The sequence below is a fragment of the Candidatus Accumulibacter sp. ACC003 genome (assembly GCF_907163085.1).
Taxonomy (GTDB): domain Bacteria; phylum Pseudomonadota; class Gammaproteobacteria; order Burkholderiales; family Rhodocyclaceae; genus Accumulibacter.
This window is the reverse complement of the sequence record NZ_CAJQTX010000011.1, coordinates 112,866-169,939: the sequence shown is the minus strand read 5'-3', so window position 1 is coordinate 169,939 and position 57,074 is coordinate 112,866. Positions and strand designations below refer to the sequence as shown.

Genomic DNA, 57,074 nt, shown 5'->3' with positions numbered 1-57,074 from the left:
GACGACGGTACTGATGTCGGCTTGCGTCAGCCGCTCGCCGACCAGGAAGCCGCCGCCCGCGCCGCCGCTTGCCGCCAGCTGCTGTTCGAGCATGGCCAGCGCTTGCCGCATCTGGCCACGCAGACGGCTACGCCAATCGGGCCACTGCAGTTCCGACGGCCGCTGGCCTTCGTAGGCGATGGCCACGGCTTTTTCGGTGGCCACGAGGGCCAGCGCCGTTGCTTGCAGCACCTGCCGTCGTAGCGGCCCGGAGCGCGGCGTCAGCGGCGTCAGGCCGCGATCGGCGGCGAGTTCGTCGAGGTAATCGAGCTGATACGCGCTCTCGTAGAGCTTCTCACCGTCGGCAAGCGTCAGCATCGGCACCTTGAACAAGGGGTTGAGCGGACGCATCGCGTCCATCTCGCGAAACACCGACAGCGAAAGATGCTCGAAGGCGATTCCGTAGTGGGTCATGGTGATCGCGACGCGCCGGGTGAAGGGCGAATCGTAGAGGCCGAGAAGCTGGTACCGGCTACTGCTGGCTGTGTCTGCCATGCTTGTCTCCTATCGTCGGGCGGCCAGGCATCGTCGCTGGCCGGAATTTCAGATCGCCGGTGGCGCGGCAGCGCGTGCGCGGCGCAGGAATGATGACGCCTAATCGTCGCGAACGCGAGATTTTGGCGACTGCTCGACGGCGAGGAAAAAAACCCCGCGCGGACCCTGGCATTTGTCATCGGCACAGTCTAGAATCGCGGCCACCATGCCACCTATCGACCTGAGCCTACTCCTTCTTCTTGCTGTCGCCGTCGGCGGCGCACTCGTCCATTGGACGCCACTACCCTTGCCGATCCTGCTGGTGGTGGTCGGCGTGCTGGCGTCTCTGCTACCGGGTCTGAACGGCATCGTGATCGACCCGGAGCTGTTCCTGCTGTTGTTCATCCCGCCAATTCTCTTTGCCGACGCCTGGGTCTTGCCACGCCGCGACTTCGTCAGCACGCTGAAACCGGTGCTGCTGCTGGCGCTCGGACTGGTCGTCCTGACCGTCGTCGCGGTCGGCTATGTGATGCACTGGCTGATCCCGGCGATGCCGCTGGCGGTCGCCTTCACGCTCGGCGCGATCGTCTCGCCGACCGACGCCGTAGCCACTGTGGCGACCACCCAGACGCTGCCCCTGCCGGCGCGCATCGTCCACATCGTCAATGCCGAAAGCCTGCTCAACGACGCCTCGGGGCTGGTCGCCTTCAAGCTCGCCGTCGCCGCCGCGGCGTCGGGGCTGTTCTCGTCAGCGACGGTCGCCGAAGACTTCCTGCATCTGGCCGGTGGCGGCGTCATCATCGGCATCCTCTTCGAATGGCTAGGCCGCGAGTTGCGGCAGAATCTGATCCGTCTGCGTGCTGGCGACCCGGTCTTGCAGACGCTGCTGACGGTCCTGATGCCCTACGGCGCGTACCTGGCGGCCGAGGCGCTGCACGTTTCGGGAATCCTGGCGGTCGTCGCCGCCGGACTGTGGGCCAGCGGCCAGGAAGTCAAGGGCCTGACCGCCGACGCCCGCCGGCACGCCCGCGAGGTGTGGCGAATGCTTTCCTACGTGCTCAACGGCCTGGTCTTCGTCCTGCTCGGTCTGCAGCTGCGGCGGATGTTGACCGGCGTCGACCATTACGCGCCGCTCGCTCTGGCACTGTACGCCGTCGCCTTGTGGGCGCTGTTGATGGTCTTGCGAATCGTCTGGGTGTGGATCTCCGCACATCTGCGCTTCCGCCTCGGTTGGGGCTGGAGCGGTAGCGCCGCAGGTCCCGATCCGAAACGCCTGTTGCTGGTCAGTTGGGCCGCGGTGCGCGGCTCGATCACGCTGGCCACAGCCTTGTCCGTGCCGGCGATGGTCGCCGCCGGAACGCCTTTCCCGGAACGCGATCTGCTGGTCTTTCTGGCGGCGGCGACAATCATCCTGACGCTGACGCTGAACGGCATTCCGCTACCCTGGCTGATCCGCAAGCTGGGGATGAACAGCGATCAGGACGACGTGGAGGAGGAACGCACGGCACGCGCCGAAGTGGCCCGCGCGGCAATCGCCGCCGTGGCGCTCGTCGCCAGCGAGCTTGCCGACGCCGAGGATCGCGCTTTTGCCGAGCAACTGAGCCGCCGCTACGCGGGCAAGGTCGAACTGCTCGAGGGCGATCCGCAGGATGCCTCGCTGCGCGCGACGCATATCGCGCTGCGCCGAAGGCTGCGACTGGCGGCAATCGGCGCCGAGCGCCAGCGCCTGCGCGAGTTGCGCGCCAATGACACGATCAACGACGAGACCCTGCGGCTGATTGAAAGCGAACTCGACGAGCGCGAGCTGGTTTCTTCGATCAGCGCCGAACGCGGCTAGCTCGGCGCCGCCGCGGCCCGGGCATCGGCAACTCTCACAAACTGAACTGCAGCGCCGCCAGGCGCGCGTACAAGCCGCCGCGCTCGACGAGTTGCAGGTGCGTCCCGGCGTCGAGCAGCTGCCCGTGTTCGAGGACGATGATCCGGTCGGCGCGCTGCACGGTCGCCAGGCGGTGGGCGATGACGATCGTCGTGCGGCCGCGCATCGCCGCTTGCAGCGCCGCCTGCACGACGCGTTCGCTCTCCGCGTCGAGGCTGCTGGTCGCTTCGTCGAGCAACAGCAAGGGGGCATCCTTCAGGATCGCCCGCGCGATGGCGATCCGCTGCCGCTGGCCGCCGGACAGACGAACGCCGCGCTCGCCGACCAGCGTGGCGTAGCCCTCGGGAAGGCGCTGGACGAATTCATCGACGAAGGCGGCCGTCGCCGCGGCCCGCGTTTCCTGATCGCTGGCGCCGGGTCGGCCGTAGCGGATGTTGTCGGCAATGCTGCCCGAGAAGATCACCGCTTCCTGCGGTACCACCGCGATGCGCGCGCGCAGTTCGGCCAGGCGCGGCTGACGCAGGTCGACGCCATCGATCCGGATGGCGCCGTCGCTGACGTCGTAGAAACGCTGCAGCAACTGGAAAACGGTCGTCTTGCCGGCGCCCGACGGCCCGACCAGAGCGACCGTCTGGCCGGCGTCGATCGTCAGGTCGAGGCCCTGCAGCACGGCCTGTTCGGGGCGCGCCGGGTAGGCGAAAGCGACCTTCTCGAAAAGCACGCGCAGACCGCCGGTCGGCAGCGGCAACACGACCGGCTGCGCCGGTTCCTCGATCGGCGAGCGCGAGCTCAGCAGTTCGAGCAGCCGCTCGGTCGCCCCCGCCGCGCGTAACAAGTCGCCCCAGACCTCGGCCAGCACCGCGACGCTGCCGGCGACGAGCATCACGTACAGCGCCGTCTGGCTCAATTGGCCAGCGCTCATCTCGCCGAGCAGCACCGCCTGCACACCACCGTACAGACCGTATAGCAGCGACCCGAAGACACCGATGATGACGAAGGCGGTAAACGCCGAACGCGTGCCGCTGCGCCGAATCGACGTGGCGAAGGCTTCTTCGTTGGCGACCGAGAAGCGTGCCGCTTCGCCGTCCTCGTGCGTATAGCTCTGGACGATCGGGATGGCGTTGAGGATCTCGCCGGCGATGCCGCTGGTGTCGGCCAGGCGGTCCTGGCTGGCGCGCGACAGCTTGCGCACGCGGCGGCCGATAAGCACCGCCGGCAGGACGAACAGGACGATGATCCCGGCGACGCTGAGCATCAGCCGCGGCGTCGTGCTCACCAGCATCGTCAGGCCGCCGGCGAACAGGACCATGTTGCGCAGACCCATGCTGACGCTCGAACCGACCGCACTCTGGATCACCGTGGTGTCGGTGGTCAGGCGCGACAACACCTCGCCGGTTTTCAGGGTCTCGAAGAATTGCGGGCTCTGCCGCAGGACGTGTGCGTACACCGCCTGCCGCAGGTCGGTGGTCACCCGCTCGCCGATCCAGCTGACCATGTAGAAGCGCGCTGCGGTCGCCACGCCGAGGACAACAGCGACCGCGAAGAGCAGCAGGAAGTGTTCGCCAATCGAGCGCATGCGTTCGTCGAGTTCGCTGCCGGGCGGCATCGCCAGGCCGCCGTCTACCAGCAGTTTGACGGCGTAGGGGAGCGTCAGCGTCGCCGACGCGGCGACCAGCAAGAGCAACAAGGCCAGGGCGACCTGCCGGCCGTACGGCGCCACGTAAGGCAACAGCGCCCGCAAGGGCCGCAACTTGCCCGCCGCCGCACGCCGCGACGCGACCCCGCCCTGGCCGTCGGCAAGCGCCGCCGACGGCTCGCCGGCTGCCGGCGAGTTCAGACGAGCAGCCCGCGCAGAACGCCCCAGGCGCCACCCAGCCCGAGCGCCGCAAAGCACAGCATCGAAACGCCGAAGCCGCCGCTACGCGCTTTCGGATCGCGCGCGTAAGCCAGCGCGTACCAGATCCGCGCCGCCAACCAGCCGCCGCCGAAAATGGTCGCCCACAGGCTTGAAAGGGTGAGGGCGAAGACCCACAGCACCGGCAGAAAGGCGACGGTGTTTTCGAGGGTATTCATCTGGATCCGGTAGGCGATCTCGAACTGTGGGTGACCCGTTGTCGCCGGCGCCTGGATACCCAGTTTGATGCGGCAGCGGCCGACGTAGGCGGCGCAAGCGAAAAGCAGCAGCGAGCTGGCCAGCGTCAGCAGGGCGGGTCCAGGGTAGGCATTCATTGTCGCGATCCGAAAATTGGGTCAACACTCGGGCCAGGGAAGGCGTGCCCCTGGCGCCCGTAGCCGGCCGCCGTTGCGCCGCTCATGGCTCGAAGAAGACGTCCCGATAGAAAGCGTACAGCGACGCATAGAGCACCGGCAGCAAGACCAGCCAGCCGAGCAGCAGCGGCAAGCTGGCAAACACCGCGGCGAGCAGAACCAGCAGGCCATACAGGCAGAACGGGGCAAAGTTGCGCCAGGCAACCAAGAAACTGGTCTTGATCGCCTGCACCGCCGACAGGCGGTGAAAAACAAGCAGCGGCGGCGCCAGCCAGATGGCCATGGCCATCGGGACGAAGAGCAGCAGCGTCGTTAGAAAACCCAGCGACAGCAGCGGCACGGAAGCCGCCTCGTAGCCCGAGCCGGCGATCCAGGCGATCAGCGCTCCGACGACGCCGACGACCGTCGCCAACACCAGCATCGCCACAAAATACAGCAGCCCGAGCAGCAGCAGGCCACCCGGATTGCTCTTGAAGCCGGCGAACAGGTGCGCAAAGCGGATCTCCTCGCCGTCGTCGATCGCCTGGCAGCCGATGCTGATGCCGCCAATGAACACCGGCACCAGCAGGTTCCCCAGAAGATTGACGATCGGGATGGGAATCGCGCTGACCGCCAGCATCAAGGCCATGAAGGTCACGGCGATGCCCATCCAGGTCAGCGGCGCCATGCGGAAAATCGTCCAGCCTCGGAGCAACCACCGGTAACCATGGCCGACCGGCACGCAGCGCCCGTCGGCAAGGAAGTTGCCGATGCGCTTCGTGGGCTGCTCGTCGACCGACGGCAGACTTGGTTCCTGGGGGTCTAGTTCACTAGTCATAGCTACCTCATCCGCTCCGAAGCATCGCAAAAGCGCGCCGCCGCGACCTCATTCGAGCGGTCGCCGGCGACGCGCCGCACACTATAACGCGCCAGCGCGCTGTCAGGCCCACCGAGGCTTGATATTGGCGTGCGGTCAAGTGGCCGCAGCGGTGCCAGGCTGGCATCCGCTCGACCTTGATCATGCCGCCGGCGGTGCTGGCGGTGCTGGCGGTGCTGGCCGTTCAGCCGGCTTGGCTCGGTATTCGCGCATGTACTTGTCCAGGCTGGCGGTCGTACCGCAGACGAACAGGACGTCATCGGCGAGCACCTTGAATGCCTGGTCGAACTCGACGAAGACCTCGGCGCCACGTTCGACGGCGACCACCGCCGTCGCCGTTTTCTCCCGGATACCCACCTGCCAGGGGTGCCCGCCGACCAGCGTGCCCGGCGCCACGCGGGCCAGCTTCAAGCGTTGTTCGACGGTCACCGCGTCCTCGCCAAGCAGGTGGTGCGCGAGGATCTGGCCGGCGACCTGGCCTACCGACAGTGCGAAATCGGCCCCTGCCTGGTACAGGCGGGCCACGTTCGGTGCCAGATTGACGCGCGCAATCAGGCGCACCTCGGGGGCAAAATCGCGCATCACGGCGGTCGCAAATACCCCGGCGCTATCGTTGCTGAGCGCCAGGACGACAGCGCTGGCTTCACGCACCCGGGCACGTTCCAGGGTGGCGTGCTCGAGAACGTTGCCGACGACGTCGACGGCCGGGTCCGGGCTAATGTCGATGACGATCGTCGTCTCGCCGGCGTCATGTAACATTTCCACCACCTTGCGGCCGACCGCGCCATAGCCGGCGACGACGATCGGACCGTGGCGGCGCAAGGGCGTCGCCATACGCTCGACCCGGGCCAGATTGGCGTGCGCTCCCGCCGCGACCAGAATCGCTCCGGCGGCGATCAGTGTGTCGGGGCCTTCGGCCGGTGCGAAGCGGCCACCGTTCCATTGACCGATCACGGTCACCCCGTAGCGCGCGCGCATCCGCAGATTGCCGAGACGCTTGTTGGCCAGCGGGCTGCTGGCCTGCACCCGGAAGTCGGCGATGCCGATCCGTTCGCCGAGCAGTTGCACGCCTTCGACCTTGGGGCTGATGCGCGCGCTGGCGCGCGCCGCCAGCGCCGCGCCGAGCACGTGCGAAGGCGTAAAAACGGCGGTGGCGCCGATCTTCTCCATCGGCGGACGGTGCAGCGGGTCCTCGGCCAGGGCCAGGATCGTTCCCTGATAGCCGCGTTCTCTGGCCATCATGATGAAGGTCGCGTCGGCGTGGTCGTCGGCATTGGTAATCAGCGCCTGCGCCGTCTCGACGCCGGCCAGTATCCCGGGTTGCTCGTCGAGCGAGCCGAAGATCACGTTGTAGCCACGATCGCGCAGGCGGCGCGCCTGGCGTTCGTCCTGCTCCAGGATGACGAAGGGCGTGCCGACCCGACGCAACTCGTCGACCAGCGAATCGACCGCCGCGCCGTAGCGATGGATGAGCACCCGCCCGGCCATCTCCGGCAGCGTTCCGGGTAGGCGCGCCTCGAAGCGTTCCTCGAAGAAAGGCAGAAAGAACACCGGGAAGATCAACACATAGAAAGACATCCCGACCAGCTCGAAGAAGATCACGAACAGGATCATTCCCGGATGCGTCCAGTGCGAGTCGTGTCCGTAGCCGGTCGTCGTCAGGGTCTCGGCGGCCCACTCAATGCTCGACCAGAAGTCGCGCGGTGCCTGCTCCAGATTCGCCATGCCGACCATGTAAAGCAACCCACCGACCAGGATCACCAGCGGAATGCTGGCGATCAGAACGAAAAGGCGTCTTGTCGAACGCTTGAAATAGCCAGCCACGTCGCATCTCCGGCAATGGTGGGGGGCGGCGAAAAGTCACTGCCGCACAGGAAGGCCTTGTCGGCGCCACCGCAAGTAGCCTGTTTCTCGACAATAGAGGCCATCTAGGGGGCAACGCCAGGGGCGAGAGTATCGGCGCCCTGACAGGAGTCGTCAATCGCCAATTCTGCCCATGACGAAAGCGAAATCCAGGTCTTTTTTTACCGCCCGCACGCCGTACCCCTTGGCAGCGTCGAAAACACTCACCACGTCGCCGCCAGGCAGATCGAACGGCGGCCAGCCGTGCTCCGCAAAAACCGCCAAGCGGCGAGCGGAGTGGCAGTGACTGCCGCGCGTCCGGAGCACGGCAAAGTGCGAACCGTGACCGGCAGCAAATGCATCCACGCCTCGGCAAAAATCATCGAGTCGTCCACCGTCGCGATCACCGCCAGGATCGACCGGGGCCTGGCTTCGACCGGCGAGACGAAGGCGGGTGCAGGGTGGATTTGTCCTCTCAGGCAACGCACGGGCAATCAAGCAGTTAGTTCTTCCCCCTGGACATCTGCGCCGGAAGTCCGTATAAATGGCGCATGGAAAGCGTTCTTGGTGCATTGCGTGTTCGCTTGGTGGGCAAGAGCGAAGAGGCTCGCTATCGGGAGTTGATGGCAGAGCATCACTACCTGGGCGACCTGGCGAAGATCGGGCACACGCTTTGGTACGTGGCCACCTACGGCGAAAAGTGGACGGCCCTGCTGAGTTTCTCTGCGGCGGCCTGGAAATGCGGCGTTCGTGACCGCTGGATCGGCTGGGACTATCGGCATCAGTACGATCGCTTGGGCCTGGTCGCCAACAACAGTCGCTTTCTGATCCTTCCCGATTGGCATTACCCCAATCTCGGCTCCAAGGTGCTCTCGCTGTGCGAGCGACGGGTCGCCGAGGATTGGCAGGCGCATTTCGGGAAGCCGCTGTTACTGCTGGAGACCTTTGTGGACCCCTCGCGCTTCCAGGGGACCGTCTATCGCGCCGCGAACTGGACGCCTCTGGGGCTGACGCAAGGCTTTCGCCGCACCCGAGAAGGCTACAGCGCCCACCCGACGTCGCCCAAAGTTGTCTTTGTTCGCCCCTTGCAGGCGGACGCTCGCGGCCAACTTTCCCGCTCGATACTCAACCCCCGCTATCGCACAGGAGCGCCCAGGATGATGCTCACCGCCGAACAGATGCGCACGCTTCCCGATTTCTTTGCCGGCATCGCCGACCCGCGGCGCGCGCAAGGAAGGCGTCACCCCCTTCCTGCCGTTCTGGCCATCGCCACGGCGGCGGTCTTGTGCGGAATGCGGGGCTACAAAGCCATCGCCGGGTGGGCCAAAGACCTCACACCGAAAGCACGCGAGCGTTTCCGCTGTCGTCGCGAGAAGGGCGTTTACCGCGTACCCAGCGAGTTCATCATTCGTGACGTCCTGATCCGTGTCGATCCCATGGCGCTCGATCAAGCGTGTCAGCAGTGGAACAAGGCCTATGCTCAAGACGACCCCAGTCTGGCGGTCGACGGCAAGACCATGCGCAATGCCCATGACGAGCACGGTCAGCAAGCACACATCATGAGCGTGGTCGGGCATCAGACCGGCGTGTGTCACACCCAAAAAAAGTCGGCACCTTGCCCGTAAATGGCGGGGACGAGCTCAAGCAGACCAATGAAATCGGGATGTTCATACCCCTGCTCGATGCGATCGATATTCAGGGCAAGGACATCACCGCCGACGCGCTACTGACACAGCGCAAGCTGGCGACCTACCTGGTGGAGCGCAAGGCGCACTATCACTTCACGGTCAAAGGCAATCAGCCAACACTGCAAGCCGATATCGCGCTCCTCTTCCAGGATCGGAAGGGGGCAGACTTCGTGGCGGTTTCGCCACCTGACCATGGTCGGATCGAGACTCGGCGTATTTGGTGCAGCAATGCCCTCAACGCCTATCTCGACTTCCCGTATGTCGGCCAGGTGTTCTTGATCGAGCGCGAAGTGCTGCACAAGAAGAGCGGCAAGCGGACGCACGAAATCGCTCTCGGGATCACCAGTCGCCCTCCAGAACAGGCCAGCCCACAGCAAATCCTCGCCATCAATCGCGGCCATTGGTCGATAGAGAACCGCTGTCACTACGTCATCGACTGGAACTACGACGAGGACCGTAGCCGTATTCGGACTGGTTACGGACCCGAGAACATGTCACGCCTGCGCCGCTTTGCCGTCGGAATCCTGCACCACTTCTCCGACGGCAAAACCAGCATTTCCGAAAAAATGCGCCACCTCAACCGCAACATCCGATTGGTCTTCGACTACCTGCGCATGACCAAAAATTCTACAGGCCACGTATCACCTTGATCCCGGCACGAGAACAAATTTACCGTGAAGGCGGGTGGCAGCGGCGAACGAGATTCATTCTTCTGTGTTAGATTTCCGCCAGGAGGAAAAACATTGGCAGAACGCAAGCTACGTTACGGCATCTTTCTCGGCGCCATCCAGCGCCATCGACGACAGATCAGTTTTGCCGCGCTGCTTGAAGCCGAGCGCCTGCAGCCCAAGCGTCCAGCGCTACGCGCCGTCGATCTGCACCGCTTGCTGACCCCCTACGTTTCGATCCGCTTCAGCGAGCAACTGCGCGCCGTCCTGCCGCTGGCGTTGTTGTTGATCGGCTTTCAGGCGCTCGCGCTGCGCACCTCGCTGCTCGACGCCGAATCGGTCGCGCTGGGCGTCCTGGCGGTGATCATCGGCCTGATGTTCTTCATGGAAGGCGTCAAGCTCGGCTTGATGCCATTCGCCGAAAACGTTGGTTTCCAGATGCCGGGCAAGACGCACCCGACGGTCCTGCTCGCTTTCAGCGTGCTGCTCGGCGCCGCGGCGACTTTTGCCGAACCTGCTCTGGGGGCACTGCAGGCGGCCGCCAGTTCCATTTCACCCGAGCGCTCACCGTGGCTGCGACAACTGCTCGGCCCCTATGTCCTGTGGCTGGTGCTGGCGGTCGCCGGCGGCGTCGGTCTGGCGGTCAGTGTCGGCATGTTGCGGACGATGTTCGGCTGGCGGCTGAAGACGATGGTGCTACTGATCGTGCCGCTGGCGCTCGGCCTGACCGCCTGGTGCGCGCAACAGCCCGAGCTGGCGCCGATTATCGGTCTGGCGTGGGACTGCGGCGCGGTCACGACGGGTCCGGTCACCGTGCCACTGGTGCTGGCAGTCGGCGTTGGCGTCGCCGCGTCGACGGGGCGTAGCGACAACCCGCTGTCGGGCTTCGGTATCGTCACGCTGGCGTCGATCTTCCCGATTCTCGCCGTCCTCGGCACGGCGATCCACCTGACCAGCCAGGGAGCCGGCGCGATGCTGCCGATCCTTCCACCCAGCACCACCGGCTGGTACGAAACGACGCCTTTTGCCGAGATTCTTGGCGCCTTTCGCGCCATCGTGCCGCTGGTCTTGCTGCTGGTACTCGTGCAGACCCAGCTGCTGGGCCAGAAGATCCGCCGTCGCAACATCTTCTTCTATGGCATCGGGATGGCCGTGGCAGGCATGGTACTGTTCAATCTGGGCCTCACCGCCGGCCTCGTGGCGCTCGGCGAGCAGGCCGGCAACAACGTGCCCTGGGCCTTCTCGCCACACCGGGAAACCGGCGCGCCGCCGCTCTATCCTTACGCCCTGGGGATCGCCATGACCCTGGCCTTCGCTTTTGCGATCGGCTTTGGCGCGACCGTCGCCGAGCCGGCGCTCAACGCCATGGGAATGACCGTCGAGAACCTTACCGACGGCGCCTTCCGCAAACGGATGCTGATCCATGCCGTCGCTACCGGCGTCGGGGTCGGCGCCGCGCTGGGAGTTGCCCGGATCCTCTTCGACCTGCCGCTATGGGTGCTGCTGCTGAGCGGCTATACGATCGCGCTGGTATTGACCATCGTCTCGCGTGAAGAGATCGTCAACCTGGCCTGGGACAGCGCGGGCGTAACCACCGGTCCGGTCACCGTGCCGCTCTTGCTGGCGCTCGGCATCGGCCTTGGCGAAGTCGTCGGCGCCGCCGAAGGCTTCGGCATTCTCGCCATGTGTTCGGTCGGCCCGATCATTTCGGTGCTCAGCACCGGCCTGTGGATCGACATGAAGACCCGCGGACGAAAAAGGAGGAGCAAGAAGCCATGAGCAAAACCAATGAACTAATCGTGCTGACCGACGTCATGCTGATCACCGTCGTCGTCCAGCGCGGCGTCGCCGACCTGGTCGTCCAGGTGGCTGTTGAAGCCGGCGCGCAGGGAGCGACGGTGTTCCATGCGCACGGTACCGGCGTCCGCCAGAAACACCTCGGCATCCTCGGCCTGACGGTCAACACCGAGAAGGAAATCATCTACATCGTGGTTCCGTCGGAGCAGGCCGACAGCATGTTCGAACGGATCTTCGTGTCGGCTAAAATGGACACCCCGGGGATGGGCATCCTGTGGATGAGCCGACTCGACAAGATGGCCACCTACGTGCCGCACGAAGTCGCTGCCCGCTTTGGCGTACACACCGAGCACCCCCGATGAGCGTCCTGGCGCACATCGGTTACGGCGTCGAAAAGAAACTTATCACGGCGATTGTCATCAGTGGCTACGGCTTGAAGCTGACGAAACTCCTCGAAAACGCAGCAGGTGTCCTTTCGGTCTCGCATCACCACGCGCGTGGCACGGGTCGCCGGCAACCCGGAGCGCTGCGCTGGCGGGAATGCGACGTGGTGATGGTACTGGTCGAAGCCCCCCAGTCCGACGAGGTCTTTGCGCAGGTTTTCAAGGCCGGCGAGATCGGCGAACCGCAGCAGGGCGTGATCTTCATGGAAACGGTGTCTCGCGGCCACCCGATGATGCCTTTCGACGTCTGATCCGGTCCCCGCTAGCCGATCGCCCGGGGCGCGGCCCCCGGCGATCGACTGCCATTATCGGCGTTCGCTCTGCCTCAGGCTACGAGCGGAGCCCGCAGCCGGCGAGCTGGCGTCAGGCAACTTCCGCTTTCGCCCGCTCGTACCAGGCCTTGAGATTGACGCATTCCTCCGGTACCGACTCCTTCACCCAGGCCATGAAATCGACGGCGGCCAGCAGGTCGATATCCGCAAAAGTAAAATTATCGCCAGTGAGCCACGCGTGGCGCGCCAGATGAGCGTCGAGGTCAGGCAGCAAACAGTGCAGTTGCAAGCGTCCACGCTCGACCATTTCGGGAAGCTGCGGAACATCGTAGGGACCAGGCAGGGCGCGGTTACGGAAGGCCGCGGAGCTGTTCCTCAGCATGTCGGCGATGGGCATGACCATCGCCGCGAACAAGCGATGATCCCAGCTGATGACCTGCGCTTTTTCCAGAGCACTGCTGCCCAGCAGCGGTCGATCCGGGTAGAGCCCCTCCAGGTAGGTGCAAATACCGATCACTTCGCTGAGCACGGTACCGTCATCGAGTAGCAGAGCCGGTACCGTCAGCTCCGGGTTGATCGCCCGATACGCGTCGGTAAGTTGCTCGCCTTTCATCAGGTCCACCTGCTGCGTATCCAACACGATTCCCTTGTACTTCATGAACATGGCCAGGCGACGGGGGTTTGGGGCGCGATCGAAAGCGTACAGTTTCATGGGTCATCTCCGGTGGTGGGACTGCGGAATCAGTGATCAGCCCGAATCTTAGGGGCAAAAAAAATGCCGCGCCAGCCATCGCTGACGACTTACGCATCAGGCCCTGCCCTTCCGTGCTTCGTAATGAATAAAGGCCTCGCGAATGTGTTCGCGCAGCAGATCGTCATCCCAGGGTTTGGTCAGGAACTTGTAGATCGCCCCGCGATTGACGGCGTCGGTGACCGACTTCAGATCGGTATAGCCGCTCAGCACGATGCGAATGGTATCGGGGTGCATTTCCTTGACCCGGCCGAGAAATTCGGTGCCGTTCATTACCGGCATGCGCTGATCGGAGACGATCACCTGCACATCGTTCAGCGCCAGCAATTCCAGGCCCTCGGCGGCGCTCGCGGCGGTCAGGATATGATAGCCGTCGCGGCGTAACACGCGCCGCAGCGCCGCGACGATGCTGGGCTCGTCATCGACCAGCAACAAGCATCGCGCTTCGTCAACGCGCGCCGCGCCAAGCGCCAATGAACGGCCGGCGCGCAGCAGCGCGGCAAACTCCTCGGCGGGCAGCGGACGGCTGAAGTAATAGCCCTGCATCTCGTCGCAGCGATGCCGGCGCAGATAATTGAGCTGCGCCTCGGTTTCCACGCCTTCGGCGACGACGTGGCGCCGCAGGCTGTGGGCCAGGGAAATGATCGCTACCGCGATGGCCGCGTCGTCCGGGTCGGTGGTGATATCGCGGACGAAGGATTGATCGATCTTCAAGGTATCGATAGGGAAGCGTTTCAGACAGTTGAGACTGGAATAGCCGGTGCCGAAATCATCCAGCGACAAGCGCACGCCAATTTGCTTCAGTTCGCGCAGGGTGGCCACGGTCCGCTCGGGATCCTGCATCACCGCGCTTTCAGTCACTTCCAGTTCCAGGCAGCGCGCCTTGACGTCACTCGAACGCAAGGCCTCAGTCACCACCTGCGCCAATTTTTCCTGCATGAACTGGCGCGCCGACAGGTTCACCGCCACGCTGATCTCGGCCAGGCCTTCGTTCTGCCAGGCCTTGAGCTGCTCGCAGGCGGTCGTGATCACCCATTCGCCGATCGCCACAATCAGCCCGGTTTCCTCGGCCAGGGGAATGAAGTCGGCCGGCGAGACCATCCCGAGCACCGGATGGCGCCAGCGAATCAAGGCCTCGGCGCCCACCACCTGGCCGCGCTGCAGTTCCACTTTGGGTTGATAGAACAGCAGCAGCTCGTCGCGCTCCAGCGCACGGCGCAGACCCGCTTCGAGTTCGAGGCGCTGCAGCGTGCGCGAATTCATTTCCGGCGTGTAGAACTGGAAGCTGTTACGCCCGAGATCCTTGGCCCGGTACATCGCCCCGTCGGCGTTCTTCAGCAGGATCTCCATCTGCTCGCCGTCCCTGGGCGAGACCGCGATGCCGACGCTGGCGGTCGCCACCACGTCGTGCCCGCCAACGGTGATGTCCTTGGCGATCGCATCGAGCACCTTGCGCGCCAGCGGCGCGATGTCGTTCTCGCTGGCGACGTCGCCCATCACGACCACGAACTCGTCGCCGCCCAGACGGGCAACCGTATCGCCGGCGCGGACGCAGGCCGTCAGGCGCTGCGCGACGACTTGCAGCAGGGCATCGCCGGTGCCATGGCCGAGGCTGTCGTTGATCACCTTGAAGCGGTCCAGGTCCAGCAACATCACGGCCACCAGGCGCCCGGCGCGACGGGCATGCGTCAGCGCCTGCTGCAGGCGGTCGGCCAGCAGGTTGCGGTTTGCCAGGTCGGTCAGCGGATCGTAGTAGGCGAGATAGTCGAGGCGCTTCTGCTTGTCGAGAAAATCGATCGCGAAGCCGATGTTGCCGGCCAGCTCGCTCAGCAGCCTCATCTCTTCGGCATGGAAGAAATCGATTTCGCTGGCGTACAGCACGAGCGCACCCAGTGTCTTCTCGGCGACCAGCAGCGGCACGATGGCCATCGAGCGGGCACCCGATGCGGCGTACGCCTCGCGCAAAAAAGCCGCCGGGGTGTTCTGCAGATCGTTGGCCACAATCGCCCTGCTGTCCTCGATCACCCGCGCACTCAAGGACACCGGCCCCTGCTCACGCGCCGCAGTGAGGCCTTTGACAGCACTCAGAAGATTCTCGTCTCTGCTCGCCTCGCCAAGCGTAAGCAGTTCGCTTACGCCGGGATCGACGACCAGCATCAAACTCATGTGAAAGCCGCCTTGCTCGACCGCGATCTGGCACGCTCGCATGGTCAGCTCGCCACGGTCGCGTACGTGCACGATCAGCGTATTGATGCCGCTGAGCACGGCATAGACGCGGTTGAGGTAGGCGATTCTGTCGGCCGCTTTCTTGCGTGCGGTGATGTCGCGAGCGACGCCCAGCACACCGATCAGCGCGCCATCGGCGGCATACACCGGCGTCTTGATGGTTTCAAACAAGCCCCGGTAACTGTCGTCGGCGAAGGTCAGCCATTCCTCGTTCATGCTCGGCTTGCCCGCCGCCATCGCCTTGCGGTCGTGGCTTCGGAAGAAGTCAGCCTGCGCGCGGTCCAGGAAGTCGTAGTCGGTCTTGCCGACGATGTCCGCTTCGCTGGCGCCAAAAAAACGCTGGAAACTGGCATTGCAGGTCAGATAAACGCCTGCCGCATCCTTCAGCCAGATCAGGTCGGGAATGGCTTGCAGCACCGCATGCAGGTGCGCCTGCCGCTCGGCCAGCTTCACCATCAAGGCCTTACGCTCGCTGATGTCGCGGGTCACGCCGAGCAGCAGGGGAGCTTCGCCGTCGCCAGCGGGCAGCGGCGTGGCGTGCGTTTCCAGCCAGCGTCGGCCGCCCTTGAGGCCGATCACCTCGAACTCCAAAATGCCGCTGGCACCGCCCATGACCCGCCGATGCAGCGCGGTGAATGCCGCGCAGTGCTCGGGCACGAGGAAATCGAGCAGCGCTTTCGACCATACCTCGGGCAGCGAATCGGCCTCCAGCATGGCCAGGCCGGCGGCATTCATTTCCAGGATCCTGCCGTCCTGGCTGACGATCTTGATGCACTCGGGCTCGGTGTCGATGATCGTCCGCAAGCGCTGTTCGCTCTGCACCAGTTGCTCCCGGGAGTGGCGATGGGCGGCACGCATTGCCGTCTCTTTCAGCTCACGCAGCAGCGCCGGCGCCAGCCGCGCCAGGTTCTCTTTCATCAGGTAGTCGTTGGCGCCGGCCTTCATCGCCGCGACGGCGGTTTCTTCGCCGATCTTGCCGGAAACGAGGATGAACGGGATGTCGAGGCCGCTGGCGCGAACGATCGTCAGCGCCTCCAGGCCCGTAAAGCTCGGCATCTTGAAATCGGCGATGACCGCGTCCCAGGGCTCCTGCGCCAGCGCGTCGTGCACTTCCACGGCGCTCTGCACGCGCCGCGAGAGCGGCTCGAAGCCACCCTGGCGCAGCGCGCGCAGGGTCAGCCTGGCGTCGTCCTCGGAGTCCTCGACCAGCAGGATCTTGATCGGCTGGTTCACGCTTGCAGGGGCTCCGGCGGCGCTTGATTGATCATCAACCAGTAGATGCCGAGGACCCGCGCCGCCTCCAGGAATTCGCTGAAGTTGACCGGCTTGCGCACGTAACTGTTGGCGCCCAGCGTATAGCTCTGAACCATGTCCTGCTCCTCTTTGGACGAGGTCAGCACGACCAGCGGGATCAGCCGCGTCAACTCTTCGGCACGAACCGCTTTGAGCACCGCCAGGCCGTCGAGCCTGGGCAGTTTCAGGTCGAGAAGAATCAGCGCCGGCAGCGCCTTGCCGCGGCGCCCGGCGTAGGCGCCGCGGGCAAACAGGTAGTCGAGCGCTTCGACACCGTCGCGGGCGACGACGATCGGGTTGGCGACGTTGTTGCGCTTGAATGCCCGCAGCGTCAGCTTGACGTCGTCGGGATTGTCTTCAACCAGCAGGATGGTCTTGTTCATCTGGTCCATTGTTCGCTTCCTTCAAATCGAAGAAGAAGGTGGCCCCTCGGCCTTGGGTCGACTCGGCCCAGACGCGCCCGTGGTGCCGGCGAATGATCCGCTGCACGATCGCCAGGCCGATGCCGCTACCGGGGAAATCGCTGGCGTGATGCAGGCGCTGGAAGGCGCCGAACAACTTGTCAGAGTACGCCATATCGAAGCCGACGCCGTTGTCGGCGACGAAATAGGTGTTTCTGGCGTCGCCCGGCAGCGCGCCGACGCGAATCAGCGGCCGCTCGCTGTGGGCGCTGAACTTGCAGGCATTCCGCAGCAGGTTGTCCAGAGCGATGCGCATCAGCGCCGGGTCGGCGGACAAGCGCAGGCCGGCTTCGATGACCCATGCCAGCGCGCGGTCGGAGTGCTCGCGGTCGATCTCGTCGGCGATGTCGCGCGCCATGGCGCTCAGATCGAGCGGCTTCACGGCAAGTTCGACGCGAGTCACGTGTGACAAGCGCAGCAGGTCGTCGATGATTGCGCCCATGCGCTGGCTGGCGCCACGTATGCGCTGCAGCGCGTCCTTGCCCTCTTCGTCGAGCTGTTCGCTGTAGTCCTCGAGCAACATCAGAGAAAAACCGTCCATGCTGCGCAGCGGTGCGCGCAGGTCGTGCGACACGGAATAGCTGAAGGCCTCCAGCTCCTCGTTCGACGCGATCAGCGCCCGGTTGCGGCGCGCCAGCTCCGCGTGCGCGTCGCGCAGCTTGCGCACCATGGCGTCGAAATTCCCCGCCAGGGCGCCGATCTCGTCGTCGCCGGCTAAGCCCAGCCGGTGCTCCCAGTTGCCGGCGGCGATTTCCTCCGTTGCCTGCTGCAGACTGACCACCGGCCCCAGGATGCTGCGCCGGATCAGCCAGGAGGTGCCAAGGGTAACCAGGGCAATCGACGTCAAGCCGATGCCGATAACGACCAGCACACGTTCCTGCGCCCTGTTGATGCGCTCGGTCGCCAGCTCGGTCAGGCGGAAGGCATCGTTGAGACTGTCCTGCTGAACGACCAGTAGCCGGCTGTCGAGCTGGAGTTCGAATCTTCGCCGCGATTCGTCGCTGACGGCCGCGCCGGCTTCAGCGACCGGCACCGCCGAAAGCGCCGTGAAGATGTTGCGCACCAGCACTCGGCTGGCGCGCAAGCGGCCGATGATTTCCCTTTGCGCGCTTCCCGAGTAGGTGCTGCTGGCGATCAGGCGATCGAGATGATCCGTAGCGGTGAACCACTGCACACGCGCACGCTCCAGGCGGTACTGGCGGTATTCGAAAGTCACCAACCGCACCTGCGTGAGCCCGAGAGAAATCTCGCTGGCTTGCTGGCGCTGACGGTTGGCGTCGCCCACTTCGAGGTAAGCCCAGCCGATAGCCAGCGCCAGCAGGCCGATCACCACCAGCGTGCTGCCGGTTGCCAACCTTTCCTTGAGCCGGATTTTCATCTGTCGGCCTGGCGCTAGTGCAGCACGCTCACGCGCTCGCGCCCTACCGCCAGCAGCGCGTCGAGATAGACGTTGGGAAGGAAATTGGGGACCGGAGCGCTGGCCACGTAGCCGCGCGCCATCGCCCAGCGCGCCTCGGCCTCGAAGGTGATCAGACTCGACTGCGCCAGCTCGACCCTGAAGTTCAGCGTGTTCCACAATGGCCGCAGGACCTTGGCGTCGCGCTGCAGCCACGCGGCGACGATGGCCAGCGACTCTTCCGGTTGCTCGCGCGTCAGCCGTTCGGCCTTGATCAAGGCGCGCAGCAGCTTCTCGATCGTGCCGCGATGGCCGCTGAGAAAGCCCGTGCCGGCGACGATCACGACACTTTGCGCATACACTCCGGGGTCTGTGAGGGTCAGCGCCTGATCGCCCAGGACAAGCTGGGCGTCAAGCACAAACGGCTCCCAGGTGGCGACCGCGTCCACGGTTCCGCCGGCGAGCGCCGACGCCATTTGCGCGGGCAGCAGATCGACCAGGGTAAGCGAATCGGGCGCCAGCATGTTGCGGATCAGGAAGGCCCAGAGGAAGTACTCGCCGCTGGCGCCAAAGCTGACGCCGACCCTTTTGCCGGCCAGATCGGCCGCCGCGGCGATGCCTCGGTCGCGCCGTGCGACCAGCGCGTGACCGCCATCGATGTCGAGCAGATTTGCCGCGACCGAGAGCGCCTCGCCCTTCATCACCGCGATCACGAACGGCACCTCCGCGGCCAGCGCAAGCTCAGCCTCGCCGGCCAGCACGCGCTCGATGGCGACCTTGCCATGACTGACCGGAATGAGCGTCACCGCCAGCCCCTCCGCAGCGAAATATCCCTTTGCCGCGGCGATCGGAAAGAGGCTGCTTTGCGGCACCGTGGATAGCGCGATGCGCAGGTTTTCGACGGTCGCTGCCGGCGTCGGAGGCGAGGCTTTCCAGCCCAGGTAGCCGAGAGCGAGCAGCAGCGCCAGCAGAAGCACGCCAGCGCTGGCCTGGCGTAGTCGGCCTTGCAGAGCACCTGACATCTTCGCATCGCTCGCCAACACCTGCGGCCTCCCGGTGGACATGGAATGATTGCAGAGCCGATCACGCGTCAACGATCGCGGCAGGAGCACGGAACAAGCGCCCCACTCACCATTAAACCAATGCTGAGCGTTCGCCGGGCCAGTCTGCGCTTGTTTTAGGGTGCCGTACAGGCGCTAGCGTACGTACCCTGCAGGTGGGCTTTGCGCAGCCGCTAGCCGTAGGTATGACCCAGCGCGCACGCGACTGTTCGACGGCGCCAGCGAAAAGGCGGTCGGGCGAACTCCGGCGCTGGCCGACCCGTCGCCGCTATCGGGCGGCGCGGCCCTCTTCGGGTGCTCGCTACGCAGCGGGCAAACGTGCCGCGCAGGCCCGTCATCGCCGCCCCGTGGCGGTTTCAAGGGCCGGCCTTGCGGCGACCGACGCTCGCGTTGTCTTACTCTGCGGCTCGCCACAGGTACCGAAGGAAACGCTCAAACCGCCGGCCGCCAGCCGCTCGCGCTTTTTTCGAAGAGCTGCCGTCCGTCGTCTTTCTGGCGGTCGCTGTCACTCCACTGGGCGATCACCTCGACGACGCGCGTTGCGCCGTCCACCTGTTCGAGATACATCAGGCGCAGCATTCGCTCGGCAGCGACCGTCGGCCGACGCTTGCTACGTTCCCACGACGAAACGCTCTGCTCGTCTACCCCGAGACAGTCACCCAGGCGCTTCTGCGAAACGCCCATTTCGACCCGCAGAAAACGGATTTCGGCACCCGTCAAGCGTCTCTTGTAGTCGACCAGGTGATGACCGATGGCCCGGTGCAGCCCGTCGACGTCGTCGATCTCGAGGCAGCGGCCGAGCCCTTCCAGGTTCTGGTACTGAAAGCCGTTGGCCAGGCAGATATTCTTCAGACCGCAGTCGTCATACTTCAGAGAGTCGCCCATTTCAGCCCTCGACCAGCGTCGCCACGACCGACAGATCGCCGCCGTCGCCACTTTTGAAGACGACGCCGACGGTCAGCCGCGCGCCGGCATGGAACCAGCTGACGCTGCATCGCCAGTCACCGCGCGCATCGGCGTGCAGAGGTTCGCTGACGAGGCCGTGGCGCAGGGCTTCCAGCACCTGCCGGCGAGCGATATGGCGCTGTTTCAGGCGCGCTTCGGCCGACTCGCTGAACAGCAGCCGGCGCTGACCATTGCCAGTCTCCTTGACCCACTCCATGGCTTGCCTGGGGGTCGGTTTGCTGCAGAAAGTCGTGCTCATGGCAATCCAATGTAGTTGGCTGACGGCGACCATTCCGAACATCGGTTCAGGAAACGTTCGCCACCGCCTCGTGGCTCTCGTGGCGGCTGCCGCGAACGGCAAACGCCACCGCGACGCTGCTCGCTCGGGCCTCGGCGAAGCTCGTCGGCTTCTCGTGTTCGTCCCGGACGCTTATCATCAGCTATCGAACCAACACCCGGAGCAAGCCATGCACGCCTTACGGAGAGCTAGCAAGCGATCACTGCCAGGCCCTGAAAGAGCGCCATGCTTATGCTCCCGGCACAGTGACGCCGGGCATTTTGCCGAGCGTGCGCGAAAACTGTCAATAACTTTGCAAGGCCAAATTGTCCGCGAGCGCGGCGCCAGTCGTCGCTTGACTGCCTTGGCGAAGGCTTTACCTGGCCCCTGCCCGGCAAACCCGGCTGAGCACCGTGCCGCGCACGCCGGCTGCTCAGTCGGTGCCAGCAGCGCTCGCGGCAGCATTCTGAACTCGCCTTGGCACGTCTGGCGATGACTGCCGGACGCCGCCGTATCTACCTCGTCGGCGCCACCCTGGTAGCGCTCCTGGTGCTCGCCGTAGTCATCGCGTTGGCGCTGTTCGACATCAATAAGTACAAAGGGCAGATCGAAGAAGCGGTCAGGACCAACACCGGCCGAACGCTGAAACTCAAGGGCGATCTCGGGCTTTCGATCTTCCCGTCGCTGGCCATCACACTGCCGGCGAGCAGCTTGTCGGCGAAACGCAGCGAAGCAGAGTTCGTCAGCTTTGCGTCGGCACGCGTGACGATCGCCCTGCTGCCCTTGCTACGGCGAAAGATCGTCGTCGATTCGCTCGACGTCCAGGACACACAGGCGACGCTGATCCGCCGCCGCGATGGCCGCATCACCGACGACGCCGACCTTGACGTCGGCGCACCCCTGGTGGCGGCGCCCGCCCCAGCCGCAGCGCCCGGCAGCGCCGCAGCTGGACCATCGCCAGACGCACCGGAACAAGCAGCGCCGGCGACCACGGCGGCCTGGGAAGTCGCCCAGCTGCGACTCAGCGACGCGACGATCAACCTGCGCGACGAGGTCAGCGGGCAAACGACAACGCTCTCGGCGATCGCGCTTACGACCGGCCGACTGGCGCCGAAAACGAACATGCCGCTCGAACTGAACGCTCGTCTGAGCTCGACCGCAGCCGCACTGGCCGGCGATATCGCGCTCACGGCGAGCGTGGACCTTGATCTCGCCGCCGCCGCTTTTGCCGCCAGCGACGTCAAGTTTGGCTTCGCCGGCACGCACCATCAGCAGCCCTTGCGCGCGTCGCTTAGCGCCAGCCGCTGGTCGCTGCACGGCGATGCCAGCAGCGCCACGGAGGTCGTCGTGCAGGCCGCTGGCCAGCGTGCTGCCGACGCGTGGAGCATCACCGCCAACGCCGCACAGATGGCAATCGAGGGGGTCAGCGGCGCGGCCGCGTCGCTACACGCCGAGAATCTGGTGCTCACGGCCAGCCAGCGCGATGGCCCGGCGACGCGGCAGGCGCGGCTCAGCGGCCCGCTCAGCGCCAGTCTGCAGAGCCGGACGCTGACCATGCCGCAGTTCGACTGCGCGATCTCGATCGACGACCCGCGCTTGCCTGATGGACGCGCGACAGCCACGCTCAGCGGTGCCATGCAGCTCGATGGCCGCAGCGAACGGCTCGATCTGAAGCTGGCCGCCAGCGCCGCGGATACGCGCTTGAACGCGGCGATCACGGTGAAGAATTTTGGCCAACCCGAGATCGCCTTCGAGATCGATGCGGATCGGCTGAACGTCGATCCTTATCTGCGACGGGCCGGGCAGGCGGAGACGGGCTCGGCGACGGCAACGGAAGCCACCAGGGCTGCCGCTACGGCGACGGATTCGGGTTCGGGTTCGGGTTCGGGTTCGGGTTCGGGTTCGGGTTCGGGTTCGGGTTCGGGTTCGGGTTCGGGTTCAAAGGCCAGTTCGGGAGCAGGTGATCGGATCGTCGACTGGACACCCTGGCGCGATCTGCGGCTCGACGGCAAGCTGCGAATCGGGCAGCTACAGGTCCGCGGCGTCACGGCGACGGAGGTGCGTGCCGCCGTGCACAGCGCCGCCGGGCGGACGGCGGTTTCGCCGCTGAGCGCACGGCTCTATGGCGGTCAGGCGAGCGCTGAGCTGGCTCTCGACGCCGCTGCCCAGCGGGCATCGCTGAAGCTGTCGCTGCAGCACGTCGATATTGGCGCGCTGGCGCGCGACGCCCTGCGCCGCGGCGATCTGAGCGGCCGTGGCGATATCGACCTGGCGCTGTCCACCGCCGGCCACTCGGTGGCCGAAATGACGCGCGCCGCGCAGGGTAGCGGGCGTTTCGCGCTGCGCGACTTTGCGCTGGTCGGCGTCGATCTGCCGGCCGTTCTCGGCCAGCTGACGCGCGCCTTGACTGGCAGCGGCACGCAAACCGGCCAGTTCGACCGCAGCAAGCGCACAGTGCTGTCGCGCCTGAGCGGCACCGTCAAGCTCGCTGACGGCATCGCGCGTAATGACGACCTCGACGGCGCCGCGCCACAACTCGGGCTACAGGGACGTGGCCAGTTCGACCTGCGATCGAAGCAGCTGGATTACACCTTGCGCGTCACCGTTACCGCCAACCCGATTGAAAGCTCGAAGCTGCTGACGGCGCTGGCCGGCATCTCGGTTCCGGTACATTTCAGCGGCCCGCCAGACGACTTGCGCTATTCGATCAAACTGACCGACGTGGCGACCGACGCCATCGCCCGTCGCGGCCGGGGTGTCGGCGAGGCGGTCATCGAAGAGGCGGAAGGATTCCTCCGCGGGCTGCTCGGGCGCGGCAAGAAAAAGTGAGCCTAAGCCTGCACCAGGCGCCGCAGCGATGGTCAGGGGGCAGCAATTAGCGCCGGCGAGCCCCGAGCAGCACCATTCCGTCCGGGATTTTGCGCCACGGGAAGATGCCGCCGGCCACGGTAAATTTGTTCTCGTGCCGGGATCAAGGTGATACGTGGCCTGTAGAATTTTTGGTCATGCGCAGGTAGTCGAAGACCAATCGGATGTTGCGGTTGAGGTGGCGCATTTTTTCGGAAATGCTGGTTTTGCCGTCGGAGAAGTGGTGCAGGATTCCGACGGCAAAGCGGCGCAGGCGTGACATGTTCTCGGGTCCGTAACCAGTCCGAATACGGCTACGGTCCTCGTCGTAGTTCCAGTCGATGACGTAGTGACAGCGGTTCTCTATCGACCAATGGCCGCGATTGATGGCGAGGATTTGCTGTGGGCTGGCCTGTTCTGGAGGGCGACTGGTGATCCCGAGAGCGATTTCGTGCGTCCGCTTGCCGCTCTTCTTGTGCAGCACTTCGCGCTCGATCAAGAACACCTGGCCGACATACGGGAAGTCGAGATAGGCGTTGAGGGCATTGCTGCACCAAATACGCCGAGTCTCGATCCGACCATGGTCAGGTGGCGAAACCGCCACGAAGTCTGCCCCCTTCCGATCCTGGAAGAGGAGCGCGATATCGGCTTGCAGTGTTGGCTGATTGCCTTTGACCGTGAAGTGATAGTGCGCCTTGCGCTCCACCAGGTAGGTCGCCAGCTTGCGCTGTGTCAGTAGCGCGTCGGCGGTGATGTCCTTGCCCTGAATATCGATCGCATCGAGCAGGGGTATGAACATCCCGATTTCATTGGTCTGCTTGAGCTCGTCCCCGCCATTTACGGGCAAGGTGCCGACTTTTTTTGGGTGTGACACACGCCGGTCTGATGCCCGACCACGCTCATGATGTGTGCTTGCTGACCGTGCTCGTCATGGGCATTGCGCATGGTCTTGCCGTCGACCGCCAGACTGGGGTCGTCTTGAGCATAGGCCTTGTTCCACTGCTGACACGCTTGATCGAGCGCCATGGGATCGACACGGATCAGGACGTCACGAATGATGAACTCGCTGGGTACGCGGTAAACGCCCTTCTCGCGACGACAGCGGAAACGCTCGCGTGCTTTCGGTGTGAGGTCTTTGGCCCACCCGGCGATGGCTTTGTAGCCCCGCATTCCGCACAAGACCGCCGCCGTGGCGATGGCCAGAACGGCAGGAAGGGGGTGACGCCTTCCTTGCGCGCGCCGCGGGTCGGCGATGCCGGCAAAGAAATCGGGAAGCGTGCGCATCTGTTCGGCGGTGAGCATCATCCTGGGCGCTCCTGTGCGATAGCGGGGGTTGAGTATCGAGCGGGAAAGTTGGCCGCGAGCGTCCGCCTGCAAGGGGCGAACAAAGACAACTTTGGGCGACGTCGGGTGGGCGCTGTAGCCTTCTCGGGTGCGGCGAAAGCCTTGCGTCAGCCCCAGAGGCGTCCAGTTCGCGGCGCGATAGACGGTCCCCTGGAAGCGCGAGGGGTCCACAAAGGTCTCCAGCAGTAACAGCGGCTTCCCGAAATGCGCCTGCCAATCCTCGGCGACCCGTCGCTCGCACAGCGAGAGCACCTTGGAGCCGAGATTGGGGTAATGCCAATCGGGAAGGATCAGAAAGCGACTGTTGTTGGCGACCAGGCCCAAGCGATCGTACTGATGCCGATAGTCCCAGCCGATCCAGCGGTCACGAACGCCGCATTTCCAGGCCGCCGCAGAGAAACTCAGCAGGGCCGTCCACTTTTCGCCGTAGGTGGCCACGTACCAAAGCGTGTGCCCGATCTTCGCCAGGTCGCCCAGGTAGTGATGCTCTGCCATCAACTCCCGATAGCGAGCCTCTTCGCTCTTGCCCACCAAGCGAACACGCAATGCACCAAGAACGCTTTCCATGCGCCATTTATACGGACTTCCGGCGCAGATGTCCAGGGGGAAGAACTAACTGCTTGATTGCCCGTGCGTTGCCTGAGAGGACAAATCCACCCTGTGCCGCCGGCAGCCAGCCATTGCGGCCAGCGAATGATCGCCGCACAATGCGCAGGCGACTGATGCCGCGCTTTCGCCGATCATTGTTTTCGCGGCTTTGCTAGGAGGGTTCGCCATGGCTGGAAGAAAAGCGCTTTTTGTCGGCATCAATAAATTCGCGAACTACCCGCAGTTCGCACTCAACGGCTGCGTTAACGACGCCAGGGACATGGCGGCGCTGTACAAGGATCTGCTGGGTTTCACCAGCAGCGAAATGAGCAGCCTCACCGACGCCCAGGCGACCAAGGCCAACATCATGGCCAGGCTGGCGGCGATGGTTGCCGACGCCAGGGCCGGCAAGCTCGACTATCTGGTCTTCAGCCTGTCGTCGCACGGCACGCAGATGAACGACACCAGTGGTGACGAGCCCGACGGCAAGGACGAAGCCTTCGTGCCCTACGATATTGCCGAAAAAGACGGTAGTTGGGACGCCGCGCACATTATCTGCGACGACGAGTTGCACGATCTTTTTGCGCAACTGCCCGCCAATGTCCTGCTCGAGGTCTATCTCGACACCTGCCACAGCGGTAGCGGACTGCGTGGCGCCGAATTCGGTCTGCACGCACCGCGGCCGCGCTTCGTCGCACCGCCCGACCATGAATTCGACGACAAGCCCGCCAGGATGCGCGGCTTCACGCTCGACGCCGCACTCCCCGACGCTGGCAAGAAGAAAAAGGAAAAAAAGAAAAAATCGGCCAGCGCCAGCAAAGCCGCCGTGCTCGGCGCCCATCACCTGCTGTGGACCGGCTGCAAGGCCAACCAGACCAGCGCTGACGCTTTCTTCAGCGGTCGCTACAACGGCGCTTTCACGTATTATTTGGTCAAGGTGATGCGCGACACGCAGAACAAGCTGTCGCGCAAAGCGGTGATTAGCGAGATGCGCAAGCAGATGAAGAGCAGCTTCGCGCAAAGCCCGCAGCTGGAAGGCAACGCGACAAACCGCAGCCAGGCGATCGCTTACTGACCGGCAAGCCATTGTCGCCGACATGCGCACCGCCCGTGAGGGAGACGGCCGTGGCATCGATGACCGCTTATCAGCTCTCCGAGGAACGACCAGCATGAGTGCCGAAATCGATTCGACGGCCGCCACGGTGACCGAACAGGCGCTCAGCCGCGCGCACGCGCTGGCGAGCGCTTTTCTGGCGTCGCTGCCGGAGCGTCCGGTCGCTCGGCTACCGTCGGCGGAAGAAATGGCGGCGGCTCTCGACGAAGCGCTGCCCGAGTCCGGCAGCGATCCAGCGGCCGTGCTTGATCAGTGGTTCGCGCGTGCCGAACGCGGCATCACCGCGTCGCCGGGCCCCCGCTTTTTCGGCTTCGTCACCGGCGGCGTGACGCCGGCGGCGCTCGCCGGCGGCGTGACGCCGGCGGCGCTCGCCGGCGATTGGCTGGCATCGGCCATCGACCAGAACGCCGGCATGTGGGCCAGCAGCCCGGCGGCAGCGCAAACCGAGCTGGTCGTCCTGCGCTGGCTGAAGGAGCTCTTTGGCCTGCCGGAACATTGGGCTGGCGCGCTGACCAGCGGCGCGACAATGGCCAACCTGGTTGGCCTGATCTCGGCGCGGCAGTGGGCCGGCCGACGACTCGGCTTCGACGCCGCCGCCGATGGCCTGGCGGGTCAACCAGCGATCTGCGTCATCTCGAGCAGCGCGATCCACCTCAGCGCCGTCAAGTGTCTGGGCACCCTCGGCCTGGGCCGCAGGCAGCTGCGTCAGGTCGCTGCTCCGGGAGGCTCGGTCGACGTCGCGGCGATGGCAACGCTGCTGCGCGGGATCGCCGGACCGGTAATCATCGTCGGCAACGCCGCCGAGGTGAACAGCGGCCATTTCGACGATATCGCGGCGCTCGCCGACCTCCGCGACGCGCACCCGGGCGGCGCCTGGCTGCACGTCGATGGCGCCTTTGGACTGTTCGCCAGCGCGTCGCCGCGCTTCGCCCATCTGTGCCGCGGTATCGACCGCGCCGACTCGGTGGCTTCGGACGCGCACAAGTGGCTGAACGTCCCCTACGACAGCGGCTTTGCCTTTGTGCGCGACGCGGCCATCCTCCGCGAGGCCTTCGCCGCCGACGGCGCCTACGTCGTCGGCGGCTCCGGCTGGGACCCGTTCACGCACGTCCCCGAGGTCTCGCGCCGCTTTCGCGCGCTGGCTGCCTGGTGCGCGCTGAAGGCCTTTGGTCGACAAGGCTATCGCGCGCTCGTCGAACGCTGTGTCGAGCACGCCGCGGCCTTCGCCCGCTGGGTCGAGGCGACGCCCGGCGTCGAGCTGATGAATCCGGCCGCGCTCAACATCGTCTGCTTTCGCGTCGTCGGCCAGGGTGGCAACGAAGCGGCCAACGATCAGCTCAATCGCACGGCGGTTGGCCTCATTCAGCGCGATGGCCGCGCCTTCGTCACCGGCACCGTCTGGGGTGGCCGCGCGGCGATTCGCGCGGCCTTCGACAACTGGCAGACGACGCTCGACGACGTTGCCCTGCTGCAGGCCGCCGTCAAGGACGTGGCGACGGATCTGGCCAGCTGAACAGCCACCGCCGGCAAGTGTTTGCCGGCGCGCACAGCGGGACCCACGGCATGCATTCATCTCGACAACTTATCGCCTGCCGTCGCTGATAATATTAGCCTTGTTGTCGCCAGGCAAATTCTTCGGCTGGTCGGCTGCTCCTTGGCGGAGCAAACACCGTCGATCGATCTCCCGGCAAACGATCATGACCCGCCCAGACGTCGCCGATCATGAAAATCATGGCCGTTTTTCGTCGTCCACGACCCTTCGCCCGCTCGCGGCAAGAAGGGAGATTCGCGTAGCAGATGCGACTTTTACGGCAATCCGCGCAGAGCGCGTCCGACCGAACGCGGAGCAGCGCTGCGCTTCACCCGGAGTAATAGAAGATGAGCCAAAACGATCTCGCGCCGTTGCAGAGACAGCTCGAGAGCGAGCGGACGGCCCGCAAGGAAGCCGAGCGACTGTTCGAGGAAAAAATCAGCGAACTGACTCTTGCCAACCAACAGCTACAGCGCCATGTCGACTGCCTGCCGTGCATCGTCGTCGCGCTCGACAGCGACGCGCGAATCTCGATGATCAACCAGGCGGGCTGCGCACTGCTCGGTCAGCCAGCGAGCGCGCTGCTCGGGCAAGCCTGGTTTGAGCGTTGCCTGCCACAGCCCAATGGCGAATCGGTCCTGCTGCCCCTGTTTCGCCAATTGCTCGCCGGCGACACGGGCGCCAAGGGAAAACTGGCTGAATATGCAATCTCCGACGGCAGCGGCCACGCACGTTTGATGATCTGGCACATCGGCCTGTTAACCGACGCGACCGGGAAAATCGTCGGCACCCTGAGCTCCGGCGAGGATATTAGCGAGCAAAGACAGGCTGAAGCGGCGATCGCCGAATCGCGAAACCTGCTTCTGAAGATCATCGATACGGTACCGGCGCGGGTCTTCTGGAAGGATAGCGAGTTGCGCTTTCTCGGCTGCAACGCGGCGTTTGCCAGCGATGCCGGGATGCACAGCAGCGCCGAGATGATCGGCAAGGACGACTATCAGATGGTCTGGGCCGAACAGGCTGACTTCTACCGCGCCGACGACCGGGCGGTGATGGAATCGGGCGCCCCCAGACTGTTCTTCGAAGAACAGCAAGCCACCGCCGGTGGTGAAACGGTCTGGCTACGGACCTCGAAGGTTCCCCTGATCAACGACGACCAGCAGACCTTCGGCGTCCTGGGTATTTACGAAGACATCACCGAATACCGGCGTATCGAAGCCGATAATCGGGTGCATGTCGCCGAGTTGACGGCGCTCAATACGATGCTGATCGAAGCGCAGAACCAGATGCTGCGCTCGGTAAAAATGGCGTCCGTGGGCCAGCTGGCGGCAGGCGTCGCGCGTGAGATCGACAATCCCTTCGCCTTTATCAGCTCGCATCTGATGGCGCTCAAGGGGCACGTTCAGGATTTGTTGAACGTCGTCGACGCCTACCAGAAGGCCGAACCGGCTCTGGCCGCGCAGGGCGAACTCCTGATCGCCATCAAGCAGGCCAAATCGGCGGCCAATCTCGACTTCCTGCAGCACGACATTCTCAACCTGATCAGCGAATCGCTGGACGGCGTCCAGCGCGCCAGGACGATCGTCGACTGCCTCAAGGATTTCTCGCAAGTCGATACCGTCGAGTGGCTGCCGGCGAATCTCGAGAAAGGCCTGGAGAGCACGCTCAACATCGTCTGGAACGAAATCAAATACAAGGCCAAGATCAAGAAGGACTATGCCGGGATTCCCGAAATCGAGTGTCTTGAGCCGCAACTGAAGCAGGTCTTCCTGAACCTGCTGATCAACGCTGTGCAGGCCATCGACGAACGCGGCACGATTACCCTGCGTACCGGCTTTGACGAGCAGGCGGTATGGCTTGAAGTTGCCGATAGCGGCAAGGGTATCGAGCCTGAACACCTGGACAAGGTTTTCGACCCCTTCTTCACCACCAAGCCAGCCGGCAAAGGAACCGGCCTTGGCCTGTCACTGGCGAAAAACATCGTGCAGCGGCATCGCGGGCAGCTCGAGGCGCGCAGCAAACCTGGCAAGGGCAGCGTCTTTCGCGTCACCTTGCCGCGCAACCGGGAGCCAGCCCCGGAGAGATCTTGAGTTCGCGCCGCGAGCGCGACGGCTTGCCGCTGGCAGCGGCCGCTGCAGCGCCGCTTTCGCGAATCGGCGTGAGCGATCCACCGCCACCTCGGCGACGGCCCACAGCGTGCGAGACGTCGCCGAGCGCTATTGCCAACGGCTTTTTCTGGCCGCCATCCGCTCGTGCAGCGTCCGCGCCGCCGGCTTCATCGGCGTCCGGCTGACCGTCCAACCACCCTGGAACGGCGGCGTCAGGACGCGCAAGCGCGTCGCCAGCCAGCCGAAAGCACGATAGAGCGCCGGCCGCGTGTAGAGCGCCGCCCAGCCCGCCCAGACCGCATCGACCAGGCGGCTCTTGGCGGCGCCCTGACCGAGCAGCGGCGCATGGCCGGGGCGCGCGTCGTGTTGCGCTTCCTCGCGCAGGCGGACCAGCAGTTCGGGAATCGGGATGCGCACCGGGCAGACCTCGCCGCAGGCGCCGCACAGGCTGGAAGCGGTCGGCAGGACGTGCGTCGCCGCCAGGCCCAGCATATGTGGCGAGATGATTTCGCCGATCGGTCCCGGATAGGTGGTGCCGTAGGCGTGCCCGCCGATGCGCGTATAGACCGGGCAATGGTTCATGCACGCGCCGCAGCGGATGCACTGCAGCGTCGAGCGCAGCTGTTGATCGGCGTAGGCCTGCGTACGGCCGTTGTCGACCAGCACCAGATGCAGCTCGCGCGGGCCGTCCTTCTCGCCTGGCCGACGTGGGCCGCTGATCATGTTCAAGTAGGTGGTGATCGCCTGACCGGTCGCCGAGCGCGTCAACAGGCCAAACAGCGGCGGCACATGTTCGAGCTTCTCGACGACTTTCTCGATGCCGGTGATCGCGATATGAACATTGGGCACGGTAGTGCACATGCGGCCGTTGCCCTCGTTCTCGACCAGGCACAGGGTGCCGGTTTCGGCGACGGCGAAGTTGACGCCCGACATCCCGACCTCGGCGCTCATGAACTTCTCGCGCAGCACCGCGCGGCCAATGCCGATCAGTTCGTCGACCGAGTCGGTATAGCGGGCACCCGGCACCTTGTCGGCGAACAAGCGCGAGATCTGCTCCTTGGTCTTGTGGATCGCCGGCATGATGATGTGCGAGGGCTTCTCGCCGTCGAGCTGGACGATGTATTCGCCCATGTCGCTCTCCAGCGCGTCGATGCCAACGTCGGCCATCGCGTGGTTGAGCTCGACCTCCTCGCTGACCATCGACTTGCCCTTGACCATCAGTTTCGTCGAGTGGCTCTGCGCGATGCCGATGATGATCGCGCACGCTTCCTCGGCGGTCTCGGCCCAATGCACCTTGACGCCGTTGTCGGTGAGCTTGCGCTCGAGTTGTTCGAGCAGCTCGGGCAGGCGTGCCAGGCTGTACTTGCGGATATGCTCGGCGAGCAAGCGCTGGCTTTCGAGCGCCGCCGCGTCGGGGAACTGCGCCGCGCGCTTGGTGATCAGGAAATCCATCGCGCCGCGAAAGCTCTTGCGCAGGTGCTGGTCGGCGACGGCGACGGCAGCACGCTGCTTGAATTCGCTGGCCGGGACGAACTTCATTGGTTGTGCGTTCATACCAGTTCCTCCTCGTTGACCAGCAGCAAGACGACCAGCTCTTTCGGGCCGTGCGCGCCGTAGGCCAATGTCACCTGGATGTCGGCGGTCTTCGATGGGCCGGAAACGAGCAAGGCGTTGGTCGGCATGCCCTCGCTCCAGCGCTGCTCGCGCAGCGCGTCGAGGAAGCTGTCGTAGAGCTGGTCGGCGTCGAGCAGCGCGAAGTGGATCGGCGGCACCAGCGACAGCAGTCGCGGTTCGGCGACGTCGGGCCAGACGATCAGCGTGCCGGTCTCGGCGATGCCACCGCGCGTCGACGTCAGGCCGGCGTCGGTGTCTTCGAACAGTTCCTTCTTCCATTCGTCGACCGGTCGATCATAGGGCTTCAGCCCGGTGATGCCGGCGGCCGCGAGCGCCGCGGCGTGCGCGCTCTGTTCGCCGTAGAGCAGCGAGCGAACGCCCTTGGCGGCGCACAGCTCGCGCAGCGTCTGCGGCCAGTTGGCGCGCGTCACGCGCACCACTTCGCCGTGCCAGAAAGCCATTTTTTCGCAGAACAGCTCGATTCGCGAGTGACGCGTGCTGGCGGCCGTGCCGGCGGCCTGCGCCGCATGGAAAGCTCCGACGTCGGGCGGCAGCGGCAGCGGCCCCTGCGGCGCCTCGCGCAAGCGCCGCAAAATGTTCTGCCGCGCGCTCATCGCGGCTCTCCGCCGTCGTTGGTGCGCTGCCAGAGAAAGCTCGCCAGGTGCTGCCCCTGAAAGTCGTCACCGCGTTTCTGCAGGGTATGGTTGAGGCTCAGCATGCAGCCGCAGTCGGCCGACACGAAGGAGCGCGCACCGGTCTCGCGCAGCGCGTCGACCTTGTCGCCGGCCATCGCCGACGAGATCGCCGGGTGCTTGAGCGAAAACGTGCCACCAAAGCCGCAGCATTCCGATTCGTGCTCGTGCATGACGACTTCGACAGCCGCCAGCTGCGCCAACAAGGAACGCCCGTGCTCGAGCGTCCCCATCTCGCGGCGCGCGGCGCACGAGGTGTGCAGCGCGACGCGCGTTGGCGCGCCGCGGTCGCTGAGTTCGACCCTCGCCACATGCACCAGAAATTCGCTGAGTTCGAAAACGCGTTCGGCCAGCGCGCTGACCTCGGCGTGCAACTGTGGATCGTCGGCGAACATCTCCGGATAGTGATGGCGCATGGTGCCGGCGCACGAACCCGAGGGAACGATCACCGGCCACGGCTCGGGAAACAGCCGCAGCTGCGCCAGCGCGACGGCGCGCGCCTGCTCGGGGAAGCCGCTGCTGTGCGCGGGTTGCCCGCAGCATGTCTGATCGGCGGGGAAATGGACCTCGATGCCCTCGCGCTCAAGCAGCTGCACAGCGTCGATGCCGGCGTCCGGACAGAAAAGATCGATCAGGCAAGTGCCGAAGAGGTAAACCTTCGTGGGCTTGTCGGGGTAGTGGCGGCTGCCGGCTTGATCCATGACTGTCTCCTGTTTTCCGAGGGGTAGAGGAAGGCTTGGGCGCAAGTGGTAAGACCAATTTTCCGCGTACACTAATTGCGCGCCTGCCCTTTGTCAATCACCTGAACGAATGCCCGTATGGGCGCACGGTTCTGCGGCTGCACGGATTGAGGCGATCGCCGGCCAGCGACGCCAGAACTGGTAAGACCAATGGATACCTGCAATAATCCGCCGACCCTCCCTGGAGCCGCTCAATCAGCATGACTTACCACAAGCTCAACCTGCCGCGGATTCCCGACGTGATCGCTCATCAGCTCGAGACGCGCATCCTCGAAGGCTCGCTGAAGCCCGGCGATCGCCTGCCTGCCGAGCGCGATCTGGCCGTCGAACTGGGTGTTTCGCGCCCCTCCTTGCGCGAAGCGATCAAGAAACTGGTCTCGCAGGAGCTGCTGGTCAGTCGCCATGGCGGCGGCACTTTCGTGACCGACCGACTCGAGGCAAGTTTCGTCGACCCCTGGCAAAAGCTGCTCGAACAACACCCCCTGCTCCAGGACGATGTCCTCGAATTCCGCCATCTACTCGAAGCTTCGGCCGCCGAACTCGCCGCGCAACGCGCCACCGACGCCGACCTGCAAAGGCTTGAACAAGCGTATGCCCGCCTTGATGCGGCTTACCTTGGCGGCGATCGTAGCGCGCAGGTCGCGGCCGACGTCGCTTTTCATCTGACGATTGCCGAGTCGGCGCACAACGCGCTATTCGGTCACGTGCTGGCCAGCGTTCTGCGCCTGCTGCACGAGCACGTGCGGCGCAGCCTGCGCGAGATCGCCGTCAGCCCCGAGACCGGCCAACAGCTGATGGCGCAACACCGGCAGATCTTCGAGGCGATTCGTAGCCGCCAGGCCGCTAGCGCGCGGCTGGCGGCGCAGGCGCACATCGGCTTCGTCCGGCAGCGCCTGGGCGACGCCGCCGAGTCAGAACAAAGGCAACAGCGCTCCTTGCGGCACTTCAGCTAACGCCGTCGCTCAGACCTTGGCGCGCATCAGGCGCGCTTTCTCACGCACCCAGTCGCGGTCTTTCTCGGCGTCGCGTTTGTCGAATTGCTTCTTGCCCTTGCCGAGGCCGATTTCGACCTTGATCCGGCCGCGCTGAAAATGCAGGTCCAGCGGCAGCAAGGTATAGCCGGCACGTTCGACCTGTCCGATCAGCTTGCTGATCTGTTTGGCGTGCAGCAGCAGCTTGCGGGTGCGCGTCGGATCGGGCGAGACGTGCGTCGACGCAGCCATCAGCGGCGTGATGTGCATGCCGAAAATAAAGACTTCGCCGTTGCGGACGAGAACATAGGCTTCTTTGATGTTCGCGCGTCCAGAGCGGATCGCCTTGACCTCCCAGCCCTCCAGAGCCATGCCGGCCTCGACCTTCTCTTCTATGAAGTAGTCATGAAAAGCCTTCTTGTTGGCGATGATGCTCATGGTGCTTTTTCTCGGGAGATTAGGGGTCTGCGGTGCTAGAATGCGCGATTCTACAGGATTCACAGGGTGCGGCAGCGGATGGCCACAGTCAAGAAATCGGTTCTGATCGAGCGCTCATCGCAACAGATGTTCGACCTCGTCGACCGTGTCGAGGACTATCCGCAATTCCTGCCATGGTGCAGCGCGACGCACTGCGAGTTCCGCGACGACCGCAAGACGGTCGCCACGCTGCACATCAACTACCGTCGGGTCAGCTCGCACTTCACCACCGAGAACGACAAGGAATCGCCGCTGTCGATGAAAATCCGGCTGGTCGACGGGCCCTTCCGGCGGCTCGATGGTTTCTGGCACTTCAAGCCACTGGCTGACTACGCGTGCAAGATCGAGTTCCAGCTGTCGTACGAGTTCTCCAGCAAGATGCTCGAAAAAATGATCGGCCCGGTGTTCAGCCAGATCGCCAACACCTTCGTCGACGCCTTCGTCAAACGCGCCAACGAAATTCATGGCGTGCCGAATGCCTGAAACGCTCAACGTCGAAGTCGTCTATGCCTTGCCCGGCAAGCAGCAGATCGTCCGCCTGCAACTGCCTGCGGGGTCTACCGTGCGGCAAGCGATTGAAGCGTCTGGCCTGCTGCAGAAGCATCCGGAAATCGACCTGAGCAAGAACAAGTTCGGCGTCTTTGCCAAGCTCGCCAAGGCCGACGCCGCCTTGCGCGACCAGGAGCGCGTTGAAATCTACCGGCCCTTGATTGCCGACCCCAAGGAGGTACGCAAACAACGCGCCGCCGCCGGCAAGCTCATGAAAAAGGGCGACAGCGAGTAACGACGCTCACTGGCAACTGGCTTGGGCGGCCTGGCGCGCCTTGGCAATCTCCTGCTCACGCTGCGCGTCGTCCAGGTAGTAGCGTTCGCCCTTGCTGTCGCGCATAGCCAGGCGCTCACCCGATTCCAAGGTCTGCAGCGCACGTCGCGCTGCGTCGCAATTTTCCCGCCGCAGCGCGGCGACGTGCGCGTCCTTTTCGGCCTTGTCGGCGCCCTCGCGCGACTCCTTCTGGCGCTTGCGGAAGTCGATTTCGCGGTCGGCCAGCGTTTTGCCGGCTTCGCCAGCCGCCGGTTCGTCGGCTTCGATGATCCGCGCGTGCCTGACCTTACCGACCGGCGGCCGATCGGAAATGACCGTCTTGTTGTTCTCGTCCAGCCACTGGTAAATCTGCGCTGGCGCGGCCAGAGCGGCAAGCAGGGCAGTAACAGCAAAAGCAATGCGCTTCATGGGCGTTCAGCGGTTGGGGAGCACACTGTATAATACGTTTTTGTGACTCCGGATCAAAGGCCATGCGTTTAATTCAACGGGCGCTGACGTTCGACGACGTCCTCCTCGTTCCTGCCCACTCCAACGTAATGCCGCGCGACGTTGACCTCAAAACGCGTCTGACCCGCAAGATCAACCTCAAGCTGCCACTGGTGTCGGCGGCGATGGACACCGTCACCGAGAGCCGTCTGGCGATCGCCCTGGCGCAAGAGGGCGGGATCGGGATCGTGCACAAGAACCTCACTCCCAAGGCGCAAGCGGCCGAAGTGGCCAAGGTCAAACGTTTCGAGTCCGGAATACTCAAGGATCCGATCACCGTGTCGCCGAACATGTCGGTGCGCGATGTGCTGGCGCTGACCAGCCTGCACAAGATCTCCGGCGTGCCGGTACTCGACGGCAGGATAGTCGTCGGCATCGTCACCAACCGCGACCTACGCTTCGAGACCAATCTCGACCAGCCGGTGCGCAACATCATGACCCCGCAGGATCGCCTGGTGACCGTGCCCGAGGGAGCGACGGTCGAGGAAGGCAAGGCGGTCATCCACAAACACCGCCTCGAGCGCGTGCTGGTGATCAATGATGCCTTCGAGCTGCGTGGCCTGATCACCGTCAAGGACATCATCAAGACCACCGAGCACCCGTATGCCAGCAAAGACCCGGCGGGTCGTCTGCGCGTCGGTGCGGCCATCGGCGTCGGTCCCGGCACCGAAGAGCGCGCCGAGCTGCTCGCCGAAGCCGGCGTCGATGTCCTGGTAGTCGACACCGCACACGGGCATTCACAGGGCGTGCTCGATCGTGTCAAGTGGATCAGCAAGAACTTTCCCAACGTCGAGGTCATTGGCGGCAACATCGCCACCGCCGCAGCCGCGCTGGCGATGGTCGAGCACGGCGCCGACGGCGTCAAGGTCGGCATCGGCCCCGGCTCGATCTGTACCACGCGCATCGTCGCCGGCGTCGGCGTGCCGCAGATCACCGCCATCCAGAGCGTCTACGACGCGCTCAAGGATAGCGGCGTGCCCTTGATCGCCGACGGTGGCGTGCGCTATTCGGGTGACATTTCGAAGGCGATCGCCGCCGGCGGCAACACGGTCATGCTCGGTGGCCTCTTTGCCGGTACCGAAGAAGCTCCTGGCGAGGTCGAGCTGTTCCAGGGACGTTCGTATAAATCCTACCGTGGCATGGGCTCGATCGGCGCCATGGCCGCCGGCGCGGCAGACCGCTATTTCCAGGAAGAGACGGCCAACGTCGACAAGCTGGTGCCCGAGGGCATCGAAGGCCGCGTCCCCTACAAGGGCTCGGTGCTGGCGGTCATCCATCAGTTGATGGGCGGCCTGCGCTCGTCGATGGGCTATCTGGGCTGTCGCACGATTAGCGAAATGCACGAGCGCGCGACCTTTGTCCAGATCACCTCGGCCGGCGTCCGCGAGTCGCACGTCCATGACGTACAGATCACCAAGGAAGCTCCCAACTACCACGTCGATTGAGCATCGATCGATGACCACCGGGCGGCTGCAGGCCGCCCGCTTCATTTGAGGCGTCGCCATGTCCCATCAAAAGATCCTGATTCTCGACTTCGGCTCGCAGGTCGCGCAGTTGATCGCCCGCCGCGTCCGCGAACAACAGGTCTATTGCGAGCTGCATCCGTACGACGTCTCCGAGGACTTCATCCGCGACTTCCAGCCGCAGGGAATCATCCTTTCCGGCGGCCCCAATTCGGTCTACGACGTCGCCGAGTTCAAAGCCCCGCAGGTGGTCTTCGAACTCGGTGTGCCGGTCCTCGGCATCTGCTACGGCATGCAGCTGATGGCCACGCAGTTGGGCGGCAGCGTCGAGAGCTCGAACAAACGCGAATTCGGCTACGCCGAAATGCGCGCCCGCGGCCACTCCGAACTGTTCAAGGGAATCGAGGATAGACGCAACGGCGAGGGCCACGGGCTACTCGACGTGTGGATGAGCCACGGCGACAAGGTCACCGCCCTGCCCCCGGGATTCAAGTTGATCGGCAGCAATGAATCGACGGCGATCGCGGCGATGGCCGACGAGGAGCGCAAATTCTACGCGGTGCAATTTCATCCCGAGGTCACGCACACCATCAAGGGCAAGGACATCCTCGGCCGCTTCGTGCGCGACATCTGCGGCTGCGGCCACGACTGGAACATGCCCGACTATGTCGACGAAGCGGTCGCCAGAATCCGTTCGCAGGTCGGCGACGAGGAAGTCATCCTCGGCCTCTCCGGCGGCGTCGATTCGTCGGTTGCGGCAGCGCTGATCCAGCGCGCTATCGGTGACCAACTCACGTGTGTTTTCGTCGACAACGGCCTGCTGCGTCTCAACGAAACCGAGCAGGTGATGCAGACCTTCGCCCGCAATCTCGGTCTCAAGGTGGTGCATGTCGACGCCGCCGCGCAGTTCATGGGCCATCTGCAGGGGGTGACCGATCCTGAACAGAAGCGCAAGATCATCGGCCGCGAGTTCGTCGAGGTCTTCCAGGCCGAGGCCAACAAGCTCGCCAACGCCAAATGGCTGGCGCAGGGAACGATCTACCCCGACGTGATCGAATCGGCCGGCGCCAAGACCAAGAAGGCGCACACCATCAAGAGCCATCACAACGTCGGCGGCCTGCCGGAAGAACTCAATCTGAAGCTACTTGAGCCGCTGCGCGAACTGTTCAAGGACGAAGTACGCGAACTCGGCGTCGCGCTCGGCCTGCCCCACGACATGGTCTATCGCCACCCCTTCCCCGGCCCCGGCCTCGGTGTCAGGATTCTCGGCGAGGTGAAGCCCGAGTTCGCCGACCTGCTGCGTCGCGCCGACGCCATTTTCATCGACGAGCTGCGCGCGTCAGGCTGGTACGAAAAGACCAGTCAGGCCTTCGCCGTCTTCCTGCCGGTCAAGTCGGTGGGGGTGATGGGCGACGGCCGCACCTACGAATACGTCGTCGCCCTGCGCGCCGTCGAAACACAGGACTTCATGACCGCACAATGGGCCGAACTGCCGCACAGCCTGCTCGGCAAAGTCTCGAACCGGATCATCAACGAAGTCCGCGGCATCAACCGGGTGGTCTACGACATCTCGGGCAAGCCACCGGCGACGATCGAGTGGGAATGATTCGACCCACTTCGCGGGCATGAGGCATCGGTAACTATTCGGCGAGCGCGTGGCCGAGGCGCACTGCCGAGTATCCCGACCTTGATCCAGTTGGCGGCTTTATAGCCACCGGACGTGCATGCGGTCGCGGGCCGTGTTTCCCGCGAGCGTGTCGCGCCAGTAGTGCAGCCAGTTTCACCGGCTCGGTGGTCATGCCTCTCAAGTTGCGTTCGTACTCTTGCCGTAACGATGACTCGGGGGCTGAGCGTGTCCGGAGCGGAAATCAGCAGTCGGTTATCGGCGTCAGAGCGGGATAGTGAAAGCGTTCGGGATGCGCTAGAAAAAAGCCGCCGCGATGAAACGGGAACGACAGCGGCTCTCCGCCGGCATCCTCAGCAGAATCCAGGCGTGACTAAGCCGCCGCAGAGTGCGGTAATATGCTTGCCAGTCCGATTGCATACCCCAAGCTACAAAAAAAATCGTGGACATCTTCAAGCTCGCCGCGCAGTTGCTCACACCCCACATGGCCGAGGAGCGTCGTGACACCTGGCTGACGCTGGCATTCAGTGGCGAGCGGCGCAAGGTCTACGACAGCATCCCGCAGCGCGGCGCAACAGCGGATTTCGTGGTCACCTGCGTACGCACTCTGCTCGATCGAGGCTGCCTCGGCTCGCGGCATGCGTTAGCGCTTCTGCTCGAAACCGTACGCGGCGCGGCGGGCGATGAGCGCCAGGCCGAATTCCAGGCGTTGATCGACGCGCTCGACCAGCGATGTGGCCAAGCCACGGCGATGTCTTCGAACGCCGCCTCGCCGGTGCGCGATCTCGTCTACATTAGCTACCGTCACCGCGATCGCCAATGGCACACGCAGCTGCGGCAGGTGCTCGACGCCGATTCCCGGCTGCACGAGCTGATCTGGGACGACACAAAGATTCCGAGCGGCAGCGACTTTCAAAGACAAATCGACGAACACCTGGCGCGCGCCCGCATCATGATCATGCTCGCCAGCGACGACTACTTCGGGCCCACCTGCGGCGCAGCCGAATGCGAAATCAAACCGGCGCTGGCAGCACAGCGCAAGGGCGAGATGCTCATCCTGTGGTTGCCGCTTCGCCCGATGTCGATTGCCGGTTCGCCGGTCGCACACCTCATGGCCGCGAGCGGTGCGGGCGCCGTGCCGCTGGCGACGCTCTCGCCCGAGGCGCAGCATGCCACACTGGTCAAGGTTTACCACGCCGTCCTGCAGCACCTGGGAATGGTGTTAGCGGCACCCCTGGCAACGGCGCAGCAAAAGCCGGCAGCGGCTGCGCCCGCAGCATCGTATCCGCCGGCAGCGACGACAAGGTGAAAAATAACAAGGGAGTCACCAATGCTGATCAACCGCCGGCCCGATCTCCAGAAGATCGCCGGTTGCGACGATCCCCGGCGCGCCATGGATGTGGTGTTCGTGCACGGCCTGGGCGGCGATTCGTGGACCACCTGGATGGCCGACAAAGACAACATCGGCAGCTTCTGGCCCAACTGGCTCGCCGAGGATGTGCCGGGCCTCGGCATCTGGACGCTCGGCTACGCGGCGAGCGGGTCGAAGTGGAAGGAAGAATCCATGCCGCTCGCCGATCGCGGCAATCAAGTGCTGGACCTGCTGAGCATCGAGGGACTGGGCCAGCGTCCGCTCGCCTTCATCAGCCACAGCATGGGCGGCATCGTCGTCAAGCAGATCCTGCGCAACGCCGACTGACGTGGTCTAATTTCCCTGGACACCTCGATAGGTGGATGATCCACCCTAAGAGGAGCAATTGATGAGCCAACAACGCAAGACCTTCGACCCGAGCTTCAAGCTGCAGGTCGTTCAACTGATCAAAGAGCAAGGCCCGAGTGTCGCGCAAGTCTGCCGCGACATGAGCCTTGGCGAGACGGCCGTCCGCCGCTGGCTGAGGCAGTTTGCGGCCGAGCAATCCGGCCAGGCTGGCATCGGCAAGCCGCTGACGGCCGAGCAGCAGCGCATACGCCAATTAGAAGGGGAGGTTCGGCAACTGCGTCAGGACAACGACCTACTAAAAAAAGCGTCGGCCTTCTTTGCCCGAGAACTGCGATGAGCCACCGGCTCATCGATCAGTTGGCAGAGAAGGCCACCACCGGTGTCGCGCCGCTGTGCCGCCTCCTCGGCGTCAGTCGTTCGGGGTACTACGCCGCCGCCGCACGGGCGAGAAAACCCGCCAGCGTTTGCGCAGCAACGGTTCATCTGAAGACCGCTTTTACGGCCTCTGGACGAAGCTATGGCAGCCGGCGCTTGCAGCAGGCCATGGTTCAAGAAGGACGGCCTATCGGGCGGCACCGCGTCCGAACGCTGATGCGAATCAACGGCTTACGGCCCATCTGGAAACGCAAGTGTAAGTATTCGGCCAACCCGTAGCGCGCCAGCGCCATTGCCGAGGCGGGTTAGCGGCAGAGGACTGATCGGAAGGATCGGTGAAGGGGATAGAGCCAGATATCCTTGATCGGGAGGATCGACTTGCGGGTGGGGCACTTCTTGCCTCGGCCGGCGGTTTGGCCGACCTTGATCCAGTTGGCGGCCTGGTAGCAGGTGCCGCGATGGCGGGGCGTCTCGACGAAGGTTTCGAGTAGTACGGGGCGGTAGCCGTAGCGCGCCAGCCAGTCCTTGGGCAATTGCCGCTGCATAAGCGAGAGGATCTTGGAGGCCAGGCCCTTGCACTGGATCCAGGGCAGGATCAGAAAGCGGGCATTGTTCACCACCAGTTGCAGGTTCCTTTGTCGCTGCTCATCGTGCCAACCGATGAATTGCTCGCGCGCGGCGAGTTTCCAGGCGCTGGCGCCGAAGCTGAGCAAGGCGACCAGGGTCTCGCCGGCGAAGACGAAGTAGCGGCTCTGACTGCCCGCCATGGGCGTGTGGCCGAGATAGTGGTAGCGGGCGATGTACTCGTTCCACAGACGCGAGTTCGCCGAACCGACGACCTGATGCAGACGCAGCGGCGGCAGTTCATGCACCGGCTGGGTGAGCAACGGTTGTGGATCGGTGGCGTGAGTAGGCAGATACTCGGGTTGGCGAGGAGCGGCCCGTCGTGCCGCCGGCAGGGTGAGCAGGCCGTCGGCCTGCATACGCAGCATGGCCACCCGGCAGGTCATATCCTTCAGCTCGCCATTGGGCTTACGCCAGTCGAAGAGCTCACACACCTGGCGCGACAGTTGCGCGCGGCTGCTGCCAGGATGGGCTTCGATCAGGCGGCAGAGGGCCTGCAGTTCGTCGTCGGTAAAGTGACGCCCGCAATAAGGCTTCACGAGCTATCGATGGGACGGCTCTGATCGACCGGGATGCCACGCATCTGAGCCAGTCGATCGGTCGCCATCGCCCAGGGCAGAAAGGCACTCAAGTCCGTCGGCGGCAGGTTGCCGTTGGCGGCGCAGGCCTCCAGATACGCCGTCAGCCAGGTGCGCGGGTTGATTCCCCACAAGCGCAGCGTCAGCAGCAAGCTGAACATCGTCGCGGCGAGTGCGCCGGACCAGAGACTGCCCGACCCATAGAAGTTCTTGCGTGCGACCACCGGCGTGCGCTGTGCGCGCTCGGCGGCATTATTGTCCATCGCCACCTCGGGGCGGTCGACAAAGACGGTCAGGCCGGACCAATGTTTGCGCATGCTTCGCAGCACCTTGCTCGCCGGCATTTTGAGCGCCGGGTTCGCCAGTTCGCTTTCCCGTTGACTGGCCATTTGCGTGATCGCCTGCCGCAAGGCGCGGTCGCGTTCGGCCCACTGTACTGGGTCGCTACGGACTTCCAGGCGCCGTCCATTCAAGTGGTAGAGCTGAGCGATCTGCTCGACCCAGGCCAGTGCCCAGTCCGCGAGCTCCGGATGGGCGTTGGCCAGTTCCAGGAAATCACGCCGCTGATGTGCCCAGCAGAAAGCCAGAATGAAGTGGTCAAGGACTCGCGCGAGCTTCTTGTAGGCCGAATAGCGATCACAGATGATGACTCCTCCGGCGCTACCGGAGAGCTCCCGGATCGGCACCGCCGCCGAGCGGCTCGGGTCGAGCACGAAGTGGATGACCGATGGGCCGTGGAACACCCAGAAATACCAGCGATGTCCGACCTTCCCTTCGGTCTCGGCAAAGACCCGCCAGCGGGTCTCGTCTGCGTGCCACTGTTTCTCGCTGCGTAGTTGGCCAAGCAGTGCTTCTTCAAGCGGCTCGAACAGCGGTGCCAAGGCACGCAGTCCGCCGGCCACCGTTCCTGCCGAGAGCGTCAGTCCGTGGTCGGACAAGTCTCGCAGAAGCCGATGCGTCGGCTGGCCGTACAAGAACTTCGACAGCAGCAGGTGCACCCAGATCGACACGCCGTACTTTCCACGCGGGATCAATCGTGCCGGCGGTGGCGCGGTCAGAATACCCCGCGCGCCCGAACACTGACAGGTCCGCCGGTAGCGCCGCCGGCAGATCTTCCGGCGGTAGGCCTTGACCTCGATCTCGAGGACTTCACTGTCTTCCGTGCCGGGAAAGTCGACGTAGCCCAGACCACAGTCCGGGCAATGCGGGCAGTCGATGTCGATGACCTCGATCTGCGTCGGCAAGTGACTTTCCGGGTTCCGCCCGTGACCCGCTGCTCCCGGTTGCTGACCTCGAGCTCGCGACGATTTTTGGTCCGCCGCCGGGTTCTTCTCGGCTCCCGAAGAGCGTTCTGACTTGCGACCAAACAGGCGTTTTTGCAGATCGCGGATCTTGCCCTTGGCCTGCTCCAGTTCGCTGCGCAAGGCCGCCTCGCGCGCCGCCGCTTGCGCCATTTCCACCCGATGAGCGGCCTCCGATTGCGCCAACCGAACCAGCGCTTGTCGATGTTGGCTCCGCCAGAAGCTGGCCTCCCAGCGGAGCTTGATTTCCTGCTCCTTGGTCAACGTCACCAACACCTCGGCGAACGGCGCCACTTGGCGGTGACTTGCCGCCGATCCTCCGCCAATGATGTCCGCACCCGTGTCCATGCGCCGCATGGTGCCGGATTTCCGCTGCTGTGTCCAGTCCAGATTTCCGGTCTACCCGCCAATCGCTGACTGAACCACGCCGACCAAAAAAGCGGGGGCTACGGGTTCACCGAATACTTACACGCAAGTTCAGATTTCCTGATCCCGGCCGGGAATGTAGGTAGAATTCCGGAATTGCACGTGGCACTTTATTTTGACGGCCATGATTTTCTTATGGCATAAACCAAGCTTCGCTAGGAGTGCAAGGAGGAGCAGACGTTGAGGCAATCGTGGCTTCCAGGGTTTCCGGATGGTGCGCAGAAAGTGGGAGAAGGGTTGGCGATTCTGGAGAAGGATGGCCAAGCGATCTACTTTGTTGGGGGAGACAATTACTTCTCGCACCCCGTAGGAGACGACGCTGGCCGCAGGTTCGCTCTGACCAGCCTGATGGAGAACGGGCACGTCAAGGCGGTCGAACTGGAAAGGCCACCGCTGTGCATCCCGCACCGCACGCTGATGAACTGGGTGGGACAAAGCCGCAAAGCCGGGCCATCGTCTTTCTTTCGACCGGCGGCGGCGAGCCGGCCGCGGATCATGACGCCGGACAAGAGTGCCGAATGCGCGCGGCTGTTGAGCGAGGGAAAGCGTCCTGCCGAAGTGGCACGGCAGGTGGGCGTCCAAGAGTCGACGCTGCGCAAGGCGATCCGGCGCCAGGGCGTGCCGCAGTTGGCCGCCTTGCCGCAAGAGGCAGGGGAGTTGGAAGCGGCGAGCACCAAGAGTGAGCGCAGCCGGGCGGATGCGGAAGCCGCCGCGGGGATGGGCACCGCCTGCACGCGCGCCGACGAGCGGATCCAAACGGCGCTGGGATTGGCGACCGGTGCGACGACGCGCTTCGAAGCGAGCCACGATGTGGCGATGGGGGGGCTGTTGGCCGGCTTGCCGGCCTTGTGCGCGAACGGGCTACTGACCGGCCTGGATCGCCATCTCAAGCTGCCCCGGGGATTCTACAGCGCCTTGCACATCCTTCTCGTCCTCGGCTTCATGGCCCTGGGGCGAATCAAGCGGCCGGAACATCTGCGACAAACCTCGCCCGGAGAACTCGGCAAAGTCATCGGCCTGGACCGGGTACCGGAAGTCCGCACCCTGCGGGAAAAGGTCCATCTGCTGGCCAAGACGGGTGACCCGGCAGCCTGGATGCGGGATCTCGCGAAGCTCTGGATGGAAAGCGAGCCAGAAGAAGCGGGTTACCTGTATGTCGATGGTCATGTTCGGGTGTATCACGGCGAGCAGGCCAGGCTGTCGAAGCGCTACGTCTCGCGCGAACGCCTGTGCCTGCGGGGCACCACCGACTACTGGGTTAACGATGCCCTGGGTCGCCCGTTCTTTGTGGTTTCGCAGCCGCTCAATGACGGACTCGCCGAGACCCTGCTCAAGGACATCGTCCCCCAACTGCTGGAGATTGTCCCGGGACAGCCGACGCCGGCCGAACTGGACGCCGACCCGACCCTGCACCGGTTTGTCATGGTCTTCGATCGGGAAGGGGCCACCCAGAGTCTCCTCGGCAGACTCTGGAAACAGCGCATCGGCGCACTGACCTACCGCAAGAACGTCAAGGACCTCTGGTCCGAAGAGGTGTTTCAGGAACAGGAAGTCCATCTGCCGGCAGGCGGCAGCACCGGGATGAAACTCGCCATGCGCGAAACCCGACTCGGCACAGGCGATGGCAGCCTGGCCGTGAGCGAAGTTCGTCGGCTGACCCAGACGGGACATCAAACAGCCGTGATCACGACCGCCCGGCAACTCGGAAACACCACCATCGCTGGGCGGATGTTCGCCCGTTGGTGCCAGGAAAACTACTTCGCGTACATGATGGAACATTATGATATTGATGGGCTTATCGAGTACGGAGACGAATCTCTTCCCGGCACTCACCAGGTCGTTAACCCCCGCTGGCGGGAACTCGACAAGGCCGTCAGGCAAACCCGCCAGAGCGAAAGAAAACTGCAGGCCGCAATCGCCAGGACGGCCTTGAACGACGGCGGCGAAATCCAGAAAAACGCCGAGTCTGTCGAAGCACTGCAGGCCGTTCAGGAGGAGCTCAAGCGACTTTGCGCGGCGCGCAAGGCAAGCCCCCGAAAGGTGACGATCGACAGTCTGCCCGAGGCCGAGCGACCGACCCAACTGCCGCCGCTGAACAAGATGCTCTGCGATACCGTGAAAATGGTCGCCTACCGGGCCGAGACCGCCATGGTGGCGCTATTGCGCCGCCACTTGAAGAAGGAGGACGACGCACGTGCGCTCATTCGCGAATTGTTCGTTTCTTCCGCTGACATCGAACCGAACGCGCTAGCCAACACCCTGACCATCAAAATTCACCGGATGGCCAGCCCAGCTCATGATCGCGCTATCGCCGCGCTCCTCGAGGAACTCACCCTGCAAGATTTTCCGCATCCGGAAACCGGGGCAAGAATGACCTTCACTCTTGTCTGAAGTGCCAACCCGGTTTCCTCCGAGATCAGGAAATCTGAAGTTGTAAGTATTCGGCCAACCCGTAGTGAGCCAGCGCCGTTGGCGAGGCCGGTTAGCGGCAGAGGACTGATCGGAAGGATCGGTGAAGGGGATAGAGCCAGATATCCTTGATCGGGAGGATCGACTTGCGGGTGGGGCACTTCTTGCCTCGGCCGACGGTTTGGCCGACCTTGATCCAGTTGGCGGCCTTGTAGCAGGTGCCGCGGTGGCGGGGGGTCTCGACGAAGGTTTCGAGCAGCACGGGGCGGTAACCGTAGCGCGCCAGCCAGTCCTTGGGCAGTTGCCGCTGCATGAGCGAGAGGATCTTGGAGGCCAGGCCCTTGCACTGGATCCAGGGCAGGATCAGAAAGCGGGCATTGTTCACCACCAGTTGCAGGTTCCTTTGTCGCTGGTCATCGTGCCAACCGATGAATTGCTCGCGCGCGGCGAGTTTCCAGGCGCTGGCGGCGAAGCTGAGCAAGGCGACGAGTGTCTCGCCGGCGAAGACGAAGTATCGGCTCTGACTGCCGGCCATGGGCGTGTGGCCGAGATAGTGGTAACGAGCGATGTACTCGTTCCACAGACGCGAGTTCGCCGAACCGACGACCTGTCGCACCGAGAGAGGCGGCAGTTCATGCACCGGCTGAGTGAGCAAGGGTTGTGGATCGGTGGCGTGCGTGGGCCGATACTCGGGTTGGCGAGGAGCGGTCCGTCGTGCAGCCGGCAGGGTGAGCAGGCCGTCGGCTTGCATGCGCAGCATGGCCACCCGGCAGGTCATATCCTTCAGCTCACCATTGGGCTTGCGCCAGTCGAAGAGCTCGCACACCTGACGCGAGAGTTGTGCGCGGCTGGCGCCGGGAGGGGCCTCGATCAGGCCGCGGATCGTCTGCAGTTCGTCGGCGGTGTTACGTCCGCCGCTCTCCCGGGTCTGACGGCGCGCTTCATCCCGAGAACGGTCAGGGTGCGTATTCCACACCAAACTGGACACCGATTCCAGACGAAACTGGACAGTGATTCCACGGCAAACTGGACACCGATTCCAGAGCAAACTGGACAGTCATTTGTAATATCGTAGCGCGCGGGATAACCGTGGCACCCTCGGGAGATTTGCCGAGGCCCACATGGCGAATAGCAGGCTATCCATGCGCAAGATTCTTGACGTTTTACGGCTGTCCCTTGAGGGCGGCCGCAGCCACCGCGAGATCGCCCGGGCGACCCACGCCTCACCGACGACCGTCGGCGATCTCCTCCGTCGTGCGAAGCTCTACGGCGTCACCTGGCCACTGCCGGCGGGAATGAGCGAGCCGGAGCTGGAGGCGCAGCTGTACCCGCCGGCGGCACCGTCGAACCAGACCCGCCCCGAACCCGATTGGCCGGTCGTGCACCGCGAACTGCGGCGCAAGGGCGTCACCCTCGACCTCCTCTGGCAGGAATACAAGACCGAACACCCGGCCGGCTACCGCTACAGCGGCTTCTGCGCCCTCTATCGGCAGTGGGTCGGGCGGCTCTCGCTGAGCCTGCGCCAGACGCACCCCCCGGGCGAGAAACTGTTCGTCGACTACGCCGGCCAGACGGTGCCGATCACCGACCCGATGAGCGGTGAAATCCGGCTGGCGGCGATCTTCGTCGCCGTCCTCGGCGCCTCCAACTACACCTACGGCGAAGCCACCTGGAGCCAGAGCCTGCCGGACTGGATCGGCAGCCATGTGCGCACCTTCGAACACCTCGGCGGCGTCACCGCCCTGATGGTGCCCGACAACCTCAAGAGCGGCGTCACCAGCGCCTGCTACTACGAGCCCGAACTCAACCCGACGTACCGCGACCTGGCCACCCATTACGGCACCGCGGTTCTCCCCGCCCGGCCGCGTCGCCCGAAAGACAAGGCCAAGGCCGAAGCTGGGGTGCTTCTGGTCGAGCGCTGGGTCCTGGCGCGTCTGCGCCACCAGCGTTTCTTCAGCCTGGCTGAGCTCAACCGCAGCATCGCCGAACTGATGACCCGGCTCAATAACCGTCCGTTCAAGAAGTTGCCCGGCTGCCGCCAATCGGCCTTCATCGAACTCGATCGGCCGGCTTTACTGCCCTTGCCGGTGACGCGTTACGAGTTCGCCGAATGGAAAGTCGTCAGGGTCGGCATTGATTACCACGTCGAGCTCGTCGGCCACTACTACTCGGTGCCCTACCGCTTCGCCCGCGAGCAAGTCGATAGCCGGCTGACGGCGAGTACCGTCGAACTGTTCCATCGCGGCACGCGCATTGCCAGTCATGTCCGCAACGACGCCCGCGGCCGGCACACCACCGTCGATGCGCACATGGCGCCGGCCCACCGGGCGGTACAGGGCTGGAATGCCCCGCGCCTACTCGACTGGGCCGGGCGTATCGGGCCGCATGCCCAGGGCGTCGTGCAGAGCCTTCTGCATCAACGCCGCCATCCGCAACAGGCCTATCGGGCGTGCCTGGGCATCCTGCGCCTGGGCCAGGCCTACGGGGACGAGCGCCTGGAAGCTGCCTGCGAGCGGGCCATCGCTATCGGGGCGACGTCCTACAGCAGCCTGAAATCGATCTTGAAGAACGGCCTGGACAAGCAGCGGGTGAGCGCACCCGCCCAGACCCATTTACCTCCGGAGCACGCCAATGTGCGTGGCCCCGGTTACTACCACTGAAGGAGCTTTGCCATGCTGAATCATCCGACCGTCGAGAGACTCCACCAACTGCGCCTGCCGGGCATGGCCCGGGCCTTGGCCAGCCAGGCGCAAAGCCCCGAGATCGACCAGTTGTCGTTCGAGGAGCGCCTCGGGCTGCTGGTCGACTGCGAGGCGGCCGAACGCGAGTCGCGACAGAATGCGGCGCGTCTGAAACGCGCCGGGTTGAAACAGGCGGCGACGCCAGAGGATGTCAATTTCCGGCATCCGCGCCGACTCGACCGGGGGCTGTTCGCCCGCTTGATGACCGGGCGCTGGGTGAGCGATCACCAGAACGTGCTGATCTGCGGGCCGACGGGGATCGGCAAGACCTATCTGGCGTGCGCCCTGGCCAACCAGGCGTGCCGGCAGGGGCATTCGGTCCTCTATGTGCGTTTGACGCGTCTCTTGCCGGCGCTGGCGATCGGCCGCGGCGATGGCAGTTATCTGAAGTCGCTGGCGCAGTTGGCCAAGACCGAGGTCCTGGTGATCGACGAATGGGGGCTGGCACCGCTCTCCGACGAGAGCCGCCGCGATCTCCTGGAGATCTTCGATGACCGCCACGGGACGCGCTCGACGATCATCACCAGCCAGCTGCAGGTCGAGCATTGGCATGCGTCGATTGGCGATCCGACGCTGGCCGATGCGATCCTCGACCGGCTGGTCCATCAGGCACATACGCTGGACCTCGATGGCGAATCGTTGCGCAAGCCCGAGACGCCGGTATGAACGCCTCAGCAAGCCCAACAAGTTACCCACCGCCGCCCGCCAGCCCGCCTGCTATAGAAGGAGCGCAGCCTGGCGGGCGGCCGTGGATAACTCTGCGCGGTGCCACTCGTTGCGCCCAAAGCGCCCCACGGCCTGTGCCCTCGATTGCTGCGCTGCTGGCATGGCAACCCCTCCATCAAACCGTTACTGCGTAACGCTCAACAGGACCATCAACATGGCAAAAACTAATGCTCAACGGCAATCGGACTATCGCGTTCGTCACTTGAAAGATGTGGACGGCCAGGCCGAGCGGCTGAATCTGCTGGTCAATCTTCACGCCAAGCGTGCCTTGGAGCGCCTGGCGGCGTGTTACGCAGTAACGCAACGTGAGGTCCTTGAAAGCCTGCTTCGGGAGGCTGACCACGCCGCTTTGAAGCGCGCGGCGCGGGTTCCGAATGGAGAGACGGACTACTACGAAAAGCGCCTTCTATTGGCCAAAGAAGCCGTTACGCAGTAACGCCAAGCGGTTGCCTTTGCATGCCAAAAACTTGACCACAAGACGAGGCTCAGAGTAAAACCTTTTAACCCCGCGTCGCTACGCTCCGACTGTCCAGATTGACGTGGAATGGGTGTCCAGTTTGCCGTGGAATCGGTGTCCAGTTTGCGTGGAATACACAGTCAGGGCGAAAGAAGGCGGCCTGCCTGAAGGATGTTGGGACGAAGTGAACGAAAGAAGGGCCGGGACAACTCTGCTATCGTGGGAAGTTATCAAGACAAACCACACAGCAAAGCGCCCAGCCCATGCAGCGAATTGTAGCCGGCATCGAGACGATCGAGCAGCATCTTGAGGCCATCAAGCAAACCCCCGAAGCGTATCGCCCGCCGTGCTGCCCGCATTGCGGCCTGAAGATTCTCTGGCAGCACGGGCACTACGAGCGCAAGGCTGACCGGCGAGCCGGGCAGGATTCACTCAATCCGGTGCCGATCTGCCGCTACTGTTGCTCTGGATGTCGGCGCACGTGTTCGCGTCTGCCGGCGTGCATCGCGCCGCGCCGCTGGTATGACTGGTCAGTGCAGCAAGCGGTCCTGGCACAGCGGCTGAGCGGTGCGCCCGATCGCCCCGGCGCACCCGGCGCGGCGCCCGAGCGGCGCACCGCCGGCCGCTGGTGGGCCTGGCTCCAGGAGCGCAGCCTGCTGTTCGCGTTTCACCTGCGCGCCCGCTTTGCCGACCTCGGGCGGACGGTCGACGGCAGCGCTTTCTGGCGCCGGGTGTTCGAATCGATCGGCCTGGCACAGGCCATGACCTGGCTTGATCGGCAGATCAGCGTCCCGTGATGAACTGATTCCGAACGAGCGGCAGACGGTGAGGTCCCCGCCCGGGCGGGGACCCCACACAGTTTGCTCCTGTCATTAGAACGGCCGTTCTGGTTTGATCACCGCTCCGATTTATCACCAGGAGTGGTTATGAACCCGATTGATCCGAAAGCCCTGTTTCGCCTGTCCGTTCTCGGTCCCCTGATCAGCCGCGAGCGGCTGGAACGTGGCGAACTGCAACAGCTCCTCCGGGAGCTGGCCAGCCGCGAGTACGCCATCCCCGGCAGCCGTCGGCGCTATCTGAGCGAGAAGACGATTCAGGCGTGGTACTACGCCTGGCGCCTCCGCCAGCTTGACGGCCTGACGCCCAAGCCACGCGCCGACCGCGGGCAGTCGAAGCTCCCGGCCGCCACCCAGGCGGCCATTCTCGCCGCCAAGCGCGACAACCCGCGGCGCTCGCTGTGCCAGATTCGACAATTGCTCGAAGCCACCGGCACCGTCGCCCGTGGCCGCCTGGCCCGGTCGACCATTCACCGTCTGCTGCAGCAGCACGGCCTGTCACGGATCACCGGCTCGGCCAGCCTGCCCGAGGAGAAACGCAGCTTCGTCGCCGCGACAGCGGGGGCGATCTGGTACGGCGACGTGATGCACGGCCCACGCGTGCCGATCGACGGCAAACTCGCCAAGAGCTATCTCGTATCGCTCTTCGACGACGCCTCCCGGCTGCTCACGCACAGCGCCTTCTGCCCCGGAGAAACCGCCCTGGATATCGAAGGCGTGCTCAAGCAGGCGGTGCTCAAGCGCGGCATTCCGCTCAAGCTGGTGGTCGATAACGGCGCCGCCTACCGCGCCGAGACGCTGCAAGGGATCTGCGCCCGGCTCGGCATCCATCTGATTCACTGTCGGCCGTACGCGCCCGAGGGCAAAGGGAAGTTCAGATTTCCTGATCCCGGCCGGGAATGTAGGTAGAATTCCGGAATTGCACGTGGCACTTTATTTTGACGGCCATGATTTTCTTATGGCATAAACCAAGCGTCGCTAGTGTTTAATTGCATAGATTAACGATAGTATTCCGCAGCTGCGCGCCCTTGACCTCTCGCTTTCGCCAGGCGAATGGGGCGGCGTTCTGGTTGTAAGCCGCGGTGAAGCTGTGAATGGCGGCAACGAGTTGATCCAGGCTCGAGAAGCTGGCGTTTCTCAGGGTCTTGCGCTGGAAGATGCCGAACCAAATCTCCACTTGGTTTAGCCAACTGGCGCTGGTGGGCGTGAAGTGAAAGGTGACGTTGGGGTGAGCGGCGAGCCACTCGTCGTTTTTCTTGTGCGTGTTGAGGTTGTCCAAGATGACGTGGATCTCACGGTCGACGGGTTCATCAGCGATGGTCTCCTCCATGAAGGCCTGGAAATCAGCGCGCTTCTTGGTTAGGGTAGTCTTGCCTCGAATGACGCCGGTGGCCACTTCGAGGGCGGCGAACAGGTTGACCGTGCCATGGCGTTTGTAGGTGCTTTTCAGTCCCTGAACCACCTTTCCGCTACTGGTTTGGACATAGCCGCGCCGACGCTCCAGAGCCTGGATCGAGGGTTTCTCGTCGACGCTCAGGACCAGCGCGTTTTCAGGTGGGTTAAGGTACAACCCGATGACATCCGCTGCTTTGGCGGCGAACTCTGGGTCCGTGCTCACGCACCAGGAGCGATGCCGCTGCAGCTGGATGCCCTCCCGACGCAACACGCGCCACACGGCATCGTCCGATACTTCCAGCGCCTTCGCCAGCGAACCACCATCCCAACTTGCCATACCTTCCGGCGGTGTCCGTTCGAGTTGCGCCAGAATGCGGTCACGCAGATCCTGCCCGTACTTCGCCGGCTTGCCCGGCCGCGCAGCATCACGCAAGCCCGACAAACCATGCTCGGCAAAGCGCCGACGCCACAGCCCCACCGTGTTCGCACGTACGCCAACTGCGCGGGCAACCTCGTCGTTTCGCAGACCCTCCAAACAACCCAGCACGATTCTCGCTCGCTCGGCCAAGCGAACCTCGCCACTGCGACTCCGTGACATACGCTCCAATTCCTCCTTCACCTCCGCTGTGCAAGACAGCGCCACCGCCACACGTCCCACCACATCTCCTCCACCACGAAGCAATGGAGAAGCATGATAGTTACTACCGGTTAATAATGCAATTAGACACTAGGAGTGCAAGGAGGAGCAGACGTTGAGGCAATCGTGGCTTCCAGGGTTTCCCGATGGTGCGCAGAAAGTGGGAGAAGGGTTGGCGATTCTGGAGAAGGATGGCCAAGCGATCTACTTTGTTGGGGGAGACAATTACTTCTCGCACCCCGTAGGAGACGACGCTGGCCGCAGGTTCGCTCTGACCAGCCTGATGGAGAACGGGCACGTCAAGGCGGTCGAACTGGAAAGGCCACCGCTGTGCATCCCGCACCGCACGCTGATGAACTGGGTGGGACAAAGCCGCAAAGCCGGGCCATCGTCTTTCTTTCGACCGGCGGCGGCGAGCCGGCCGCGGATCATGACGCCGGACAAGAGTGCCGAATGCGCGCGGCTGTTGAGCGAGGGAAAGCGTCCTGCCGAAGTGGCACGGCAGGTGGGCGTCCAGGAGTCGACGCTGCGCAAGGCGATCCGGCGCCAGGGCGTGCCGCAGTTGGCCGCCTTGCCGCAAGAGGCAGGGGAGTTGGAAGCGGCGAGCACCAAGAGTGAGCGCAGCCGGGCGGATGCGGAAGCCGCCGCGGGGATGGGCACCGCCTGCACGCGCGCCGACGAGCGGATCCAAACGGCGCTGGGATTGGCGACCGGTGCGACGACGCGCTTCGAAGCGAGCCACGATGTGGCGATGGGGGGGCTGTTGGCCGGCTTGCCGGCCTTGTGCGCGAACGGGCTACTGACCGGCCTGGATCGCCATCTCAAGCTGCCCCGGGGATTCTACAGCGCCTTGCACATCCTTCTCGTCCTCGGCTTCATGGCCCTGGGGCGAATCAAGCGGCCGGAACATCTGCGACAAACCTCGCCCGGAGAACTCGGCAAAGTCATCGGCCTGGACCGGGTACCGGAAGTCCGCACCCTGCGGGAAAAGGTCCATCTGCTGGCCAAGACGGGTGACCCGGCAGCCTGGATGCGGGATCTCGCGAAGCTCTGGATGGAAAGCGAGCCAGAAGAAGCGGGTTACCTGTATGTCGATGGTCATGTTCGGGTGTATCACGGCGAGCAGGCCAGGCTGTCGAAGCGCTACGTCTCGCGCGAACGCCTGTGCCTGCGGGGCACCACCGACTACTGGGTTAACGATGCCCTGGGTCGCCCGTTCTTTGTGGTTTCGCAGCCGCTCAATGACGGACTCGCCGAGACCCTGCTCAAGGACATCGTCCCGCAACTGCTGGAGATTGTCCCGGGACAGCCGACGCCCGCCGAACTGGACGCCGACCCGACCCTGCACCGGTTTGTCATGGTCTTCGATCGGGAAGGGGCCACCCAGAGTCTCCTCGGCAGACTCTGGAAACAGCGCATCGGCGCACTGACCTACCGCAAGAACGTCAAGGACCTCTGGTCCGAAGAGGTGTTTCAGGAACAGGAAGTCCATCTGCCGGCAGGCGGCAGCACCGGGATGAAACTCGCCATGCGCGAAACCCGACTCGGCACAGGCGATAGCAGCCTGGCCGTGAGCGAAGTTCGTCGGCTGACCCAGACGGGACATCAAACAGCCGTGATCACGACCGCCCGGCAACTCGGAAACACCACCATCGCTGAGCGGATGTTCGCCCGTTGGTGCCAGGAAAACTACTTCGCGTACATGATGGAACACTATGATATTGATGGACTTATCGAGTACGGAGACGACTCTCTTCCCGGCACTCACCAGGTCGTCAACCCCCGCTGGCGGGAACTCGACAAGGCCGTCAGGCAAACCCGCCAGAGCGAAAGAAAACTGCAGGCCGCAATCGCCAGGACGGCCTTGAACGACGGCGGCGAAATCCAGAAAAACGCCGAGTCTGTCGAAGCACTGCAGGCCGTTCAGGAGGAACTCAAGCGACTTTGCGCGGCGCGCAAGGCAAGCCCCCGAAAGGTGACGATCGACAGTCTGCCCGAGGCCGAGCGACCGACCCAACTGCCGCCCCTGAACAAGATGCTCTGCGATACCGTGAAAATGGTCGCCTACCGGGCCGAGACCGCCATGGTGGCGCTATTGCGCCGCCACTTGAAGAAGGAGGACGACGCACGTGCGCTCATTCGCGAATTGTTCGTTTCTTCCGCTGACATCGAACCGAACGCGCTAGCCAACACCCTGACCATCAAAATTCACCGGATGGCCAGCCCAGCTCATGATCGCGCTATCGCCGCGCTCCTCTATGAACTCACCCTGCAGGATTTCCCGCATCCGGAAACCGGGGCAAGAATGACCTTCGCCCTCGTCTAAAGTGCCAACCCGGTTTCCTCCGAGATCAGGAAATCTGAAGTTGGAGCGCTGGCACCGCCGCTGCCGCGATCAGTTTCTCAGCGAACTCGATGAGCGCCATATCGCCAGCCTGGACGATCTCAATGCTCGCCTGTGGGCCTGGCTTGAACAGGTCTATCACCGCAGCCCGCACGCCGGTCTCGCCGGCATGACGCCGTTGGCGCGTTACCAGCAGGACCTGTCCAGGATTCGTCCGTTGGGGCCGTTGGCGGCAAGCCTCGATGCCCTGTTCCAGCATCGCGTCACGCGACTGGTCAGGAAGGATGGCACGGTATCGTATCAGGGACAACGCTTCGAGGTGCCCTTTGAACTGTCGGGCAAAACGGTGTCTCTGGTGGTCGATCCGCATACCGAGACGGTGATCGGCGTCGAGGACGAGAAAGGGGAATCGATCGGTGCGGCGGCGCCACTCGATGCGCTGGCCAATACCACGCGCCAACGACGCCAGCCTGACCCAGCGGACGCTAGCCCGCCCCAGAAAGGGACGAGCGGCCCGAATCTGATCGAGCAGATCTATCAGCAGTACTACGACCCCGAAGGAGAGTGAGGTGGACCTTCAACACTTTGGTTTGCGGCATCCGCCGCTGGGCAAGCAAGCGGCCGAGCTGTGGGATGACGGTACGCTGGGACAGTTGGCCGAGCGCTTTGCGTGGTTGTTGCACTCGCCCGGGGTCGGGCTGATCACCGGCGAACCGGGGGTGGGCAAGACGGCGGCCTTGCGCCAATTGACCCGTGGCCTGAATCCGCATCGTTATCAGGTGATCTATCAGGCGGAGACGGACTTTGGTCGGCTGGATATCTACCGCGGTCTGGCACGGGCGCTGGGCGTCGAGCCGGGGTATCGGCGGGCGCAGCTGTGGCGCGATCTGAAGGAGCGGATTCTGCAGTTGGTCGATAGCCGTCAGCTGATGCCGGTGTGGATCATCGATGAGGCGCAGAATCTGCCGCCGGAGTTCTTTCGGGATTTGCCGGCCTTCCTCAACTTCGCCTTCGATACGCGCGATGTGATGGCGGTCTGGTTGATCGGCCATCCGACACTGGCGCAAACGCTGGAGCGGGCACCGTACGCGGCGCTGGCGGGGCGAATTCAGGTGCGCGTGCAGCTCAAACCGGTGCTCGAACGCGAGCGCTTCGCGCAGCTGATCCAGCACAGTTTGAAGAGTGCCGGTTGTACCAGTACGCTGCTCAGCGATTCGGGCCTGGAGATCGTGCGCCAGGTGAGCAAGGGCTTGCCGCGGCACGCCGGGCGAATTCTGCGCACGGCGATGCGCCTGGCGGTGCCGCGTGGCCTGAATCATTTGCCCGACAATCTGTTGCAGTTGGCGATCGAGGAATTGCGATGAAGCGCCGCTCTGCCGAGCCGCTATTCCCCGACGGCCTCTCCGATGAAAGCGTGGCCGCGCTCAGCCACTTCCTTCACCAACTCGCC

The 57,074-nt window shown here is 64.2% G+C and carries 53 protein-coding genes and 1 pseudogene (2 of these 54 cut by a window edge); 29 read left to right on the top strand and 25 right to left on the bottom strand.

The genetic code is table 11. The features are described 5' to 3' along the window. Positions 1-534, bottom strand: the 5' portion of a protein-coding gene (locus tag QZ656_RS22655; protein ID WP_291995508.1) for a glutathione S-transferase family protein. The gene continues 126 nt to the left of window position 1, outside the view; the window shows 534 of its 660 coding nt (coding positions 1-534); its start codon is at positions 532-534; its stop codon lies beyond the left edge, outside the window. A gap of 205 nt (positions 535-739) precedes the next feature. Between QZ656_RS22655 and QZ656_RS22650 the strand changes: the two genes are divergently transcribed. Next, a complete protein-coding gene (locus QZ656_RS22650) occupies positions 740-2,350 on the top strand; it encodes a Na+/H+ antiporter (RefSeq protein ID WP_291995507.1) in 1,611 nt (536 codons plus the stop codon). Positions 2,351-2,384: 34 nt separating this feature from the next. Here QZ656_RS22650 and QZ656_RS22645 read toward each other — a convergent pair whose 3' ends face one another. The 5 genes from QZ656_RS22645 to QZ656_RS22625 all read right to left on the bottom strand — a co-directional run bounded on the left by QZ656_RS22645 (position 2,385) and on the right by QZ656_RS22625 (position 7,853). Beyond that, a complete protein-coding gene (locus QZ656_RS22645) occupies positions 2,385-4,139 on the bottom strand; it encodes an ABC transporter transmembrane domain-containing protein (RefSeq protein ID WP_291995506.1) in 1,755 nt (584 codons plus the stop codon). Positions 4,140-4,222: 83 nt separating this feature from the next. After that, entirely contained in the window at positions 4,223-4,618 is a 396-nt protein-coding gene (locus QZ656_RS22640) for an MAPEG family protein (RefSeq protein WP_291995505.1), read from the bottom strand. Between the two features lie 82 nt (positions 4,619-4,700). Further along, positions 4,701-5,474 carry a BPSS1780 family membrane protein gene (locus QZ656_RS22635; protein WP_291995504.1) on the bottom strand — a complete coding sequence of 258 codons (774 nt, stop codon included), beginning with the start codon at positions 5,472-5,474 and terminating at the stop codon, positions 4,701-4,703. A gap of 180 nt (positions 5,475-5,654) precedes the next feature. Continuing rightward, on the bottom strand, positions 5,655-7,337 hold the full coding sequence (locus QZ656_RS22630) for an NAD-binding protein (RefSeq protein ID WP_291995503.1): 1,683 nt from the start codon (positions 7,335-7,337) through the stop codon (positions 5,655-5,657). 153 nt (positions 7,338-7,490) lie between these two features. After that, positions 7,491-7,853 (bottom strand): hypothetical protein, encoded by a 363-nt coding sequence (locus tag QZ656_RS22625; RefSeq protein WP_291995502.1) that lies wholly within the window; start codon positions 7,851-7,853, stop codon positions 7,491-7,493. A 53-nt stretch (positions 7,854-7,906) separates the two neighbouring features. Between QZ656_RS22625 and QZ656_RS22620 the strand changes: the two genes are divergently transcribed. From QZ656_RS22620 to QZ656_RS22600, 5 genes are all read left to right on the top strand, one after another. Then, positions 7,907-8,980 (top strand): Druantia anti-phage system protein DruA, encoded by a 1,074-nt coding sequence (locus QZ656_RS22620; RefSeq protein ID WP_291991588.1) that lies wholly within the window; start codon positions 7,907-7,909, stop codon positions 8,978-8,980. Next, complete coding sequence (locus tag QZ656_RS22615; RefSeq protein WP_291991589.1) at positions 8,944-9,693, top strand: ISAs1 family transposase; 750 nt, start codon at positions 8,944-8,946, stop codon at positions 9,691-9,693. Before QZ656_RS22620 ends, QZ656_RS22615 begins: the two co-directional genes overlap by 37 nt. Before the next feature lie 93 nt (positions 9,694-9,786). Continuing rightward, positions 9,787-11,490, top strand: coding sequence for a DUF1538 domain-containing protein (locus QZ656_RS22610; protein ID WP_291995501.1), 1,704 nt, complete (start codon positions 9,787-9,789; stop codon positions 11,488-11,490). Further along, complete coding sequence (locus QZ656_RS22605) at positions 11,487-11,870, top strand: P-II family nitrogen regulator (RefSeq protein ID WP_291995500.1); 384 nt, start codon at positions 11,487-11,489, stop codon at positions 11,868-11,870. Before QZ656_RS22610 ends, QZ656_RS22605 begins: the two co-directional genes overlap by 4 nt. Further along, positions 11,867-12,202 carry a hypothetical protein gene (locus tag QZ656_RS22600; protein ID WP_291995499.1) on the top strand — a complete coding sequence of 112 codons (336 nt, stop codon included), beginning with the start codon at positions 11,867-11,869 and terminating at the stop codon, positions 12,200-12,202. The genes QZ656_RS22605 and QZ656_RS22600 overlap by 4 nt, the downstream gene beginning before the upstream one ends. Before the next feature lie 112 nt (positions 12,203-12,314). Here the strand turns inward: QZ656_RS22600 and QZ656_RS22595 are convergent, their stop codons facing one another. The 8 genes from QZ656_RS22595 to QZ656_RS22560 all read right to left on the bottom strand — a co-directional run bounded on the left by QZ656_RS22595 (position 12,315) and on the right by QZ656_RS22560 (position 20,793). Beyond that, positions 12,315-12,935, bottom strand: coding sequence for a glutathione S-transferase family protein (locus QZ656_RS22595; RefSeq protein ID WP_291995498.1), 621 nt, complete (start codon positions 12,933-12,935; stop codon positions 12,315-12,317). A gap of 96 nt (positions 12,936-13,031) precedes the next feature. Beyond that, on the bottom strand, positions 13,032-16,433 hold the full coding sequence (locus QZ656_RS22590) for an EAL domain-containing protein (RefSeq protein WP_291995497.1): 3,402 nt from the start codon (positions 16,431-16,433) through the stop codon (positions 13,032-13,034). Further along, complete coding sequence (locus QZ656_RS22585; protein WP_291995496.1) at positions 16,430-16,885, bottom strand: response regulator; 456 nt, start codon at positions 16,883-16,885, stop codon at positions 16,430-16,432. The genes QZ656_RS22590 and QZ656_RS22585 overlap by 4 nt, the downstream gene beginning before the upstream one ends. Further along, positions 16,851-18,332 carry an ATP-binding protein gene (locus QZ656_RS22580; RefSeq protein WP_291995495.1) on the bottom strand — a complete coding sequence of 494 codons (1,482 nt, stop codon included), beginning with the start codon at positions 18,330-18,332 and terminating at the stop codon, positions 16,851-16,853. Before QZ656_RS22580 ends, QZ656_RS22585 begins: the two co-directional genes overlap by 35 nt. Before the next feature lie 14 nt (positions 18,333-18,346). Beyond that, positions 18,347-19,414 (bottom strand): NrtA/SsuA/CpmA family ABC transporter substrate-binding protein, encoded by a 1,068-nt coding sequence (locus QZ656_RS22575; RefSeq protein WP_291995494.1) that lies wholly within the window; start codon positions 19,412-19,414, stop codon positions 18,347-18,349. Positions 19,415-19,843: 429 nt separating this feature from the next. Beyond that, positions 19,844-20,296, bottom strand: a complete 453-nt coding sequence (locus QZ656_RS22570) for a helix-turn-helix domain-containing protein (RefSeq protein ID WP_291995493.1) — start codon at positions 20,294-20,296, stop codon at positions 19,844-19,846. 1 nt (position 20,297) lies between these two features. Then, positions 20,298-20,615 (bottom strand): DUF4258 domain-containing protein, encoded by a 318-nt coding sequence (locus tag QZ656_RS22565; RefSeq protein ID WP_291995492.1) that lies wholly within the window; start codon positions 20,613-20,615, stop codon positions 20,298-20,300. Positions 20,616-20,661: 46 nt separating this feature from the next. Then, on the bottom strand, positions 20,662-20,793 hold the full coding sequence (locus tag QZ656_RS22560) for a hypothetical protein (protein ID WP_291995491.1): 132 nt from the start codon (positions 20,791-20,793) through the stop codon (positions 20,662-20,664). Positions 20,794-21,125: 332 nt separating this feature from the next. Between QZ656_RS22560 and QZ656_RS22555 the strand changes: the two genes are divergently transcribed. After that, on the top strand, positions 21,126-23,462 hold the full coding sequence (locus tag QZ656_RS22555) for an AsmA family protein (protein WP_291995490.1): 2,337 nt from the start codon (positions 21,126-21,128) through the stop codon (positions 23,460-23,462). Between the two features lie 142 nt (positions 23,463-23,604). Here the strand turns inward: QZ656_RS22555 and QZ656_RS22550 are convergent, their stop codons facing one another. Together QZ656_RS22550 and QZ656_RS22545 are read right to left on the bottom strand one after the other, a co-directional pair. After that, positions 23,605-24,354 carry an ISAs1 family transposase gene (locus QZ656_RS22550; protein WP_291991589.1) on the bottom strand — a complete coding sequence of 250 codons (750 nt, stop codon included), beginning with the start codon at positions 24,352-24,354 and terminating at the stop codon, positions 23,605-23,607. Further along, positions 24,318-25,391, bottom strand: coding sequence for a Druantia anti-phage system protein DruA (locus tag QZ656_RS22545; protein ID WP_291991588.1), 1,074 nt, complete (start codon positions 25,389-25,391; stop codon positions 24,318-24,320). Before QZ656_RS22545 ends, QZ656_RS22550 begins: the two co-directional genes overlap by 37 nt. A 208-nt stretch (positions 25,392-25,599) precedes the next feature. On the opposite strand from QZ656_RS22545, the gene QZ656_RS22540 reads away from it, so the two are divergent. The 3 genes from QZ656_RS22540 to QZ656_RS22530 all read left to right on the top strand — a co-directional run bounded on the left by QZ656_RS22540 (position 25,600) and on the right by QZ656_RS22530 (position 30,147). Next, complete coding sequence (locus tag QZ656_RS22540) at positions 25,600-26,487, top strand: caspase family protein (protein WP_291995489.1); 888 nt, start codon at positions 25,600-25,602, stop codon at positions 26,485-26,487. A gap of 94 nt (positions 26,488-26,581) precedes the next feature. Continuing rightward, positions 26,582-28,039 (top strand): pyridoxal-dependent decarboxylase, encoded by a 1,458-nt coding sequence (locus tag QZ656_RS22535; RefSeq protein ID WP_291995488.1) that lies wholly within the window; start codon positions 26,582-26,584, stop codon positions 28,037-28,039. A gap of 365 nt (positions 28,040-28,404) precedes the next feature. Then, positions 28,405-30,147 (top strand): ATP-binding protein, encoded by a 1,743-nt coding sequence (locus tag QZ656_RS22530; RefSeq protein WP_291995487.1) that lies wholly within the window; start codon positions 28,405-28,407, stop codon positions 30,145-30,147. 126 nt (positions 30,148-30,273) lie between these two features. On the opposite strand, the gene QZ656_RS22525 is transcribed toward QZ656_RS22530, so the two are convergent. Genes QZ656_RS22525 through QZ656_RS22515 form a run of 3 tightly spaced genes read right to left on the bottom strand, consistent with a single transcriptional unit; the run spans position 30,274 to position 33,172 of the window. Further along, the gene (locus QZ656_RS22525; RefSeq protein ID WP_291995486.1) at positions 30,274-31,719 is read right to left on the bottom strand and encodes a LutB/LldF family L-lactate oxidation iron-sulfur protein; all 1,446 of its coding nucleotides are present in this window, start codon (positions 31,717-31,719) and stop codon (positions 30,274-30,276) included. Further along, positions 31,716-32,393, bottom strand: coding sequence for a lactate utilization protein (locus tag QZ656_RS22520; RefSeq protein WP_291995485.1), 678 nt, complete (start codon positions 32,391-32,393; stop codon positions 31,716-31,718). Before QZ656_RS22520 ends, QZ656_RS22525 begins: the two co-directional genes overlap by 4 nt. Next, on the bottom strand, positions 32,390-33,172 hold the full coding sequence (locus QZ656_RS22515; RefSeq protein ID WP_291995484.1) for a (Fe-S)-binding protein: 783 nt from the start codon (positions 33,170-33,172) through the stop codon (positions 32,390-32,392). The genes QZ656_RS22520 and QZ656_RS22515 overlap by 4 nt, the downstream gene beginning before the upstream one ends. A gap of 239 nt (positions 33,173-33,411) precedes the next feature. On the opposite strand from QZ656_RS22515, the gene QZ656_RS22510 reads away from it, so the two are divergent. Then, positions 33,412-34,164: an FCD domain-containing protein gene (locus tag QZ656_RS22510; protein WP_291995483.1), complete on the top strand. Its 753-nt coding sequence runs from the start codon at positions 33,412-33,414 to the stop codon at positions 34,162-34,164. Between the two features lie 9 nt (positions 34,165-34,173). On the opposite strand, the gene smpB is transcribed toward QZ656_RS22510, so the two are convergent. Next, positions 34,174-34,620: an SsrA-binding protein SmpB gene (smpB, locus tag QZ656_RS22505; protein WP_291995482.1), complete on the bottom strand. Its 447-nt coding sequence runs from the start codon at positions 34,618-34,620 to the stop codon at positions 34,174-34,176. Positions 34,621-34,698: 78 nt separating this feature from the next. Between smpB and QZ656_RS22500 the strand changes: the two genes are divergently transcribed. Both QZ656_RS22500 and QZ656_RS22495 read left to right on the top strand, forming a co-directional pair. Beyond that, positions 34,699-35,142, top strand: coding sequence for a type II toxin-antitoxin system RatA family toxin (locus QZ656_RS22500; protein ID WP_291995481.1), 444 nt, complete (start codon positions 34,699-34,701; stop codon positions 35,140-35,142). Further along, on the top strand, positions 35,135-35,443 hold the full coding sequence (locus QZ656_RS22495; protein ID WP_291995480.1) for an RnfH family protein: 309 nt from the start codon (positions 35,135-35,137) through the stop codon (positions 35,441-35,443). The genes QZ656_RS22500 and QZ656_RS22495 overlap by 8 nt, the downstream gene beginning before the upstream one ends. Before the next feature lie 6 nt (positions 35,444-35,449). Here QZ656_RS22495 and QZ656_RS22490 read toward each other — a convergent pair whose 3' ends face one another. Then, the gene (locus QZ656_RS22490; protein WP_291995479.1) at positions 35,450-35,890 is read right to left on the bottom strand and encodes a DUF4124 domain-containing protein; all 441 of its coding nucleotides are present in this window, start codon (positions 35,888-35,890) and stop codon (positions 35,450-35,452) included. Between the two features lie 62 nt (positions 35,891-35,952). Between QZ656_RS22490 and guaB the strand changes: the two genes are divergently transcribed. The 6 genes from guaB (at position 35,953) to QZ656_RS24220 (ending at position 41,429) form a co-directional block, all read left to right on the top strand. Beyond that, the gene (gene guaB / locus QZ656_RS22485; protein WP_291995478.1) at positions 35,953-37,413 is read left to right on the top strand and encodes an IMP dehydrogenase; all 1,461 of its coding nucleotides are present in this window, start codon (positions 35,953-35,955) and stop codon (positions 37,411-37,413) included. Positions 37,414-37,471: 58 nt separating this feature from the next. Further along, on the top strand, positions 37,472-39,037 hold the full coding sequence (guaA, locus tag QZ656_RS22480; protein ID WP_291995477.1) for a glutamine-hydrolyzing GMP synthase: 1,566 nt from the start codon (positions 37,472-37,474) through the stop codon (positions 39,035-39,037). Between the two features lie 460 nt (positions 39,038-39,497). After that, on the top strand, positions 39,498-40,364 hold the full coding sequence (locus QZ656_RS22475) for a TIR domain-containing protein (protein WP_291995476.1): 867 nt from the start codon (positions 39,498-39,500) through the stop codon (positions 40,362-40,364). A 21-nt stretch (positions 40,365-40,385) separates the two neighbouring features. After that, a complete protein-coding gene (locus QZ656_RS22470) occupies positions 40,386-40,754 on the top strand; it encodes an alpha/beta hydrolase (RefSeq protein ID WP_291995475.1) in 369 nt (122 codons plus the stop codon). 61 nt (positions 40,755-40,815) lie between these two features. Continuing rightward, on the top strand, positions 40,816-41,112 hold the full coding sequence (locus tag QZ656_RS22465; protein ID WP_291995474.1) for a transposase: 297 nt from the start codon (positions 40,816-40,818) through the stop codon (positions 41,110-41,112). Further along, complete coding sequence (locus tag QZ656_RS24220) at positions 41,109-41,429, top strand: IS3 family transposase (RefSeq protein ID WP_366522222.1); 321 nt, start codon at positions 41,109-41,111, stop codon at positions 41,427-41,429. Before QZ656_RS22465 ends, QZ656_RS24220 begins: the two co-directional genes overlap by 4 nt. Positions 41,430-41,455: 26 nt before the next feature. Here the strand turns inward: QZ656_RS24220 and QZ656_RS22460 are convergent, their stop codons facing one another. Both QZ656_RS22460 and QZ656_RS22455 read right to left on the bottom strand, forming a co-directional pair. After that, positions 41,456-42,313 carry a DUF4338 domain-containing protein gene (locus tag QZ656_RS22460; RefSeq protein ID WP_291991654.1) on the bottom strand — a complete coding sequence of 286 codons (858 nt, stop codon included), beginning with the start codon at positions 42,311-42,313 and terminating at the stop codon, positions 41,456-41,458. After that, positions 42,310-44,010: an IS66 family transposase gene (locus QZ656_RS22455; protein WP_291991655.1), complete on the bottom strand. Its 1,701-nt coding sequence runs from the start codon at positions 44,008-44,010 to the stop codon at positions 42,310-42,312. Before QZ656_RS22455 ends, QZ656_RS22460 begins: the two co-directional genes overlap by 4 nt. 306 nt (positions 44,011-44,316) lie before the next feature. Between QZ656_RS22455 and QZ656_RS22450 the strand changes: the two genes are divergently transcribed. Beyond that, on the top strand, positions 44,317-46,470 hold the full coding sequence (locus tag QZ656_RS22450) for a helix-turn-helix domain-containing protein (protein WP_291991531.1): 2,154 nt from the start codon (positions 44,317-44,319) through the stop codon (positions 46,468-46,470). A 91-nt stretch (positions 46,471-46,561) separates the two neighbouring features. Here the strand turns inward: QZ656_RS22450 and QZ656_RS22445 are convergent, their stop codons facing one another. Next, positions 46,562-47,476 carry a DUF4338 domain-containing protein gene (locus tag QZ656_RS22445; protein WP_291995473.1) on the bottom strand — a complete coding sequence of 305 codons (915 nt, stop codon included), beginning with the start codon at positions 47,474-47,476 and terminating at the stop codon, positions 46,562-46,564. Between the two features lie 133 nt (positions 47,477-47,609). Between QZ656_RS22445 and istA the strand changes: the two genes are divergently transcribed. The 5 genes and pseudogenes from istA to QZ656_RS22420 form a co-directional block, all read left to right on the top strand. Continuing rightward, a complete protein-coding gene (istA, locus tag QZ656_RS22440) occupies positions 47,610-49,148 on the top strand; it encodes an IS21 family transposase (protein ID WP_291991632.1) in 1,539 nt (512 codons plus the stop codon). A gap of 12 nt (positions 49,149-49,160) precedes the next feature. Further along, on the top strand, positions 49,161-49,895 hold the full coding sequence (gene istB, locus QZ656_RS22435) for an IS21-like element helper ATPase IstB (RefSeq protein ID WP_291991633.1): 735 nt from the start codon (positions 49,161-49,163) through the stop codon (positions 49,893-49,895). Positions 49,896-50,055: 160 nt separating this feature from the next. Next, on the top strand, positions 50,056-50,391 hold the full coding sequence (locus tag QZ656_RS22430) for a hypothetical protein (RefSeq protein ID WP_291991634.1): 336 nt from the start codon (positions 50,056-50,058) through the stop codon (positions 50,389-50,391). 284 nt (positions 50,392-50,675) lie between these two features. Beyond that, positions 50,676-51,209, top strand: a complete 534-nt coding sequence (locus tag QZ656_RS22425; RefSeq protein WP_291995472.1) for a DUF6431 domain-containing protein — start codon at positions 50,676-50,678, stop codon at positions 51,207-51,209. Positions 51,210-51,338: 129 nt separating this feature from the next. Beyond that, a pseudogene (locus QZ656_RS22420) lies at positions 51,339-52,121 on the top strand (DDE-type integrase/transposase/recombinase); the annotation flags it as partial. Between the two features lie 112 nt (positions 52,122-52,233). Here the strand turns inward: QZ656_RS22420 and QZ656_RS22415 are convergent. Further along, positions 52,234-53,301: an IS630 family transposase gene (locus QZ656_RS22415; protein WP_291991544.1), complete on the bottom strand. Its 1,068-nt coding sequence runs from the start codon at positions 53,299-53,301 to the stop codon at positions 52,234-52,236. A 151-nt stretch (positions 53,302-53,452) separates the two neighbouring features. Between QZ656_RS22415 and QZ656_RS22410 the strand changes: the two genes are divergently transcribed. The 4 genes in view from QZ656_RS22410 to QZ656_RS22395 are tightly spaced (at most 40 nt apart) and all read left to right on the top strand, a layout consistent with a single transcriptional unit that may run on beyond the window. Further along, complete coding sequence (locus QZ656_RS22410) at positions 53,453-55,606, top strand: helix-turn-helix domain-containing protein (protein ID WP_291995471.1); 2,154 nt, start codon at positions 53,453-53,455, stop codon at positions 55,604-55,606. A 40-nt stretch (positions 55,607-55,646) separates the two neighbouring features. Further along, entirely contained in the window at positions 55,647-56,192 is a 546-nt protein-coding gene (locus QZ656_RS22405) for a hypothetical protein (protein ID WP_366522221.1), read from the top strand. Between the two features lies 1 nt (position 56,193). Beyond that, positions 56,194-56,988: an ATP-binding protein gene (locus QZ656_RS22400; RefSeq protein ID WP_291995470.1), complete on the top strand. Its 795-nt coding sequence runs from the start codon at positions 56,194-56,196 to the stop codon at positions 56,986-56,988. Beyond that, a protein-coding gene (locus tag QZ656_RS22395; protein ID WP_291991885.1) for a hypothetical protein crosses the window boundary here: on the top strand, positions 56,985-57,074 show its 5' end (the start). The gene runs 111 nt beyond the window's last position; only the first 90 of its 201 coding nucleotides appear in the window; it begins with the start codon at positions 56,985-56,987; the stop codon falls past the right edge of the window. The genes QZ656_RS22400 and QZ656_RS22395 overlap by 4 nt, the downstream gene beginning before the upstream one ends.

Coding starts and splice junctions, on each gene's coding strand:
- QZ656_RS22650 (WP_291995507.1), top strand. CDS start 740: ATGCCACCTATCGACCTGAGCCTACTCCTTCTTCTTGCTGTCGCCGTC.
- QZ656_RS22640 (WP_291995505.1), bottom strand. CDS start 4,618: ATGAATGCCTACCCTGGACCCGCCCTGCTGACGCTGGCCAGCTCGCTG.
- QZ656_RS22635 (WP_291995504.1), bottom strand. CDS start 5,474: ATGACTAGTGAACTAGACCCCCAGGAACCAAGTCTGCCGTCGGTCGAC.
- QZ656_RS22620 (WP_291991588.1), top strand. CDS start 7,907: ATGGAAAGCGTTCTTGGTGCATTGCGTGTTCGCTTGGTGGGCAAGAGC.
- QZ656_RS22605 (WP_291995500.1), top strand. CDS start 11,487: ATGAGCAAAACCAATGAACTAATCGTGCTGACCGACGTCATGCTGATC.
- QZ656_RS22600 (WP_291995499.1), top strand. CDS start 11,867: ATGAGCGTCCTGGCGCACATCGGTTACGGCGTCGAAAAGAAACTTATC.
- QZ656_RS22595 (WP_291995498.1), bottom strand. CDS start 12,935: ATGAAACTGTACGCTTTCGATCGCGCCCCAAACCCCCGTCGCCTGGCC.
- QZ656_RS22585 (WP_291995496.1), bottom strand. CDS start 16,885: ATGGACCAGATGAACAAGACCATCCTGCTGGTTGAAGACAATCCCGAC.
- QZ656_RS22580 (WP_291995495.1), bottom strand. CDS start 18,332: ATGAAAATCCGGCTCAAGGAAAGGTTGGCAACCGGCAGCACGCTGGTG.
- QZ656_RS22575 (WP_291995494.1), bottom strand. CDS start 19,414: ATGTCCACCGGGAGGCCGCAGGTGTTGGCGAGCGATGCGAAGATGTCA.
- QZ656_RS22570 (WP_291995493.1), bottom strand. CDS start 20,296: ATGGGCGACTCTCTGAAGTATGACGACTGCGGTCTGAAGAATATCTGC.
- QZ656_RS22565 (WP_291995492.1), bottom strand. CDS start 20,615: ATGAGCACGACTTTCTGCAGCAAACCGACCCCCAGGCAAGCCATGGAG.
- QZ656_RS22560 (WP_291995491.1), bottom strand. CDS start 20,793: ATGATAAGCGTCCGGGACGAACACGAGAAGCCGACGAGCTTCGCCGAG.
- QZ656_RS22555 (WP_291995490.1), top strand. CDS start 21,126: ATGACTGCCGGACGCCGCCGTATCTACCTCGTCGGCGCCACCCTGGTA.
- QZ656_RS22545 (WP_291991588.1), bottom strand. CDS start 25,391: ATGGAAAGCGTTCTTGGTGCATTGCGTGTTCGCTTGGTGGGCAAGAGC.
- QZ656_RS22540 (WP_291995489.1), top strand. CDS start 25,600: ATGGCTGGAAGAAAAGCGCTTTTTGTCGGCATCAATAAATTCGCGAAC.
- QZ656_RS22535 (WP_291995488.1), top strand. CDS start 26,582: ATGAGTGCCGAAATCGATTCGACGGCCGCCACGGTGACCGAACAGGCG.
- QZ656_RS22530 (WP_291995487.1), top strand. CDS start 28,405: ATGAGCCAAAACGATCTCGCGCCGTTGCAGAGACAGCTCGAGAGCGAG.
- QZ656_RS22525 (WP_291995486.1), bottom strand. CDS start 31,719: ATGAACGCACAACCAATGAAGTTCGTCCCGGCCAGCGAATTCAAGCAG.
- QZ656_RS22520 (WP_291995485.1), bottom strand. CDS start 32,393: ATGAGCGCGCGGCAGAACATTTTGCGGCGCTTGCGCGAGGCGCCGCAG.
- QZ656_RS22515 (WP_291995484.1), bottom strand. CDS start 33,172: ATGGATCAAGCCGGCAGCCGCCACTACCCCGACAAGCCCACGAAGGTT.
- QZ656_RS22510 (WP_291995483.1), top strand. CDS start 33,412: ATGACTTACCACAAGCTCAACCTGCCGCGGATTCCCGACGTGATCGCT.
- smpB (WP_291995482.1), bottom strand. CDS start 34,620: ATGAGCATCATCGCCAACAAGAAGGCTTTTCATGACTACTTCATAGAA.
- QZ656_RS22500 (WP_291995481.1), top strand. CDS start 34,699: ATGGCCACAGTCAAGAAATCGGTTCTGATCGAGCGCTCATCGCAACAG.
- QZ656_RS22495 (WP_291995480.1), top strand. CDS start 35,135: ATGCCTGAAACGCTCAACGTCGAAGTCGTCTATGCCTTGCCCGGCAAG.
- QZ656_RS22490 (WP_291995479.1), bottom strand. CDS start 35,890: ATGAAGCGCATTGCTTTTGCTGTTACTGCCCTGCTTGCCGCTCTGGCC.
- guaB (WP_291995478.1), top strand. CDS start 35,953: ATGCGTTTAATTCAACGGGCGCTGACGTTCGACGACGTCCTCCTCGTT.
- guaA (WP_291995477.1), top strand. CDS start 37,472: ATGTCCCATCAAAAGATCCTGATTCTCGACTTCGGCTCGCAGGTCGCG.
- QZ656_RS22470 (WP_291995475.1), top strand. CDS start 40,386: ATGCTGATCAACCGCCGGCCCGATCTCCAGAAGATCGCCGGTTGCGAC.
- QZ656_RS22465 (WP_291995474.1), top strand. CDS start 40,816: ATGAGCCAACAACGCAAGACCTTCGACCCGAGCTTCAAGCTGCAGGTC.
- QZ656_RS24220 (WP_366522222.1), top strand. CDS start 41,109: ATGAGCCACCGGCTCATCGATCAGTTGGCAGAGAAGGCCACCACCGGT.
- QZ656_RS22455 (WP_291991655.1), bottom strand. CDS start 44,010: ATGCGGCGCATGGACACGGGTGCGGACATCATTGGCGGAGGATCGGCG.
- istA (WP_291991632.1), top strand. CDS start 47,610: ATGGCGAATAGCAGGCTATCCATGCGCAAGATTCTTGACGTTTTACGG.
- istB (WP_291991633.1), top strand. CDS start 49,161: ATGCTGAATCATCCGACCGTCGAGAGACTCCACCAACTGCGCCTGCCG.
- QZ656_RS22430 (WP_291991634.1), top strand. CDS start 50,056: ATGGCAACCCCTCCATCAAACCGTTACTGCGTAACGCTCAACAGGACC.
- QZ656_RS22425 (WP_291995472.1), top strand. CDS start 50,676: ATGCAGCGAATTGTAGCCGGCATCGAGACGATCGAGCAGCATCTTGAG.